General features: G+C 56.0%; 54 protein-coding genes and 3 tRNA genes (1 of these 57 cut by a window edge). 35 read left to right on the forward strand and 22 right to left on the reverse strand.

Going from position 1 to position 55926, the window contains the following annotated elements:
* Positions 1-2664 carry the 3' portion of a bifunctional [glutamate--ammonia ligase]-adenylyl-L-tyrosine phosphorylase/[glutamate--ammonia-ligase] adenylyltransferase gene (gene glnE, locus ACR6JA_RS08570; protein WP_494493887.1) on the forward strand. The gene continues 195 nt to the left of window position 1, outside the view, so 2664 of the gene's 2859 nt are visible here — the last part of the coding sequence; the start codon falls outside the window, past its left edge; its stop codon occupies positions 2662-2664.
* A 49-nt stretch (positions 2665-2713) separates the two neighbouring features.
* Positions 2714-4141: a bifunctional D-glycero-beta-D-manno-heptose-7-phosphate kinase/D-glycero-beta-D-manno-heptose 1-phosphate adenylyltransferase HldE gene (gene hldE, locus ACR6JA_RS08575; protein ID WP_494493888.1), complete on the forward strand. Its 1428-nt coding sequence runs from the start codon at positions 2714-2716 to the stop codon at positions 4139-4141.
* A 47-nt stretch (positions 4142-4188) separates the two neighbouring features.
* Here the strand turns inward: hldE and ACR6JA_RS08580 are convergent, their stop codons facing one another.
* Complete coding sequence (locus tag ACR6JA_RS08580; protein WP_213715068.1) at positions 4189-5532, reverse strand: NCS2 family permease; 1344 nt, start codon at positions 5530-5532, stop codon at positions 4189-4191.
* 16 nt (positions 5533-5548) lie between these two features.
* Positions 5549-7336, reverse strand: a complete 1788-nt coding sequence (locus ACR6JA_RS08585; protein ID WP_494493889.1) for an adenine deaminase — start codon at positions 7334-7336, stop codon at positions 5549-5551.
* A gap of 134 nt (positions 7337-7470) precedes the next feature.
* Here ACR6JA_RS08585 and ACR6JA_RS08590 point away from each other — a divergent pair, with 134 nt between their 5' ends.
* Complete coding sequence (locus ACR6JA_RS08590; protein ID WP_494493890.1) at positions 7471-8397, forward strand: LysR family transcriptional regulator; 927 nt, start codon at positions 7471-7473, stop codon at positions 8395-8397.
* Positions 8398-8416: 19 nt separating this feature from the next.
* Positions 8417-9157 (forward strand): CDP-diacylglycerol diphosphatase, encoded by a 741-nt coding sequence (locus ACR6JA_RS08595; RefSeq protein WP_494493891.1) that lies wholly within the window; start codon positions 8417-8419, stop codon positions 9155-9157.
* 41 nt (positions 9158-9198) lie between these two features.
* Here the strand turns inward: ACR6JA_RS08595 and ACR6JA_RS08600 are convergent, their stop codons facing one another.
* The 6 genes from ACR6JA_RS08600 to ACR6JA_RS08625 form a co-directional block, all read right to left on the reverse strand.
* A complete protein-coding gene (locus tag ACR6JA_RS08600) occupies positions 9199-9711 on the reverse strand; it encodes a YjjA family protein (RefSeq protein ID WP_034809722.1) in 513 nt (170 codons plus the stop codon).
* Between the two features lie 139 nt (positions 9712-9850).
* Positions 9851-10279, reverse strand: coding sequence for an organic hydroperoxide resistance protein (locus tag ACR6JA_RS08605; RefSeq protein WP_166876986.1), 429 nt, complete (start codon positions 10277-10279; stop codon positions 9851-9853).
* Positions 10280-10374: 95 nt separating this feature from the next.
* Positions 10375-10821, reverse strand: coding sequence for a MarR family winged helix-turn-helix transcriptional regulator (locus ACR6JA_RS08610; RefSeq protein WP_213715071.1), 447 nt, complete (start codon positions 10819-10821; stop codon positions 10375-10377).
* 67 nt (positions 10822-10888) lie between these two features.
* Positions 10889-11362, reverse strand: a complete 474-nt coding sequence (locus ACR6JA_RS08615; protein WP_213715072.1) for a threonine/serine exporter — start codon at positions 11360-11362, stop codon at positions 10889-10891.
* A complete protein-coding gene (locus ACR6JA_RS08620) occupies positions 11353-12129 on the reverse strand; it encodes a threonine/serine exporter family protein (RefSeq protein WP_039290021.1) in 777 nt (258 codons plus the stop codon). The genes ACR6JA_RS08615 and ACR6JA_RS08620 overlap by 10 nt, the downstream gene beginning before the upstream one ends.
* A gap of 98 nt (positions 12130-12227) precedes the next feature.
* Positions 12228-13142, reverse strand: a complete 915-nt coding sequence (locus tag ACR6JA_RS08625; protein ID WP_494493892.1) for a DMT family transporter — start codon at positions 13140-13142, stop codon at positions 12228-12230.
* Between the two features lie 119 nt (positions 13143-13261).
* Here ACR6JA_RS08625 and ACR6JA_RS08630 point away from each other — a divergent pair, with 119 nt between their 5' ends.
* Positions 13262-14062: an AraC family ligand binding domain-containing protein gene (locus ACR6JA_RS08630; RefSeq protein ID WP_494493893.1), complete on the forward strand. Its 801-nt coding sequence runs from the start codon at positions 13262-13264 to the stop codon at positions 14060-14062.
* A 37-nt stretch (positions 14063-14099) separates the two neighbouring features.
* Here the strand turns inward: ACR6JA_RS08630 and ACR6JA_RS08635 are convergent, their stop codons facing one another.
* Positions 14100-14558, reverse strand: coding sequence for a YbaK/EbsC family protein (locus ACR6JA_RS08635; RefSeq protein WP_008460069.1), 459 nt, complete (start codon positions 14556-14558; stop codon positions 14100-14102).
* Between the two features lie 211 nt (positions 14559-14769).
* Between ACR6JA_RS08635 and ACR6JA_RS08640 the strand changes: the two genes are divergently transcribed.
* Positions 14770-15075, forward strand: a complete 306-nt coding sequence (locus ACR6JA_RS08640) for a PTS sugar transporter subunit IIB (RefSeq protein ID WP_039290026.1) — start codon at positions 14770-14772, stop codon at positions 15073-15075.
* A 13-nt stretch (positions 15076-15088) separates the two neighbouring features.
* Positions 15089-16435, forward strand: coding sequence for a PTS cellobiose transporter subunit IIC (locus ACR6JA_RS08645; protein ID WP_008460071.1), 1347 nt, complete (start codon positions 15089-15091; stop codon positions 16433-16435).
* A gap of 42 nt (positions 16436-16477) precedes the next feature.
* On the opposite strand, the gene fhuF is transcribed toward ACR6JA_RS08645, so the two are convergent.
* The gene (gene fhuF / locus ACR6JA_RS08650) at positions 16478-17269 is read right to left on the reverse strand and encodes a siderophore-iron reductase FhuF (protein ID WP_494493894.1); all 792 of its coding nucleotides are present in this window, start codon (positions 17267-17269) and stop codon (positions 16478-16480) included.
* Positions 17270-17398: 129 nt separating this feature from the next.
* Entirely contained in the window at positions 17399-18463 is a 1065-nt protein-coding gene (locus ACR6JA_RS08655) for a GGDEF domain-containing protein (protein WP_494493895.1), read from the reverse strand.
* Between the two features lie 265 nt (positions 18464-18728).
* Here ACR6JA_RS08655 and ACR6JA_RS08660 point away from each other — a divergent pair, with 265 nt between their 5' ends.
* Entirely contained in the window at positions 18729-18968 is a 240-nt protein-coding gene (locus ACR6JA_RS08660; RefSeq protein WP_008460074.1) for a DUF1435 domain-containing protein, read from the forward strand.
* A 39-nt stretch (positions 18969-19007) separates the two neighbouring features.
* On the opposite strand, the gene ACR6JA_RS08665 is transcribed toward ACR6JA_RS08660, so the two are convergent.
* From ACR6JA_RS08665 to rsmC, 4 genes are all read right to left on the reverse strand, one after another.
* Positions 19008-19094: transfer RNA gene (locus ACR6JA_RS08665), tRNA-Leu, on the reverse strand.
* Positions 19095-19141: 47 nt separating this feature from the next.
* Positions 19142-19228: transfer RNA gene (locus tag ACR6JA_RS08670), tRNA-Leu, on the reverse strand.
* A gap of 31 nt (positions 19229-19259) precedes the next feature.
* A tRNA-Leu gene (locus ACR6JA_RS08675) sits at positions 19260-19346 on the reverse strand.
* Positions 19347-19467: 121 nt separating this feature from the next.
* A complete protein-coding gene (rsmC, locus tag ACR6JA_RS08680) occupies positions 19468-20499 on the reverse strand; it encodes a 16S rRNA (guanine(1207)-N(2))-methyltransferase RsmC (RefSeq protein WP_494493896.1) in 1032 nt (343 codons plus the stop codon).
* 107 nt (positions 20500-20606) lie between these two features.
* Here rsmC and ACR6JA_RS08685 point away from each other — a divergent pair, with 107 nt between their 5' ends.
* The 13 genes from ACR6JA_RS08685 (at position 20607) to deoD (ending at position 33317) form a co-directional block, all read left to right on the forward strand.
* Positions 20607-21026, forward strand: a complete 420-nt coding sequence (locus ACR6JA_RS08685) for a DNA polymerase III subunit psi (RefSeq protein WP_494493897.1) — start codon at positions 20607-20609, stop codon at positions 21024-21026.
* The gene (gene rimI / locus ACR6JA_RS08690; protein ID WP_494493898.1) at positions 20995-21438 is read left to right on the forward strand and encodes a ribosomal protein S18-alanine N-acetyltransferase; all 444 of its coding nucleotides are present in this window, start codon (positions 20995-20997) and stop codon (positions 21436-21438) included. Before ACR6JA_RS08685 ends, rimI begins: the two co-directional genes overlap by 32 nt.
* A gap of 18 nt (positions 21439-21456) precedes the next feature.
* The gene (gene yjjG, locus ACR6JA_RS08695; protein WP_494493899.1) at positions 21457-22134 is read left to right on the forward strand and encodes a pyrimidine 5'-nucleotidase; all 678 of its coding nucleotides are present in this window, start codon (positions 21457-21459) and stop codon (positions 22132-22134) included.
* A gap of 100 nt (positions 22135-22234) precedes the next feature.
* The gene (gene prfC, locus ACR6JA_RS08700; protein ID WP_008460083.1) at positions 22235-23824 is read left to right on the forward strand and encodes a peptide chain release factor 3; all 1590 of its coding nucleotides are present in this window, start codon (positions 22235-22237) and stop codon (positions 23822-23824) included.
* A gap of 315 nt (positions 23825-24139) precedes the next feature.
* On the forward strand, positions 24140-24751 hold the full coding sequence (gene osmY / locus ACR6JA_RS08705) for a molecular chaperone OsmY (RefSeq protein WP_008460085.1): 612 nt from the start codon (positions 24140-24142) through the stop codon (positions 24749-24751).
* Positions 24752-24884: 133 nt separating this feature from the next.
* Positions 24885-25046, forward strand: a complete 162-nt coding sequence (locus ACR6JA_RS08710; protein WP_007373037.1) for a DUF1328 domain-containing protein — start codon at positions 24885-24887, stop codon at positions 25044-25046.
* A gap of 291 nt (positions 25047-25337) precedes the next feature.
* Positions 25338-26411 (forward strand): patatin-like phospholipase family protein, encoded by a 1074-nt coding sequence (locus ACR6JA_RS08715; RefSeq protein ID WP_494493900.1) that lies wholly within the window; start codon positions 25338-25340, stop codon positions 26409-26411.
* Positions 26408-27184 (forward strand): TatD family hydrolase, encoded by a 777-nt coding sequence (locus ACR6JA_RS08720; RefSeq protein ID WP_494493901.1) that lies wholly within the window; start codon positions 26408-26410, stop codon positions 27182-27184. Before ACR6JA_RS08715 ends, ACR6JA_RS08720 begins: the two co-directional genes overlap by 4 nt.
* 171 nt (positions 27185-27355) lie before the next feature.
* Complete coding sequence (locus tag ACR6JA_RS08725) at positions 27356-28633, forward strand: NupC/NupG family nucleoside CNT transporter (protein ID WP_213715082.1); 1278 nt, start codon at positions 27356-27358, stop codon at positions 28631-28633.
* A 345-nt stretch (positions 28634-28978) separates the two neighbouring features.
* Positions 28979-29758: a deoxyribose-phosphate aldolase gene (gene deoC, locus ACR6JA_RS08730; protein ID WP_494493902.1), complete on the forward strand. Its 780-nt coding sequence runs from the start codon at positions 28979-28981 to the stop codon at positions 29756-29758.
* 181 nt (positions 29759-29939) lie between these two features.
* On the forward strand, positions 29940-31262 hold the full coding sequence (gene deoA / locus ACR6JA_RS08735; RefSeq protein WP_494493903.1) for a thymidine phosphorylase: 1323 nt from the start codon (positions 29940-29942) through the stop codon (positions 31260-31262).
* 52 nt (positions 31263-31314) lie between these two features.
* Positions 31315-32538 (forward strand): phosphopentomutase, encoded by a 1224-nt coding sequence (gene deoB, locus ACR6JA_RS08740; RefSeq protein ID WP_008460097.1) that lies wholly within the window; start codon positions 31315-31317, stop codon positions 32536-32538.
* Between the two features lie 59 nt (positions 32539-32597).
* Positions 32598-33317: a purine-nucleoside phosphorylase gene (gene deoD / locus ACR6JA_RS08745; RefSeq protein ID WP_154187114.1), complete on the forward strand. Its 720-nt coding sequence runs from the start codon at positions 32598-32600 to the stop codon at positions 33315-33317.
* A 156-nt stretch (positions 33318-33473) separates the two neighbouring features.
* Here the strand turns inward: deoD and lplA are convergent, their stop codons facing one another.
* Both lplA and ACR6JA_RS08755 read right to left on the reverse strand, forming a co-directional pair.
* The gene (gene lplA / locus ACR6JA_RS08750; protein WP_494493904.1) at positions 33474-34490 is read right to left on the reverse strand and encodes a lipoate--protein ligase; all 1017 of its coding nucleotides are present in this window, start codon (positions 34488-34490) and stop codon (positions 33474-33476) included.
* A 74-nt stretch (positions 34491-34564) separates the two neighbouring features.
* Positions 34565-35200 carry a YtjB family periplasmic protein gene (locus tag ACR6JA_RS08755; RefSeq protein ID WP_494493905.1) on the reverse strand — a complete coding sequence of 212 codons (636 nt, stop codon included), beginning with the start codon at positions 35198-35200 and terminating at the stop codon, positions 34565-34567.
* A gap of 204 nt (positions 35201-35404) precedes the next feature.
* Between ACR6JA_RS08755 and serB the strand changes: the two genes are divergently transcribed.
* Genes serB through nadR form a run of 3 tightly spaced genes read left to right on the forward strand, consistent with a single transcriptional unit; the run spans position 35405 to position 39058 of the window.
* Complete coding sequence (serB, locus tag ACR6JA_RS08760; RefSeq protein WP_494493906.1) at positions 35405-36382, forward strand: phosphoserine phosphatase; 978 nt, start codon at positions 35405-35407, stop codon at positions 36380-36382.
* Between the two features lie 14 nt (positions 36383-36396).
* Positions 36397-37779, forward strand: coding sequence for a DNA repair protein RadA (gene radA, locus ACR6JA_RS08765; protein WP_008460107.1), 1383 nt, complete (start codon positions 36397-36399; stop codon positions 37777-37779).
* 46 nt (positions 37780-37825) lie between these two features.
* Positions 37826-39058, forward strand: a complete 1233-nt coding sequence (gene nadR / locus ACR6JA_RS08770) for a multifunctional transcriptional regulator/nicotinamide-nucleotide adenylyltransferase/ribosylnicotinamide kinase NadR (protein ID WP_008460108.1) — start codon at positions 37826-37828, stop codon at positions 39056-39058.
* A 168-nt stretch (positions 39059-39226) separates the two neighbouring features.
* Here the strand turns inward: nadR and ettA are convergent, their stop codons facing one another.
* Complete coding sequence (gene ettA / locus ACR6JA_RS08775; RefSeq protein ID WP_008460109.1) at positions 39227-40894, reverse strand: energy-dependent translational throttle protein EttA; 1668 nt, start codon at positions 40892-40894, stop codon at positions 39227-39229.
* Between the two features lie 242 nt (positions 40895-41136).
* Between ettA and sltY the strand changes: the two genes are divergently transcribed.
* Together sltY and trpR are read left to right on the forward strand one after the other, a co-directional pair.
* A complete protein-coding gene (gene sltY / locus ACR6JA_RS08780; protein WP_494493907.1) occupies positions 41137-43071 on the forward strand; it encodes a murein transglycosylase in 1935 nt (644 codons plus the stop codon).
* A 55-nt stretch (positions 43072-43126) separates the two neighbouring features.
* Complete coding sequence (trpR, locus tag ACR6JA_RS08785; RefSeq protein ID WP_008460111.1) at positions 43127-43465, forward strand: trp operon repressor; 339 nt, start codon at positions 43127-43129, stop codon at positions 43463-43465.
* Here trpR and yjjX read toward each other — a convergent pair.
* Positions 43462-43989 carry an inosine/xanthosine triphosphatase gene (yjjX, locus tag ACR6JA_RS08790; RefSeq protein WP_494493908.1) on the reverse strand — a complete coding sequence of 176 codons (528 nt, stop codon included), beginning with the start codon at positions 43987-43989 and terminating at the stop codon, positions 43462-43464. The genes trpR and yjjX overlap by 4 nt on opposite strands.
* Positions 43990-44041: 52 nt before the next feature.
* On the opposite strand from yjjX, the gene gpmB reads away from it, so the two are divergent.
* Positions 44042-44689 carry a 2,3-diphosphoglycerate-dependent phosphoglycerate mutase GpmB gene (gene gpmB, locus ACR6JA_RS08795; protein WP_039290109.1) on the forward strand — a complete coding sequence of 216 codons (648 nt, stop codon included), beginning with the start codon at positions 44042-44044 and terminating at the stop codon, positions 44687-44689.
* Here the strand turns inward: gpmB and robA are convergent.
* Positions 44686-45555, reverse strand: a complete 870-nt coding sequence (gene robA, locus ACR6JA_RS08800; protein ID WP_008460114.1) for an MDR efflux pump AcrAB transcriptional activator RobA — start codon at positions 45553-45555, stop codon at positions 44686-44688. The genes gpmB and robA overlap by 4 nt on opposite strands.
* A 211-nt stretch (positions 45556-45766) precedes the next feature.
* Here robA and creA point away from each other — a divergent pair, with 211 nt between their 5' ends.
* Together creA and ACR6JA_RS08810 are read left to right on the forward strand one after the other, a co-directional pair.
* Entirely contained in the window at positions 45767-46240 is a 474-nt protein-coding gene (gene creA / locus ACR6JA_RS08805) for a protein CreA (RefSeq protein WP_039300271.1), read from the forward strand.
* A gap of 143 nt (positions 46241-46383) precedes the next feature.
* Positions 46384-47286, forward strand: coding sequence for a LysR substrate-binding domain-containing protein (locus ACR6JA_RS08810; RefSeq protein ID WP_494493909.1), 903 nt, complete (start codon positions 46384-46386; stop codon positions 47284-47286).
* A 129-nt stretch (positions 47287-47415) separates the two neighbouring features.
* Here the strand turns inward: ACR6JA_RS08810 and ACR6JA_RS08815 are convergent, their stop codons facing one another.
* Positions 47416-47715 (reverse strand): CBU_0592 family membrane protein, encoded by a 300-nt coding sequence (locus tag ACR6JA_RS08815; RefSeq protein WP_494493910.1) that lies wholly within the window; start codon positions 47713-47715, stop codon positions 47416-47418.
* A gap of 192 nt (positions 47716-47907) precedes the next feature.
* Here ACR6JA_RS08815 and ACR6JA_RS08820 point away from each other — a divergent pair, with 192 nt between their 5' ends.
* Genes ACR6JA_RS08820 through ACR6JA_RS08840 form a run of 5 tightly spaced genes read left to right on the forward strand, consistent with a single transcriptional unit; the run spans position 47908 to position 54915 of the window.
* Positions 47908-49497, forward strand: a complete 1590-nt coding sequence (locus ACR6JA_RS08820; protein WP_213715089.1) for an ABC transporter substrate-binding protein — start codon at positions 47908-47910, stop codon at positions 49495-49497.
* Positions 49497-50444 (forward strand): ABC transporter permease, encoded by a 948-nt coding sequence (locus tag ACR6JA_RS08825; protein WP_494493911.1) that lies wholly within the window; start codon positions 49497-49499, stop codon positions 50442-50444. Before ACR6JA_RS08820 ends, ACR6JA_RS08825 begins: the two co-directional genes overlap by 1 nt.
* Positions 50445-50447: 3 nt before the next feature.
* Positions 50448-51278, forward strand: coding sequence for an ABC transporter permease (locus tag ACR6JA_RS08830; protein WP_008460123.1), 831 nt, complete (start codon positions 50448-50450; stop codon positions 51276-51278).
* Positions 51275-52897 (forward strand): ABC transporter ATP-binding protein, encoded by a 1623-nt coding sequence (locus ACR6JA_RS08835; protein WP_494493912.1) that lies wholly within the window; start codon positions 51275-51277, stop codon positions 52895-52897. Before ACR6JA_RS08830 ends, ACR6JA_RS08835 begins: the two co-directional genes overlap by 4 nt.
* The gene (locus ACR6JA_RS08840) at positions 52894-54915 is read left to right on the forward strand and encodes a CocE/NonD family hydrolase (protein ID WP_494493913.1); all 2022 of its coding nucleotides are present in this window, start codon (positions 52894-52896) and stop codon (positions 54913-54915) included. The genes ACR6JA_RS08835 and ACR6JA_RS08840 overlap by 4 nt, the downstream gene beginning before the upstream one ends.
* Positions 54916-54972: 57 nt before the next feature.
* Here ACR6JA_RS08840 and arcA read toward each other — a convergent pair whose 3' ends face one another.
* Positions 54973-55689 (reverse strand): two-component system response regulator ArcA, encoded by a 717-nt coding sequence (arcA, locus tag ACR6JA_RS08845; protein WP_008461663.1) that lies wholly within the window; start codon positions 55687-55689, stop codon positions 54973-54975.
* Between the two features lie 96 nt (positions 55690-55785).
* On the opposite strand from arcA, the gene yjjY reads away from it, so the two are divergent.
* Positions 55786-55926: a YjjY family protein gene (yjjY, locus tag ACR6JA_RS08850; RefSeq protein ID WP_001541509.1), complete on the forward strand. Its 141-nt coding sequence runs from the start codon at positions 55786-55788 to the stop codon at positions 55924-55926.

A 55926-nucleotide genomic window follows, 5' to 3' on the forward strand; every position in this document is an offset into this window, starting at 1 on the left:
TGGCAACATTATGCCGCCTGGCTGCAGCAGGATCTGCTGGATGTGCACGACGAAGCGGCATTGATGAAAGCGCTGCGGTTTTTCCGTCGCCGTATCATGGTGCGTATCGCCTGGGCGCAGGCGCTGGAGCAGGTGGATACGCAAAGCACGCTGCAGCAGCTGAGCGTGCTGGCGGAAACGCTGATTGTTGCCGCCCGTGACTGGCTTTATGCCGCCTGCTGCCGCGAATGGGGCACGCCTTGCAACGCCGCCGGTGAGCCGCAGCCGCTGCTGATCCTTGGCATGGGTAAGCTGGGCGGAGGCGAACTGAATTTCTCTTCCGATATCGACCTGATTTTTGCCTGGCCGGAAAACGGCTCCACTCAGGGCGGGCGCCGTGAACTGGATAACGCCCAGTTCTTCACCCGCATGGGGCAGCGCCTGATTAAAGTCCTCGACCAGCCAACGCAGGACGGCTTTGTGTACCGCGTGGATATGCGCCTGCGTCCGTTTGGCGACAGCGGTCCGCTGGTACTGAGCTTTGCCGCGCTGGAAGATTATTACCAGGAGCAGGGGCGCGACTGGGAACGCTACGCGATGGTAAAAGCGCGGATTATGGGCGACAACGACGATGTCTGGAGCCAGGAACTACGCAACATGCTGCGGCCATTTGTGTTCCGCCGCTACATCGACTTCAGCGTGATTCAGTCCCTGCGAAACATGAAGGGCATGATTGCCCGAGAAGTCCGTCGCCGTGGGCTAACGGACAATATTAAGCTCGGCGCCGGCGGCATTCGCGAAACCGAGTTTATCGTGCAGGTCTTCCAGCTCATCCGCGGTGGCCGGGAGCCTTCGCTGCAGTCCCGTTCGCTGCTGCCTACCCTGGAAGCCATTCAACAGCTTCATCTGCTGCCGGAAGAAGACGCCCAGAAACTGCGTGCGGCTTACCTCTACCTGCGTCGGCTGGAAAACTTACTGCAAAGCATCAACGACGAGCAGACGCAGACCTTGCCCGTTGACGATCTAAACCGTGCCCGGCTGGCCTGGGCGATGCAGGCGACTGACTGGGAAGCCCTGCAGCAAACGCTGCAGCTGCATATGAACGACGTGCGTCAGGTCTTTAACGATCTGATTGGCGACGATGAGCCGGAAGCGGGTGAAGATAAAGTTGCTGAAGGCTGGCGCGAGCTGTGGATCGACGCCCTGGACGCCGATGAAAACACGGCGGTGCTGGGGCATTTGAGCGCTGAGGCGCGGGCAGAGTTACTGAAGCAAGTGAGCCATTTCCGGCAGGAGATCGACAAGCGCACCATTGGTCCGCGTGGCCGCCAGGTGCTGGATCAACTTCTGCCGCACTTGCTGAGTGAAGTCTGCTCCCGGGCCGACGCGCCGCTGACGTTTTCCCGTCTGACGCCGCTGCTGTTTGGGATCCTCACCCGCACAACCTACCTGGAACTGTTAAGTGAATTCCCCGGCGCGCTTAAACACTTGATTACGCTCTGTGCGGCCTCGCCGATGATTGCCGCGCAGCTTGCCAGCTATCCGCTACTGCTGGATGAACTGCTCGACCCCAATACGCTGTATCAGCCCACGGCAATGGACGCGTATCGCGACGAACTGCGTCAATATCTGCTGCGCGTGCCGGACGAAGACGAAGAGCAGCAGTTGGAGGCATTGCGTCAGTTCAAACAGGCGCAGATGCTGCGCGTGGCGGCCGCCGATATCGCTGGCACCTTGCCGGTAATGAAAGTCAGTGACCACCTGACGTGGCTTGCCGAAGCTATTCTGGATGCAGTGGTGCAGCGTGCCTGGGCGCAGATGGTGGCGCGCTACGGCCAGCCTCGTCATTTGCAGGACAGAGAAGGGCGCGGCTTTGCCGTGCTGGGCTATGGCAAACTCGGCGGCTGGGAGCTGGGCTACAGTTCCGATCTGGATCTGGTTTTCCTGCATGATTGCCCGATGGAAGTGATGACGGACGGCGAGCGTGAAATCGATGGCCGTCAGTTCTATCTGCGCCTGGCGCAGCGCATCATGCATCTGTTTAGCACGCGTACCTCGACCGGGATTTTGTACGAAGTTGACGCTCGCCTCAGGCCGTCAGGTGCGGCAGGTATGCTGGTCACCACCGTAGAATCGTTTGCTGATTATCAGAAGAATGAAGCCTGGACCTGGGAACATCAGGCGCTGGTTCGCGCCCGCGTGGTGTACGGCGATCCGGCGCTTAACCGCCAGTTTGACGCCATCCGCCGCGAGATCCTGTGCACGCCGCGTGAAGGGGAAGCCCTGCAGGTAGAAGTGCGCGAGATGCGTGAAAAAATGCGCGCGCATCTGGGTAATAAGCATCGCGATCGCTTTGATATTAAAGCCGATGAGGGTGGGATCACCGACATCGAATTTATTACGCAATATCTGGTGCTGCGCTATGCCAGCGAAGCGCCGAAGCTAACCCGCTGGTCCGATAATGTGCGCATCCTGGAACTGATGGCGCAGAACGACATCATGGATGAAGCCGAGGCCAAAGCGTTGACGCATGCCTATGTCACGCTGCGGGATGAATTGCACCATCTGGCGCTGCAGGAATTGCCGGGCCACGTTGCGCTGGACGCCTTTGTGAAAGAGCGTGAGCAGGTGCGTCGGAGCTGGCAAACCTGGCTTGGCGAGCCGCAAACGCACGCGGGAGAGTAATTATGTTATCATCCCGCGCAAAATTTTATCCCTCGCTGGAGAGTCAGGAATGAAAGTAACGCTGCCCGAATACAGCCGTGCAGGCGTCATGGTGGTTGGTGATGTGATGCTGGATCGCTACTGGTACGGCCCAACCAGCCGTATTTCGCCGGAAGCCCCGGTGCCGGTGGTGAAAGTCGATACCATCGAAGAACGCCCTGGTGGCGCGGCTAACGTGGCGATGAACATTGCTTCGCTGGGCGCGAATTCTCGCCTGGTTGGCCTGACCGGCATTGACGATGCGGCGCGCGCGCTCAGCCAGAGCCTGGCCGGGGTCAACGTGAAGTGTGACTTCGTTTCTGTTCCGACTCACCCGACGATTACCAAGCTGCGCGTGCTGTCCCGCAACCAGCAGCTGATTCGCCTCGACTTCGAAGAAGGGTTTGAGGGCATCGATCCTGAGCCGCTGCACGAACGTATCAGCCAGGCGCTGCCGCAGATTGGTGCGCTGGTGCTTTCCGACTACGCAAAAGGTGCTCTGGCGACCGTACAGCAGATGATTCGCCTGGCACGTGTTGCCAAAGTCCCGGTCCTCATCGACCCGAAAGGGACCGACTTTGAGCGCTACCGTGGCGCAACGCTGCTGACTCCGAACCTTTCAGAATTTGAAGCCGTGGTCGGCAAGTGCAAAACCGAAGCCGAGCTGGTGGAACGTGGCATGAAGCTTATCGCCGATTATGAACTGTCGGCGCTGCTGGTGACGCGTTCAGAACAAGGCATGACGCTTCTGCAGCCGGGCATTGAGCCTTTCCATCTGCCGACTCAGGCGCAGGAAGTCTATGACGTGACCGGGGCCGGTGACACGGTGATCGGCGTGCTGGCGGCAACGCTTGCGGCGGGGAACTCGCTGGAAGAAGCCTGTTACTTCGCGAATGCCGCAGCTGGCGTGGTGGTTGGCAAGCTGGGGACATCAACCGTTTCTCCGGTCGAGCTGGAAAACGCGGTGCGCGGTCGCGCGGAAACGGGTTTTGGCGTGATGACCGAAGCCGAGCTGAAAGTTGCGGTTGCCGCTGCCCGCAAACGCGGTGAGCGCGTGGTGATGACCAACGGCGTGTTCGATATTCTGCATGCGGGCCATGTTTCCTACCTGGCCAACGCGCGCAAGCTGGGCGACCGTCTGATTGTCGCGGTCAACAGCGACGCGTCAACCAAACGCCTGAAAGGGGAAACCCGGCCGGTTAACCCGCAGGATCAGCGCATGATCGTGCTGGCTGCGCTGGAAGCGGTGGACTGGGTGGTACTGTTTGAAGAAGACACGCCTCAGCGCCTGATTGGTGAAGTCCTGCCGGATCGTTTAGTGAAGGGCGGTGACTACAAACCAGAACAGATTGCCGGGAGCAAAGAGGTTTGGGCCAACGGCGGGGAAGTGATGGTACTGAACTTCGAAGATGGCTGTTCCACCACCAATATCATCAAGAAGATTCAAAATAACGGCTAAATTGGCCGCTAAGAAAAAAGCCTCTCGTTTGAGAGGCTTTTCTGTTTCTAGTGCTTCACCAACGTGGCGAAGTAGTACGCCAGCGGAATGGCCAGCAGGTAAAGCCCCACCGGGATTTCACGCCATTTACCGGCAATCACCTTAATGATGATATAGAACAGCAGACCGCCAGCGATCCCGGTCCCGAAGCTGTTGGCGATAAGCGTGATCATCACCATCATCAGCACCGGCAGACCTTCGGTGAAGTTGCCCAGATCCACTTTGCGCAGGCCGCTGAACATGTTCAGGCCGATAAGGATCAGCGCGGGCGCGGTTGCCTCTTTCGGGATCATCAATGCTACCGGGGTAAACAGCAGCATCAGCAGGAACATTACCGCTGCCGCCAGCGCGGTGAGGCCGGTTTTACCGCCCGCTTCTGCCGCCGCTGAAGACTCAATCAGCGCGGTAGCCGCCGGAATACCGACCCACGGGCCTAGCGCGGCGGCAATGGAATCCACCATAAACGGGCGGTTGATGTGCGGCATGTTGCCATGTTCGTCCAGCAGGCCAGCCTCACCACCCACCGCCAGCGTCGTGCCCATGGTGGAGAAAAACTCTGAGGCAAAGAAGACAAACAGGAACGGCAGGAAGGCGATGTTCAGCGCGCCGAGCATATCCACGTGCCCCAGCACCGGCGTCAGCGAGTGCGGCATGGCGATAAAGCTCTGCGGCAGGTGAGTGACGCCCAGCGGAATGCCGACCAGAGTGGCAAACAGAATCGCCCATAAAATGGCTCCCGGCACGCGGCGAGCCTGAAGCGCAATCGCCAGGAACAGGCCGCACAGCGCCACAATTGCCCCGGCGGAAGTAAAGTCGCCGAGCGCCAGCGCGTTGGTTTTGGCGTTGGCAAGCACCAGCCCGGCGTTGCGGAAGCCCAGCACCGCAACAAACAGGCCGATGGAGGCCGTCAGCCCAAGTTTGATCGACTGCGGTACCGAGCGGGTAACCACTTCACGCAGGCCAAGGCGGGTAAGCGCAAAGAACAGAATGCCTGACCAGCAGGCGATGCCGAGGCCAATCTGCCAGCCAATATGCTCACTCCCGGCAAGCGTCACGCCGACCAGCACCGAACCGCCGATGCCCGGCCCGACAATAAACGGCAGGTTGCCGTAAAACGCCATCAGCAGCGTGCCGAGGACAAAAACAACGATCGTCCCGGTGGTTGCCGCGCCTTTATCCATCCCGCCCACGGCCAGCAGGCCAGGGATAACAACCAGCAAATAGGCGGCGGCGAGAAAGCCAGTGATGCCCGCGAGGCACTCGGTTTTCACTTTGCTTTGGCGGCTGCGAAGCTGGAATCGCCGCTCCAGCCAGCTTTCGCTGGCGGCCTGAGACACTGAATTTTCGGCCATTACTTGGCTCTCCGGATTAATGTGTTGTGTGTGCGTCTGCCGGGTGTTCGTGGCATTCAATAAGCGGGTCGACGATCTGGCGAGTACTGCCGTCTGTCAGTCCCAGGTCGGTCAAATGTGGCCCGGCGTTACAGGCCAGGCAGGTGCCTTCGATGGCCTTGAACACCCGGTACGGTGGCTCCCAGTCGGCGACTTTATTGCTCAATTCACGGAGTTGAGCAAACTGCTGCGCCAGCTCGGCGGCGGCCAGGTCGGAGAGCATCCCGGCAATCGGCATTTCTACCTTCGCCAGTATCTGCCCGTTCTGGCTAAGCGCCATCCCACCTCCGCAGGCGATCAGCGCGTTAGCGGCGAGCGCCATGTCCTGAGGATCTCTGCCGAGGACAACGAGGTTGTGCGAGTCGTGCGAATAGGTGGTGGCAATCGCGCCGCGCAGTTCACCCCAGCCTTCGAGTAGTGCCAGCTGTGGCTTCGCCTCGTGGCGGCCGTGGCGGTGCTGAACCCAAATCAAGCTGAAGCCGTCCGGGATTTGAACTTCGCCGTGTTGGATTGCAACCTCGACTTCGCTCCACTGGGTGAAGCGAGCGCCCTTGATGTGGCGTAGGCGCGCGCGCCCATTATTCACTGGCACCTTGAGAACAAAGTCGTTCGGAATCAATGGATTCAGCCGAACGGTATCTCGCGGGGGAACGAGGGACGGTGCCGCGACGGGTTCCAGCATTTTTCCCTGTTCCGCGACGAGCTTACCTGCGACATAAACGGTTTGGGCGCTCAGTTTTTCCAGCGAATCGAAGACCACCAGATCGGCGGTGCGGCCCGCGGCAATCAGGCCGAGATCCGGGCGTTGCAGGCGCAGCGAGGCGTTCAGCGTGGCCAGGCGCAAAGCATCTTCGGCTTTCATGCCGTGCTCGATGAGCAAGTTCAGCAGGGCAACGATGCCGCCTTTTGCCAGCAGCATGTCCGGCGGCACGTCGTCGGTGCAGACGGTGACCTGCGATGACAGATGCGGCAGGCCATTCAAGGCGGCGACAATCTCCGGCAGCAGGTACGGATGTGAACCGCGTATCTCCAGAGTCAGCCCGGCACGCAGTTTTTCCAGTGCGTCGGCGGCAGAGGTCAGTTCATGATCTGACGTCACGCCAGCGGCAAGGTAGGCCTGCAATCCTGCGCCGTTCAGGCCGCGGGCGTGTCCTTCAATCAGTTTGCCGCTTTCCAGGCCAGCGTTAAGAATCTCCAGCATTCTTTCGCTGCCGTTCAGCACGCCGTGCATATCCATCACTTCGGCTACGCCCGCCACTTCCGGCCATGAAAGCAGCGTTTCCATCTCTTTCCCGGCAAAATCAGCGCCGGACATTTCCAGGCCCGGCGTTGAAGGCACGCTGGACGGGGCCGCGCAGATCACACGCAGCGGCAGGTTGCGGCTGGCGTCAACGGCGTAACGCACGCCCTCAATACCGAGCACGTTCGCCAGCTCGTGCGGATCCCAAAAAATCGTTGTGGTGCCCTGGGCGACGACAATTTCCGCATAGCGCGCGGGCGGCAGGTGGGAGCTTTCAACGTGGACGTGGGTATCCATCAGCCCTGGGCTGAGATAGTTTCCGGCGAGATCGTGAGTCTGTGCGGCATCTTCGCGGCTGCCGCGTGGATGTACGCTGGCGATGAGCGTACCGACGATACCGACATCCGCCTCACGTATTTCGCCGGTGGCCATATCCACGATCCGGCCATTGATGAGCAGCAGGTCGAAAGGCGTTTCGCCGAGAGCGGCTTTCACCGCGCGGCGACGTAAATCAGCAGGAGTCATGACAGGTTCCAAAACAGGGGCTCTGACGGCTACTCTAGGCAGGGGAATACGCTTTGCCCAGATGATTTAATTTATCAGCCGATAAGAAACGTTTATCCTGTGGCAAACGTTTACCTGGCAACCCTGATACTCCAATGGCTGAACCCTGGCAGCGCCTTCCCGCACTCTCGTTAAAACAGATCCAGTATTTTGTGACGCTGGCCAAACTTCGTCATTTCACCGATACCGCCAACCGACTGGCCATTAGCCAGCCCGCGCTAAGCAGCGCGTTACGGCAGATTGAGTCCGTGCTGGGTGGGAAGCTGGTTAACAGAACCGCTGCGGCAGTGACGCTGACGGACCTGGGCGCAGCGCTACTTCCCCATGCCGAACGCGTGCTCAACGTCGCGCATCGCGCTTTTGACGACATGCAGCGTATTGTCCAGGACGGCGGTGACGGCACGCTTCGCATAGGCCTGGTACCCTCGGTCGGCAGCCTTTTATTTCCCGATATTCCTCAACGCATTGCAGAGGCTTTTCCTCGCCTGCGGGTGGAGTTCCACGACCGCACCAATGATGCGCTGATTGCCCAGCTTGAAAGCGGCCAGCTGGACTTTGGCCTGGGGGCGCTGGACAGCTCTGTGCCCAAAACGTTGGAGATCCATCCGCTGCAGGAAGATCCCTTTGTGGCGGTGGTCAACTGTCACGATCCTCTGGCAGAATCCAGCCACGCGCCGTGGCGAAGCCTGGTGAAGCGGGACATCGCGGTGTTTTCAAAAGGGAATATCAGCCGGCTGGTAGCAGCGATGGCGGAAAGCCAGCGCCTGACGCTGAATGCGCGCTATCAGGTTGATTTTATTGAAACCCTTTATGGGCTGGTGCGCTCTCAGCTGGCGGTGGCGATTCTGCCGCAGCTTTACACTACCTTTTTGCAGGACCCTGAGCTGAAAGTGATTCATTTGCAGCAGCCTTCGCTGAGCCGCACCGTGGCATTGATGCGCAGCACCGAGCCGTTCGCTCCGCAAATAGAAGCCTGCTTCCAGCTTATTGTCCGCCTATTACAACAACGAAAAGTGCTCTGACTTTACAAGGAAACCTGACATGAAAAAGATCCTGCGCGTGGTGGTTGTGCTGCTGATTTTGCTGGTGGCCGCCGTCGCAATCCGCCTGTGGTTGCTGCATCGTCACAGTGATGCTCTGTGGAATATCATCAGCCAGCAGTGCATTCCCAATCAGCAGCAGAACAACTCACCTGCGCCTTGCCTGAAAGTCGATCTGGCCGGGCGCTATCTGGTGTTCAAAGATGCCAAAGGCCCGCTGCATAATTTGCTGATGCCGACGGACAAAATCACCGGCATCGAGAGCCCGAAGATCCTTGAAAACGGCGCGCCAAACTACTTCCTGGATGCGTGGCAGAATCGCCACTATCTGCTGGATGAAACCACAAAAGCAGTTCGGGACGATGATTTGGTGTTAGCGATCAACTCTCGCTACGGACGTTCTCAGAACCAACTGCACATTCACCTGTCCTGCCTGCGCCCTGAGGTGTATCAATCCATTAACCAGCTTGCCGACAAAGTTGGTGACCAGTGGCAGCCGTTTGGTGCGGAGATCCTTGGCCATAAATATCTGGCGAGAAAAGTCCCGGCAGAGGCGAATCCGTTTACCGTGCTGGCGGAGTACGTGAAGGCTCAGGGCGATGAGATGGAAAACTTTGGCCTGGCGCGAGTGGTGACAACGAAGGGGGATGTGGTGCTGTTAGCAAACCCTCGTCAGCTGCTGGGCGGGAACCAGGGTTCGGCGGAAGAGATGCTGGACTACAGCTGCTCGTTGGCAAACTAAAACAAAATGGCCTCTTAGCAAGAGGCCATTTTTTTGTGCCGTTACGACAGGTAATTCATGCCCTGTTTGAGCACCAGATCGCAGGCTTTGGTTTTCACCTTTTCAGCCAGCGGCGAGTTGCCGATGCTGTTCAGATCCAGCTTCTGGCCGTTGGCCGTGTTCAGTAAGCCCATCAGGCCCTGATTGTAGTCCTGCTTGTCGGCAGGCTTGGTGCTGCTTTCCAGCCCCAGCTTGGTCATCAGCTGGTTTTTAATGTTGTCGGTATTGGTGACGGAAGCCAGTTTATTCTTCGCACAGTACTCCATCACGCCAGCCGCATTGGTCATCGTACTTGAGCTGAGAGATTTGCTGTTGCCGTTCAGCAGGCTGGTCAGTGAAGAGAGAGACAGACCGCCGGTCTGAGCGCCATTGCTGGTGGTAGTCGCATTGCCGCTTTTAGTCAGTTCATTGGCGGCGCTGGAAAGTTGTTCCTGCCAGTTTGCAGCAGTTGCCTGGCCCGCGAAAAAGGCTGCTGCCAGCGCCATTGCGCAGAGCGTTTTATTCCTTGCTTTCATCTTGTGATACTCGCTTTGTTTGCCTGCGGTGCAGGGGATTTCAGGCGTGAGTATAGCGCTTTGGCCAGAAGCAGGGGGATTGAGAGTTGTCTTAAACCGTGGGGGCAGGTGAAAAAGCCGGGTTTCCCCGGCTGTAGCATCAGTTGATGATGTTCAGAGTCACATCAATGTTGCCGCGGGTTGCGTTGGAGTATGGGCAAACAATGTGTGCCGCATCGACCAGTTTTTTCGCTTCGGCAGCGTCCATGCCCGGCAGGTGAATGTTCAGCTTCGCTTCGATACCGAATCCGGTTGGCAGTGGCCCGATGCCGACTTCGCCTTCGATGAAAGCATCAGCCGGCATGGAGATTTTGTCGCGGCCGGAGACGAACTTCATCGCGCCCAGGAAGCATGCGGAGTAGCCCGCCGCGAACAGCTGCTCAGGGTTGGTGACTTCGCCACCCGCGCCGCCCATCTCTTTTGGCAGTCCCAGTTTCACGTCCAGTACGCCGTCGGAAGAGGTTGCACGACCTTCACGGCCACCGGTGGCTTTGGCTTTTGCGGTGTAAACGACTTTTTCTAAAGACATGGCAGGTTCCTCATCTTACATTTAGTATGTGCTATAAAATAGCGTGCGATTTATATGGTGTTTTAAAAATCGCCGACAGTATCGACGATTAATTATTACGTATTTAAATTACTGCGCAAGGTTTCCAGCTGCGCCTTCAGCGCCAGCATGCTGTCTATACTGCAGGCAGAAGCGCAGCGCACGGAGTCCGGAATACCCAGCGCTTTTTCCTGCAGCGCTTTCCCTTCCTGGGTCAGCGTTACTGCCACCTGACGTTCATCTTCGCGGGAGCGCTGACGTAGCAGCAGCCCTGCGCTTTCAAGCCGTTTTAGCAGCGGCGTTAAGGTGGCTGAGTCTAAAAACAGACGCTCACCGATTTGCGACACCGTGACATCGTCCTGCTCCCACAGCACCAGCATCACCAGGTATTGCGGATAGGTGAGCTGCAGCGGCGCAAGCAGCTGGCGATAGAGCTTGTTCACCGCCAGATTGGCGGAATAGAGCGCGAAGCAAAGCTGGTTGTCCAGCAGCAGGGCGTTCGTTTCGGTGGATGTCTTCTTCATGTTTCTCAATATAGATAGCGCACGATTAAATAGCAAATTTTATTTTACGGCGATTTGGTCTGTGCGATCAGACCCGGGGCTTTTTGCGATAAAGCCACAGCCCCGGCAGAGAGAGCCCGATGGACAGCGCCCCCACGATAAATGACGCTTTTAAGAAGTTGGTCACCAGTTGGATCATCAGCGGATCGCTGTAACCAAAGTGCGTCAATTTTACCGCTGAGATCATCGCGGTATAGGCGTAGATCCCCGGAAACATAGGAATGACGGCCGCAACGGTAAAGACTTTCGGATGAGCAAGGTACCAGCGTGACCACTGAATACCAATGATGCCGACCAGAATTGACGCCAGAAAAGTGCTCCACTCGATGTTTAAACCCGCCGTCATCATCGCCATACGCGAGCCGTGGCCGATGGCACCGAGGAGCCCACAGTAAGGCAGGGCGCGCTGAGGCACGTTAAAAACTAACGCGAAGCCTACCGCCGGCACGGCAGACAGCGCCATATCCTGAAGTAGGGCCAGAATAAATTCGATTATGCCCATCCTCTTAGCCCCCATACCGCCATTGCCATCACCACGCCGATGCAGGTGGCAAGCGTGAGCAGGCTGGCCATCGCCCAGCGAGCCAACCCGGTGTTCACGTGGCCTTTGAACATGTCGGCCACGGCGTTAATCAGCGGGAAACCGGGGACGAGTAATAACACGCTCGCGGCCATCGCAATATTGGAAGTCGCGGCAAACGGGCCTTTGGCGATTAGCAGGCCCGAAACGGTAGTGGCGACAAACGCGGTGATGCAGAAGTTGATCTGCGGATGAAGCTGGCGGTGGGTGAGCAGTTGGCGGACATACATCGCCAGTGAGCTGGCGATAAAGGCGACAAACGCCCCGTCCCAGCCACCGTTGTTCAGTTTACAGAAGCAGCCGCAGGAAAGACCCACCATCAGGACAACCAGCCAGCGTGGGTAACGCAGCGGTTTGATGTGTTCGAAGCGCTTGAGAACGTCCCTGGCATCCAGCAGCTTGTGCTCGGTGAGGATCACTATGTGCTGTACTTCGGTGACGACGTGCATGTTGATCCCGCGGTCGTTATTTTTGCGGGTGGTCGTCAAGCACTGATTGTCTTTAATGGTGCTCAGCACAATGGCGTTAGCGGAGATTGAGCTTTCCACGCTGTCCATCCCCAGCGCTTTGCCAAGACGAGTTGAAAGCTCCTCGACCAGCGCGCTTTCTGCCCCGTGCTGCAGTAAAAAGAGCGCACATTGAATACATAAACGAGTGACGTCCCGCTGGGAAGCAACATCTGGCTGCATGCGTGATCCTGAACAAAGAGAATGAAATGCGCTTAACGTTTATCCATTTAACATGAGCGCATCGCTTCATTAGCCGCGTCAGATCAAGCTTTGCGTCACTATCTCCGGCGATGAAACGTGATTATTTTTTCCAGCCATTGGCTGCAGCTCACGCAGACAATGCCGCCGATGACGAAAACCGATCCCAGCAGAAAACCAGCGTTTATCTTTTCATTCAGTAACCAGGCGCCAAACACGACCCCGAGCAGCGGCGTGACAAAAGAAAAGGCGCCAAGCACAGAAGCCTGGTAGCGGCGCAGTAAAGCAAACCAGATAAGCAAGCTCAGGAAGGAAACAATCACAGACTGAAAGACCATGTTGGCCAGCAACAGTGGGGTGGGGTTAAAGCGGGTTTGCCCCAGGAGGAACGACGCTGCAAGCAGCACAATAAAAGCCCCCGCAAGCTGAAAAAGCGTCGTTTGGGCGGCGGAAACCTGGGCCAGGCGGGAGGTGCGAACCAGCACGGTGGTCGCGCCCCATGATGCGCCGGAAAGCAGGCAAAAGAGATCCCCGAAAAGCGATGAGTGCCCACCATCTGGCGCTGAAAATGTGACGATGACGCCAATAAATGCCAATACGATCCCGATCCACTGTACCGGCGTCAGGCGTTCAGAGCGCAGGGTAAAGTGTAGGCCTACTGCGGCAAACAGCGGTGCGGTATACAGAAAAACTACGCCGTGCGCGGCGCTGGTATAGCGCAGGCCGATGCCAAGAAACAAATACTCGAGTGCAAACAGAACCCCAGCTCCCGCGCCAGCAAGCCAGGGCAGGGAGGCGTACTGCATTTTCTCTTTTCTCAACAGCATATAAAGTGCGACCAGCCCCGCGCCTATACCAGAACGTAAAGCGATCTGTAGGATGGGGCTGGCGTCTTCAGCCGTGGCTTTCAGGCCGGGCTGCTGCAGGCTCCATATCAGGCAGAGGGTGATCATCCCGGCGACGGCCAGGCGGTCTATGGTCTTGTATCTGGACATGCGTTTTCTCCCGAAAAACGCATTATCAACTGGGGCGATATGCTTGATATAGTGAGAAACCGCCATGCCATCGTGCGTTTCGGTCAATGTTTTCTCGACGACTTTGAAGGTGGATATCCGTGCCAAAGAAAACGCCCAGCATCCTTATCGCGCCTTTTACCGGCGAGCTTCCGGCGACGCTGTACTTTCGTAGCGCGCCGATGCCTGCGCACGGTTTGTACCTGGAACACAGTCACCCCTGGGGAGAATTTGTTTCGGCGGTAAGCGGCGTCGTGGAGGTGCAATATGCCGGAGGACACTTTGTGGTGCCGTCCCAGTACGGTATCTGGCTGCCGCCGGACACCCAGCATCTTGCGCAAAATCGGATGGAGGCGTGGCACAGCTCCGTATATGTCAGCCTCGCGGAGTGCGTAGCGTTTCCGCAGCAGGTGACCGTTATGGCTATCGCGCCTCTCGTCCGGGCGATGCTCGAGCATTTACACCTGAACCCGCCGGGTATCCCTCCTTCTGAAGAGGAGTCGCGATTCCTGCGCGTGTTGGTTGATAGGCTGATTAAGGCCGAAAGGGTGGGGAACTATCTACCTGGATCGGACGATCCTGTGGTTCGGCGGGTGCTTAATATCCTGGAACAAAACCCTGGGGATAGCCGCTCCGTGGCGGCGTTGGCGGCTTTGGCCAATACCAGTGAGCGAACGTTGATGAGACGCTGCCAGCGGGAGTTGGGTATGACGCTGGCGGAGTGGCGGCAGAGGCTAAGAATTGTGAAAGCGATGCCTTTGTTGGCCGAGGGATGGACCGTCGAGAATATCGCTTTTGAGCTGGGTTACGGCAGTTCATCGGCGTTTATTACGATGTTCCGCCGCTTAACCCAGGAAACGCCGGATGAGTATCGCAAGCGTGTCACCGGGCTGGAGCGTTAACTGAGCCGAAAGTCTTTTGCCTCCGGCTGCAGCAAACTTACTGGCAGACGTCCACCCATTTGGCGTGGGTGAGTTCGGCCATGCGTTCAGGTGAAATGCGGACGGCGCTATGAATGGCCCCTGCGGCGGGCAGCACTTCATCGTACTGGCGGAGTGAGATGTCGCAGAACACCGCCAGCGGGTTTTCCAGCCCGAACGGGCAGACGCCGCCGACCGGATGCCCGGTCCAGTTCACCACTTCATCGCTGCTGAGCATGCGCGCTTTGGACCCAAATGCTTCTTTAAGTTTCTTATTATCAAGACGAGCATCGCCCTTCGCGACGATCAGAATAATGTCGTTTTTGACCTTTAATGAGAGCGTTTTGGCTATTTGTCCGGGTGCCACATTGTGGGCGGCGGCGGCAAGCGCGACGGTAGCGGTGCTTTGGTTTAGCTCGATGATATCTATATCGGGGGCATGGTCGGCGAAGAATTGCCGCACGGACTGCAAACTCATGATTTTCTCCTGATCCAGGTGGCAAATAATTTCGCATAAGCTTGTGCTTTCTGTAAACCGCTTATACTTATCTCATACCCGCCTTGTCAGAAATTTCTGGATCTCCTTCACAATCACTGAAACCGGTTGCAGTAACCGGTTGCAGTAATAAATTCCGCGAGGAATACTGAATCTTGTAACCACCCCCTGTACCTAATAATAAGAGTCGTCTATGAAACGTATCCTTTTATGCTGTGCCGCTGGTATGTCTACCAGTATGGTCGTGAACAGGATGAAACAGGCCGCCCAGGATCAACAGATTGAGGTTGAGATCAAGGCGGTGGGTATCGAAGAGTTCACGGATGTTATGCCTGAATTTGATTGCTGTTTACTCGGTCCGCAGATCAAATACCGTCTGGAAGATTTTAAGGCTCAGGCCGCGCCCAAACGGATCCCGGTCACGGTCATTAACTCTATGGATTACGGAATGATGCGCGGCGACAGAATTCTCGCCGACGCACTCGCGTTGATAGCCTGACAGGAGAGCCACTATGTCTTCCAACCATGCTGCTTTTAATTTAATTTTTCGGTTTGTTGAGAACTACGTTAGCCCGATAGCTGGCCGCATTTCTTCCCAGCGTCACGTGATGGCCATTCGCGACGGCTTTATTTCTGCGATGCCATTTATGATTGTCGGCTCGTTCCTGCTGGTGTTTGCTTATCCCCCGTTTTCGCCCACCACGACATGGGGCTTTGCTCGCGCCTGGCTCGACCTGGCGAAGCAGTTTGAAGGGCAGATTTTAACGCCGTTTGATATGACGATGGGCATCATGTCTATCTACATTTGTGCGGCGATTGCCTACAACCTGGGTAAACACTACGTTAAATCGCACGGGCTCGATCCTTTCATGTGCGCCATGCTGTCGCTGATGGCTTTCCTGGTGGTTGCGGCCCCGAAAACCAAAGGGACGTTGCCGGTGGACAGCCTTGGCGGCACCGGGATCTTCACCGCAATCTTGGTGGCGATTTACTGCGTAGAGATGATGCGTTTCCTGAAGGCGCATAACATCGGCATCAAGCTGCCGGACCAGGTGCCGCCGATGATCAAAAACTCCTTTGATCTGCTGATCCCGGTGCTGGTTGTGGTGCTGACGCTGTATCCGCTGAGCCTGTTTATTCAGTCTCAGTTCGATATGCTGATCCCTCAGGCCATTATGGCGCTGTTCAAACCGCTGGTGTCCGCGGCGGATTCTCTGCCGGCGATTCTCCTTGCCGTACTGATTGCTCACCTGTTGTGGTTTGCGGGTATCCACGGGGCGGCGATTGTCTCCGGGATGCTGCAGATGTTCTGGCTGACCAACCTGGGTCTTAACCAGGGCGCGCTGGCTGCCGGTGCACCTCTGCCGCATATCTTTATGGAAGCGTTCTGGACCTTCTTCATCGTGGTCGGCGGTTCCGGGGCAACGATGGGATTGGTTATCTGCTACCTGCGCAGTAAATCTGCCCACCTGCGTTCCATTGGCCGTCTGAGCATCGTGCCAACCTGCTTTAACATTAACGAGCCGGTGATCTTCGGTACGCCGATTGTGATGAACCCAGTATTCTTCATTCCGTTCCTGCTGGCACCCATGGTTAACGCCGTGCTGGCCTGGGGCGCGATGAAGCTGGATCTGATTGGTCGCGTGATTTCCGTTGTACCGTGGACCGCACCTGCGCCAATCGGTGCCGCCTGGGCGCTGGGCTGGGACTTCCGTGCCGCAATTCTGGTGATTCTGCTTGCCTGCGTGTCGTCCATCATCTACTTCCCGTTCTTCAAAGTGTACGAGAAGCAGCTGCTGGAGCAGGAGAAAGAAGAAGCTCAGAGAGCGAGCGAGGAAGGGAGCCAACAGCTGGCTTAATGGTTTAGCGGAATGAAGAACGGCGGGGAAACCTGCCGTTTGCTATTTCAGAGTGCAGTCGCCGCAGCGCTGGACGTCAGGCAGCTTATAGCGCTGGCAGCAGGTGCGTCTGACCAGAATGCCTTCACGCGATATAACCGTGCGATAAAGCGGATTCTCCCGGCCACATGAAAGCTGTTTTTCAAAGAAACAGGTCTGCACCAACGCCGCCAGGCTCTGTTCATCCAGCAGCGGTTTCAACTCGCCGAAGAACCAGTTTACCAGGTAGCCGGTGTTGCTCCAGATAAGCCGGGCGTTGATCTCTTCGCTGGCTTCCAGCGCCGCTACGACCGGCATCAAACCTCCAACGATAAACTGCTCTAGCCGCAGATGGAGCGGTAGCTCGCTTGCCCGGCAATCTTCAGTCACGTCAATCCAGAAGCATTTTGCCCGGCCCGTTTCGTGGAACTCAGCCCGCACATGCTGAGGGGCAATATTCAGCGCTTTAGGCTGAGTCAGCAGCGCCATCATCATCGGAGGCACCAGCAGGCCGATGTACCATTGTGCCCACAAAGACTTCAGCGGTTTGTGCTCGCGGGTAAGTTCAGGCTGGTGACGATAGATATGGTCGCCGTAGGCCGCCATTAGAGAGGTTAGCGTAGTGGGACGCTGCCACTCGCTTAGCGTCATTGCTGCAGCGGGAGCCTGTTCGTTTAATTTGATGATGTCGTTGAAGTACGGGCGGTGCGCGGCAAAATACTCCCGTAGCGAATCTGCCTGCGGGCCTGTCGCTGGGGACCAGGGAAGAACAAAGCAACCGCTGTCATCGCTGAACTGGAGGGAGTGAAGTGCCATACTTTCGTCAGGGAGTAATCTAAATGATAATGATTAGCAATACTAGCGGTGGGCGAAATCTCTGGCAAGGTGAATTCACCGCCACCGCTGGGTGATGGCTGTTTTTGCGATCTCGCGCGTCTCGCCGGGTTAATTCACGGCGAGCATTTCGTTGGTCAGGATGCTGTTTCTTCCTCGGTTTTTGGCCTGATAAAGCGCTTTATCCGCGAGGCTCAGTGCATCGTCTATGCTGCCTTCAGTGAATGGCGCAAGCCCGATACTGACGGTAACGTTGGTCGCGACCTGGGTATTAAACATATGCGGGATGTCCAAATCGAAAACGCGCTGGCGGATCCTTTCCGCCGACTGCATCGCACGTTCCGCGTCGATGTTGGTGAGCATAATCATGAACTCTTCCCCGCCGTAGCGCGTGACAAGATCCCTTGAACGCACGGCATCGCGAATCGCCGCTGAGACCCGGATCAACGCCTGGTCGCCCATCGCATGGCCGTAGTGGTCGTTGTACGACTTGAAGTGGTCGATATCCAGCAGCAAAACGTAGTGGCTGCCGCTGCCGGAGGCCTGAATGTGCTCGAGGCGGTTTTGAAAGCCGCGGCGGTTGTACAGGCCGGTTAAAGGATCGAGCATGCTGAGATCGGTCAGCGTCTCTTTTTCTTCGAGCAGTTTATTCATCAGCCGCTGGGTGAAACGGTCATTACGTTTCTGAATAATATGCTGAATAGCGATCCCGATAGCGGGCAGCGCAATGGAATAAATTACCCTCAGCCATTGGTCAACATTACCCAGCCAAAGTACTACCAGCGCCACGGGCAGGCTGTGCAGCAGGAAAGCCACAATATTATTAATAAATGCAATAGTGCCAATAAAAAGCACCGACATCAGGCTAATCACCAGAAATGAGGTGTCCAGATCCCCGATGGCCGCGTTTTTAATGAAAATATGCACCGCCCATAATAACCCGAGAAATAGCGAGATAATATTCAGGTTAATCAGCAGCTTATTATTCCACATCTGCCAGGCAAGCAAGGCCAGGCTAATCAGCAGAATGGCGACAACGGGCGGTGTTATACGCACTGTCGAATGGAGCGGAAAGAGAATAGAAAAAGCGGCTGCCAGGGCATTGAGCAGCAAAAATAAACGTAAAGAAAGCAGCTGCTTTGCTTTGAGTAAGGCTCGCCAGGTTTGGGCTGTCATAGAACGATTGTGTCTTGGGTAAGCGCGTCAGGTGTTGTGTGTGTCGTATTAACGAAAAGCGAGTTATCGGCTTTTCTGGCAACTATTGGAATTTTTATAAGGCAAACTAAAGCCGGCGCTCAATCTATCACCTTACTGAAAATCTGTCATTAAATGACACGTCAACCCTGGCTATTTCAGCTATAGGTCGCGCACGTTTTTACGCTGACAGTTGAGAAGATTTATCATATGATATTGGTTATCATTATCATGATGGGGCGTAAAAATGCTGCAACGACGACTCGAAAGTGGCTGGAGTGTAATGGTGGCGGGGCTTGCGGTGGCGCTGCTTGCCTGCCTGGATCTCAGTTTCAGTCAGTGGCGTGTACTGGTGGTTATTGGGCTGCTTGCAACGGCATTGATGCTCTACCATAAAACGTTAAGACACTTTGTTTTACTGCCATCGTGCGTAGCATTTGCCAGCGGATTGCTGTTGATTGTGATGAATTTGGGATCGATGAGATAAACAAGTTGGGGGAGATAAAGGGGGTCACTTCATAAGAAGTGGTGCGAAGAGAGGGACTTGAACCCTCACGTCCGTAAGGACACTAACACCTGAAGCTAGCGCGTCTACCAATTCCGCCACCTTCGCACAGTTTTCAGATTTGCATCTGAAGAGTTTTGATATCGCCTTCGCATTGGTGCGAAGAGAGGGACTTGAACCCTCACGTCCGTAAGAACACTAACACCTGAAGCTAGCGCGTCTACCAATTCCGCCACCTTCGCGCAGTGCGAACGATATCTTTCGTGGTTGTGTTGGTGCGAAGAGAGGGACTTGAACCCTCACGTCCGTAAGAACACTAACACCTGAAGCTAGCGCGTCTACCAATTCCGCCACCTTCGCATACCTGTAATACCGAAGTATCACAACCACGGAGGCGCATTCTAGATGTTTTCTGAGCTTCGTCAACACTTAATTTGATGCCGCTTTCCCGACTGATGCAAAAAGCGGCACCTTAACGCGTTTAACGCTTTTTACCCGCCCGGGTCAGCACGGCGCGGTAAACTTTGAAGCGGCCAGTTTGAGCAATAACTTCATGACTACCAAACACTTCGTCCAGCACGTTCGGGTAGGCAAGGAAGGCGTTCGCCACGATGCGCAATTCACCACCCATATTCAGATGGCGAGCTGCACCGCGAATAAGCTGGTGCGCTGCATCGAGGCTGGTTTGCATCCCGTCGTGGAATGGCGGGTTGGAGATGATCATGTCGAAGCGGCCGTTGATTTCCGAGTAGACGTTACTGGCGATTACTTCCCCTTCAATGCCGTTAGCGGCAAGCGTTGCGCGGCTGGCGGCGACCGCCGGTGCGCTAACGTCGCTAAGCGTGAGGCGGACTTTTGGCGAGTGGCTGGCGAGAGTAATCGCCAGTACGCCCGCGCCGCAGCCAACATCCAGCACTTTGCCTTTGGTGTGCGGCGTCAGTGTGGAAAGCAGCAGTTTGCTGCCGGTATCCAGACCGTCGCGGCTAAAGACGCCCGGCAGGGTTTTCACCGTCATCCCTTCATGAGGGTATTCACCCCACCAGCTGTTTTCATCAAACGCAGGCTGTTGCTCCAGACGACCGTGGTACAGACCACAGCGGCGCGCGCTGTCGATTTTCGTCAGCGGGCAAACGTCAGCCAACATTTGCTCTGCGCTACGCACGCCAGAGCGGTTTTCGCCGACGACAAAAACATCGGTGCCAACCGGCATCAGCGACAGAATATTCATCAGTTGGAACTGAGCTTCTGGCTTGTTTTTCGGCCAGTAGTAGATAAGCGTATTGCTGTCGGCAACGTCATCCGCACTGACCACCAGGCCATACTGTGCGTTCTCGCCCATCTGCGCGCTTAATACCTGCCAGTGGTGGAATTGCTGGGTGTGGGCGCGGCTGGCGGCGGTGTCGAAACGCGGCGGCAGGTCGTCTTGCATGTCACCGGCAAACAACACACGGCTCTCGGTAAAATCATCGCTGTGGCGCAGCAGTACTTCACTCGCCGGGGTAAACGCACTCATCAAATAGCTCCTGGAAAATCAGAGCGTGGATTATAGAGCTTTAATGGCGTGGATTCGATGAATTTGCTATATTTGCCGCCCGAATTACGCTCTCAACAGGTTTCGCTATGACTTCCCCTTCCCGACGCGACTGGCAGTTACAGCAACTGGGCATTACCCAGTGGGTGCTGCGCCGTCCGACGGCCTTACAGGGAGAAATTGCGGTTTCTTTGCCCCCGGGCGTGCGTTTAGTGATGGTGGCTGAAACGCTACCAGCCTTGAGCGATCCGCTGGTGAAGGACATTTTACGCAGCATAGCGTTAAGCCCCGACCAAGTAATGCAACTGACGCCGGAGCGCGCGGCAATGATGCCGCCTGACAGCCGCTGCAATAGCTGGCGCCTGGGCGTTGAGCAGCCCCTGACGCTCAGCGGCGCGCAGCTTGCGTCCCCTGCGCTTGACGAGCTTTATCACAATGGCAACGCGCGACAGGCGCTGTGGCAACAGATTTGCGAACATGAACACGATTTCTTCCCTGACGCCGAATGATTTGGCGGACGCGTATGCCATTGAGCTGCGCAGTCATGCTTTTCCCTGGAGTGAAAAAAACTTTGCCAGCAATCAGGGCGAACGCTATTTCAATTTGCGGCTGGACGTTGACGGCAAACTTGCCGCTTTTGCGGTAACGCAGGTCATTCTCGATGAAGCCACGCTGTTCAACATTGCGGTTGATCCAGCGTATCAGCGGCGAGGGCTTGGGAAAGCGCTGCTTGAGCATCTTATTGCCGAGCTTGAAAAACGGGATGTCTTTACGCTGTGGCTGGAGGTGCGTGCCTCTAACGTTGCGGCGAGAACCTTGTACGAAAGCCTGGGCTTTAACGAAGCGACGGTGCGTCGCAATTATTATCCTGCAAAAGAAGGTCGGGAAGACGCGATCGTGATGGCGCTCCCCCTTGGTTAATTTTTAAAAGGTGTGTGGATGAACTGGGACTGGATTTTATTTGATGCGGACGAAACGCTGTTTACCTTTGACGCGTTCGGCGGTTTGCAGCGCATGTTTCTCGATTATAGCGTGACCTTTACCGCAGATGATTTCCAGGAGTATCAGGCGGTAAACAAGCCGCTGTGGGTTGACTACCAGAACGGCGCGATTACCGCGCTGCAGCTGCAGCTCAGGCGTTTTGAGGACTGGGCAGGGCGACTGAATGTGCCGTCAGCAGAGCTAAACGATGCCTTTTTATCCGCGATGGCCGAAATTTGCGCCCCTCTGCCTGGCGCTGTTTCCCTGCTGAATGCGCTCAAGGGCAAAGCGAAACTTGGCATCATTACCAACGGCTTTACTGCGCTGCAGCAGACTCGCCTCGAGCGCACCGGCCTGCGTGACTATTTCGACCTGCTGGTGATTTCCGAGCAGGTAGGGGGAGCCAAACCCGATCGCCGTATTTTCGACTATACGTTCGAGCAGATGAACCAGCCGCCTCGCGACCGCGTTTTGATGGTCGGCGACACGGCAGAATCTGACATTCTGGGCGGTATCAACGCCGGGATAGCAACCTGCTGGCTTAACGCCCACGGACGCACCGCGCCGGAAGGGATTGAACCGACCTGGCAGGTCACCTCGCTAAGTGAACTGGAGCAACTGTTGTGTAAGCCATGATTGTTGATTGTTAAACCCGCAATGATGGGTAAAATAGCCGCCAAATAACGTTCACTCGCCGCGTGGCTCAAGGCCGCGCGCACTTACAGAAGATGTAATTATGACTTTGTCTCCTTATCTGCAAGAGGTGGCTAAACGCCGCACTTTTGCCATTATTTCTCACCCGGATGCCGGTAAAACGACCATCACCGAAAAGGTGCTGCTGTTCGGACAGGCTATCCAGACCGCCGGGACGGTAAAAGGCCGTGGCTCAAGCCAGCACGCCAAATCCGACTGGATGGAGATGGAAAAACAGCGTGGCATCTCGATCACCACCTCGGTGATGCAGTTCCCGTATCGCGACAGCCTGGTCAACCTGCTGGACACCCCGGGGCACGAAGATTTCTCCGAAGATACTTACCGTACTCTGACCGCCGTTGACTGCTGCCTGATGGTTATCGATGCCGCAAAAGGCGTAGAAGATCGTACCCGTAAGCTGATGGAAGTTACCCGTCTGCGTGATACGCCGATCATCACCTTCATGAACAAACTGGACCGCGACATTCGCGATCCAATGGAAGTGCTGGATGAAGTTGAGCGCGAGCTGAAGATTGGCTGTGCGCCAATCACCTGGCCAATCGGCTGCGGCAAGCTGTTCAAAGGGGTTTACCATCTTTATAAAGATGAAACCTACCTCTACCAGACCGGTAAAGGCCACACTATCCAGGAAGTGCGCATCGTTAAAGGGTTGAGCAACCCGGAACTCGACGCAGCCGTCGGGGAAGATCTTGCTCTGCAGCTGCGTGAGGAGCTGGAACTGGTGCAGGGGGCTTCCAACGAATTCGACCATGAACTATTCCTGGCCGGTGAAATTACCCCGGTATTCTTCGGCACCGCGCTGGGCAACTTCGGCGTCGACCACATGCTGGATGGTCTGGTTGAGTGGGCACCGGCTCCGATGCCGCGTAAAACCGACACGCGTCTGGTGGATGCGGCGGACGAGAAGTTCACCGGTTTTGTCTTTAAGATCCAGGCCAACATGGACCCGAAACACCGTGACCGCGTCGCCTTTATGCGCGTGGTGTCCGGTAAGTATGAAAAAGGCATGAAGCTGCGCCAGGTGCGTATCGGGAAAGACGTCATTATTTCTGACGCGCTGACCTTTATGGCCGGGGATCGTTCTCACGTGGAAGAAGCTTATCCGGGCGATATTATCGGCCTGCACAACCACGGCACGATTCAGATCGGCGACACCTTTACCCAGGGCGAAATGATGAAGTTCACCGGTATTCCGAACTTCGCCCCGGAACTGTTCCGCCGTATTCGCCTGCGCGATCCGCTTAAGCAGAAGCAGTTGCTTAAAGGCCTGGTTCAGCTGTCTGAAGAAGGTGCGGTGCAGGTGTTCCGTCCTATTGCCAACAACGACCTTATTGTTGGTGCGGTCGGGGTGCTGCAGTTTGATGTGGTCGTGGCTCGCCTGAAAAGCGAGTACAACGTGGAAGCGATTTACGAATCGGTGAACGTGGCGACGGCGCGTTGGGTTGAAGGGAATGACGTTAAGAAGTTTGAAGAATTCAAACGTAAAAACGAAGTTCAGCTGGCGCTGGATGGCGGCGACAACCTGACCTATATTGCCCCGACAATGGTAAACCTGAATATTACTCAGGAACGTTACCCTGACGTGACTTTCCGTAAAACGCGCGAGCACTAATTGCCAGTCATAGCGCGGCGTTCGCCGCGCTCTTCTCACTTTCCCTGTCTTTTTAATCCCTTGCAGAATCCTCTTAATTTCCCGCGAATCCTGCGTCATTGCTGATTTTTCCATCAACACGTCATGCACTTTTATGATTGTGATCTATATTTAACAAAGTGATGACAATTTTATTGGATGAAAGCTCCGGAAATTAATCATTTCCTGGTGTCTTGTTGGCGTTTCTCATGTCATCTCAATATTAATAGCTGATTTTTTGCAGCTTACGAGAAGCGAGAAAGCTCAAATGATGAGCAAACCTACAGGAATTAATCGATGACTACGACTAAGATTTCAAAAACTCTGCTGGCGGTTGTGTTGGGTTCTGTACTGGCAAGCACCAGCGCCTTTGCGGAAGACACTCTGCTTAATAAAACGGAATCTACCGCCGATAGTGCAGGGAAAAAAATCGATAGCTCCATGACGAAAGTCGGTAATTTCATGGACGACAGCGGCATCACAGCGAAAGTCAAAGCAGCCCTGGTTGACGATAAAAACATCAAAAGTACCGATATTTCGGTCAAAACCGACAATAAAGTGGTCACCCTGAGCGGTTTTGTTGAGAGCCAAGCTCAGGCCGAGCAGGCCGTCGCCACGGCGAAAAAAGTGGAAGGCGTAACCTCGGTGAGCGACAAACTTCACGTTCGCGATGTGAAAACACAGTCGGTGAAAGGCTATGCCGGTGATGCGGCCACGACCAGCGAGATCAAAGCGAAATTGTTGGCCGACAGCATTGTGCCGTCGCGCCATATCAAAGTAGAAACCACTGACGGCGTGGTTCAGCTGTCCGGCGAGGTGAAATCCGCCGCTCAGTCTGAGAAGGCTGAAAGCATTGCTAAAGCTGTTGAAGGCGTGAAAAGCGTTAAAAACGATCTGAAAGTGAAGTAAAGCAGCACCCGAAATGGCTTTCTGGACGCGTGCCGGGAAGACATAAGCACCACCCTTACACATTATCGCCTGCGGGTTAGCCATTCGGCGCCCGTGAAGAAGCGATAAGATTAACTATGGTTAAGGAGAGTCTATGTTTCGTTGGGGCATTATTTTTCTGGTAATAGCGTTGATCGCTGCGGCCCTGGGCTTCGGTGGTCTGGCGGGTACCGCAGCAGGTGCTGCAAAAATTGTCTTTATCGTCGGGATCATTCTGTTCCTGGTCAGCCTGTTCATGGGGCGCAGACGTCCTTAGCAACGCTCATTGAGTAACATGCCGATACAAAAGAAAAGCCAGTCCTCGTGACTGGCTTTATAGTGTCTACAAACCGCTGTCGACAGAAAAGAACGACCAGACGGCTCGTTAAAAAAAACAGGAAAATCAATTCATTGATTTTCGGCTGCTCACCATAAAGAGGGAAAACCACGCCTTTTCCCGCTTTGTCAGCAACCTTAAGCCAGTCCTCGTGACTGGCTTTCGCCGTTTTACTTAGCGCGCTATGGGTATAGGGTAGAAATTCACAACAACAGCAATTCAGGAAAGCAGGTGGGAAATCGTATACCCGTAACGCTCGGCAATATTGCGCCGCTGGCGACTAAACCTTTTCGTCCTGGAAAACTCGCTCTGATTTGTGAAGGGGGCGGGCAGCGCGGGATCTTTACGGCTGGGGTTCTGGACGAGTTTATGCGCGCGGAATTCAACCCTTTTGAACTGTTCCTTGGTACCTCTGCCGGGGCGCAGAATCTTTCCGCTTACGTTTGTAACCAGCCGGGATACGCGCGTCGCGTCATCACGCGCTTTACGACGACGAGGGATTTCTTCAATCCGCTCCGCTTTGCGCGCGGAGGGCATCTGATCGATCTCGACTGGCTGATTGAGTCGACCGCCGCCAGACTGCCGCTGTCGATGTCCAGCGCCGACCCGCTGTTTGAACAGGGAAAAGAGTTCTTTATGTGCGCCTGCCGCAGTGATGACTATGCGGCGAATTACTTTTCGCCGACCACGGATACCTGGCTAAATTTGCTGAAAGCCTCCAGCGCCATTCCCGGTTTTTACCGCTCAGGCGTGGATATTGACGGCGTCAGCTATCAGGACGGCGGCATCAGCGATGCGGTGCCGGTGCGGGAAGCGGTTAATCGCGGGGCAGATACGCTGGTGGTCATTCGCACCGTACCTTCACAGATGTACTACACGCCGCAGTGGTTCAAACATATGGAACGCTGGCTGGGCGACAGCAGCCTGCAGCCGCTGTTGAATCTGGTGCAGCACCACGAGGAAAGCTACCGTGAAATCCAAAGCTTCATTGAGAAGCCGCCCGGTAAACTGCGAATCTTTGAGATTTACCCCCCGAAAGCGCTATTAAGCAGCGCGCTCGGCAGCCGCCTGCCTTCATTGACGGCGGATTATCAAACGGGGCGCTTGTGCGGGCGCTATTTCCTGGCCACCATTGGCAAACTGCTGGTGGCTAAACCGCCGTTAAGGCGTCATTTGCCGCGCATTAATACGCCCGGCCCGTTGGTCATTCCTCCTGCTGCGGCGGCAAACGAATCGCTGGTCAAGCCGATTAGCCCTGGCCTGCAGGCGAATGATGCGGCGTTTGATAATGAGGATCTCGCGTGAGTTTTACGTTCTACGACACCCATTGCCACTTTGATTTTCCCCCCTTCACCGGGGATGAAGAGCACAGCCTCGCGCTGGCCGCTGAGGCCGGGGTTCGTAAAATTATTGTGCCAGCAATAGAAGCGGGGCGTTTCAATCGCGTACTTGAGCTGGCGCAGAATTATCCGGCGCTTTATGCCGCCCTGGGTATGCATCCGATTGTGATTGAAAAGCATGATGATACGGGGCTGGCCGCGCTGGAGGATCTTTTGCGGCAAAAGCCGGAGAAGCTGATCGCCATCGGCGAGATTGGGCTGGATCTTTATCGCGAAGATCCGCAGCTCGACAGGCAGGAGTTTATCCTCAGCGAGCAGCTGAAGCTGGCGAAGCGTTACGATCTGCCGGTGCTGCTTCACTCCCGCCGTACCCACGACAAGCTGGCGCTGCACCTGAAGCGCCACAACTTGCCCAGAACCGGCGTGGTGCACGGTTTTGCCGGCAGCTTACAGCAGGCGGAACGGTTTATTGCGATGGGCTATCGCATTGGTGTCGGTGGCACCATCACCTATCCGCGAGCCAGCAAAACCCGGGATGTGATGGCCCGTTTGCCGCTTTCATCGCTGTTGCTGGAAACCGATGCGCCGGATATGCCGCTGAACGGCTGGCAGGGGCAGCCCAACCGGCCGGAACGTGCCGCCAGGGTCTTCGATGCGCTGTGTGAATTACGCCCGGAGCCCGCAGAAATCATTGCTAATGCCTTGAAAAACAATGCAGACGAATTATTCGCCTTCTAATGAGTCGCCCTCAAAGTGTGATATTCATCACCTTGCTATGTAAATGTTTCTATACATTTCGCCCTACACGTGATTGCTCCGGCACTTTTCTCGCCCCTGTGGTTATAATCCGCGCGCTAAAAAGGGGCTGCTAAAGCCCGAATCTTTCCAGTTGATACACAGGGATACTGTATGCAAATACTCATGGGATTGATCGGCATGGTGGCATTGCTGCTGATCGCCGTTTTACTTTCCAGCAACCGCAAAGCGATCAACCTACGCACCGTCATTGGCGCGTGGCTTATCCAGATCGGTATCGGGGCGCTGATCCTTTACGTTCCGGTCGGGCGTAAAGTCCTGCTCGCGATGTCTGAAGGGGTGGCTAATGTCATCGCCTACGGCAATTCAGGGATTTCTTTCCTGTTTGGCGGGCTGGTGTCTGACAAAATGTTTGAAGTCTTTGGCGGCGGCGGCTTTATCTTTGCGCTGCGCGTCCTGCCGATCATCGTCTTCTTCTCCTCGCTTATCGCCGTGCTTTACTACCTCGGCGTGATGCAGTTAGTGATCCGTATTCTCGGCGGCGGCCTGCGTAAGGTATTGAAAACCTCGCGCACTGAATCCTTGTCGGCGACGGCGAATATTTTCGTTGGCCAAACCGAAGCGCCGCTGGTTGTACGCCCTTATATCGCCACGATGACCCGATCTGAGCTGTTTGCCGTGATGTGCGGTGGCCTTGCCTCCGTGGCGGGCTCCGTGCTGGCGGGCTACGCGCAGATGGGCGTGCCGCTGGAATACCTGATTGCCGCATCCTTTATGGCCGCGCCGGGCGGGCTGCTGTTTGCCAAGATAATGCTGCCTGAAACGGAAACCCCGAACGACACGCCGGAGCTGGAGTCGATGAAAAACGATCCAGATCGCCCGGCTAACGTGCTGGACGCAGCGGCCTCGGGCGCAGCTTCCGGGATGCAGCTGGCGCTGAACGTCGGGGCGATGCTGCTGGCGTTTGTGGCGCTGATTGCCCTGCTGAACGGGATGCTTTCCGGTATCGGCGGCTGGTTCAACTATCCGCAGCTTTCGCTGGAGCTGATGCTGGGCTGGGTGTTCTCCCCGGTAGCCTGGATGATTGGCGTGCCGTGGAGCGAGGCGATGGTGGCCGGATCGTTTATCGGCCAGAAGCTGATCATCAACGAGTTTGTTGCTTACCTGAACTTCGGCGCTTACCTGAAGGATGATGCCGAAGTGGCTGCGGCGGGCCTGCAGGTGCTGTCCGGCCATACCAAAGCGATTATCTCCTTCGCGCTGTGTGGATTTGCTAACCTTTCTTCTATCGCCATTCTGATCGGTGGCCTAGGTAGCATGGCGCCAAACCGTCGGCACGATGTGGCTCAACTGGGCATGAAGGCCGTGGCGGCAGGGACGCTGTCTAACCTGATGAGCGCCACCATCGCCGGGCTTTTCCTGGCGCTGTAGCCTGCAATATAAATGTTATAATAATAACATTAAGCGGTAACCGATGGCTGGTGCCCTGCCAGCCATTTTCTTGTGCCCTGGCGCAATTTAGCGCGTTATTTTGTTCCTTTAATCACATATACTCTATGAAAGCTTGCAATTCATGCTTTGGCTTTTGTGAGGCGAGACACAAAATTGCATCGGTAGTGAGTGTTAGAATTCTAACATTGCAACCGGCAATGTGCGGTGAGAAGGATCTCAACGTGAGGGTGACCCAGGTGACCACTCTTCTTCAAGGAACCAAGTCCGCTCCAACGTGTTGAGTTTCCAGGCCGGAGACTTATTTCCCTTTTGTTGGAGAGCGTTATGACCGATTTAACCCAAAGCAGCCTGCGTGCGCTGAAACTGATGGATCTGACTACCCTGAACGACGATGACACTAACGAGAAAGTCATCGCTCTGTGCCATCAGGCAAAAACCCCGGTCGGCAACACCGCTGCGATTTGTATCTATCCGCGTTTCATCCCAATCGCCCGTAAAACCCTGAAAGAGCAGGGCACCCCGGACATCCGCATTGCGACCGTGACCAACTTCCCACACGGTAACGACGATATCGACATCGCGCTGGCAGAAACCCGCGCCGCTATCGCTTACGGTGCAGACGAAGTAGACGTGGTGTTCCCATATCGGGCGCTGATTGCCGGTAACGAGCAGGTAGGCTTCGACCTGGTAAAAGCGTGTAAAGACGCCTGCGCCAGCGCTAACGTACTGCTGAAAGTGATCATCGAAACCGGCGAGCTGAAGACCGAAGAGCTGATCCGCAAAGCGTCTACTATCGCGATTAAAGCCGGTGCCGACTTTATCAAAACCTCGACCGGTAAAGTGCCGGTTAACGCCACGCCGGAAAGCGCTCGCATCATGATGGAAGTGATCCGCGATATGGGCGTGGAAAAAACGGTAGGCTTCAAGCCAGCCGGTGGCGTTCGCTCCGCTGAAGATGCTGCGCAGTTCCTGACTATCGCGGACGATCTGTTCGGTGCCGATTGGGCCGACTCCCGTCATTACCGCTTCGGGGCGTCCAGCCTGTTAGCCAGCCTGCTGAAAGCGCTGGGCCATGGGGACGGTAAAAGCGCCAGCAGCTACTAATTACTCGTCATACTTCAAGCCGCAGGTGCGTTAGCTGCACTTCCTCACCCAGTCACTTACTTCAGTAAGCTCCTGGGGATGAGCTCTTTTGCCTTCTGCCTGCGACTCGAATTATCTGGAGTAATCTTTAATTGCGGCGGGTTTTCCGCCGCTCTTTACCCGCATTTCCCAGGGGGTTGCCGTGTTTCTCGCACAAGAAATTATTCGTAAAAAACGTGATGGCCTGGTACTGAGCGACGAAGAGATTCGCTTCTTTATCAACGGCATTCGCGACAACACCGTCTCTGAAGGGCAAATTGCTGCTCTGGCGATGACCATTTTCTTCCACGACATGACAATGCCGGAAAGGGTGTCGCTGACGATGGCGATGCGGGATTCCGGCACCGTGTTGGGCTGGAAAAGCCTTAACCTCAACGGCCCGATTGTGGATAAACATTCCACCGGCGGCGTAGGGGATGTCACTTCGCTGATGCTTGGCCCAATGGTGGCGGCCTGTGGTGGCTATGTGCCGATGATTTCAGGCCGTGGCCTGGGGCACACCGGTGGGACGCTGGACAAGCTTGAGGCGATTCCAGGCTTCGATATCTTCCCGGACGATAACCGCTTCCGCGACATTATTAAGGATGTCGGCGTGGCCATCATCGGCCAGACTAGCTCGCTGGCACCGGCGGACAAACGATTTTATGCCACCCGCGACATTACCGCGACGGTGGATTCTATCCCGCTTATCACCGCTTCCATTCTGGCGAAAAAACTGGCCGAAGGGCTGGACGCGCTGGTGATGGACGTGAAAGTAGGCAGCGGCGCATTTATGCCGACTTACGAGCTGTCAGCACAGCTGGCAGAGGCTATCGTTGGCGTTTCCAACGGCGCAGGCGTGAAGACCACCGCGCTGCTGACGGACATGAACCAGGTGCTGGCTTCCAGCGCGGGTAACGCCGTGGAAGTCCGTGAAGCGGTACAGTTCCTCACGGGTGAATACCGCAACCCGCGTCTGTTTGATGTGACAATGGCGCTGTGCGTGGAAATGCTGATTTCCGGCAAGCTTGCCAAAGACGAAATGGAAGCACGCGCGAAGCTTCAGGCGGTGCTGGACAACGGCAAAGCAGCCGAAGTGTTTGGCCGCATGGTTGCCGCGCAGAAAGGCCCGAGTGACTTCGTTGAAAATTATGCGAAGTACCTGCCGACGGCAATGCTGAGCAAGGCAGTGTATGCCGACGCGTCCGGGTTTGTTTCGGCGATGGACACTCGCGCGCTGGGCATGGCGGTGGTGTCGATGGGCGGCGGTCGTCGTCAGGCTTCCGACACCATTGATTACAGCGTCGGCTTTACCGACATGGCGCGTCTGGGAGAGTCTATCGACGGCGAACGTCCGCTGGCGGTGATCCACGCGAAAGACGAAGCCAGCTGGCAGGAAGCCGCGAAGGCGGTGAAAGCGGCAATCAGGATTGACGAAAAAGCACCGCAGGAAACACCAACGGTCTATCGCCGAATCACCGAATAACGGTATACTGATCTGATCCCTATTTTATAGAGCACAAGGTACGGAGAATAATATGAAACGTGCGTTTATTATGGTGCTGGACTCGTTCGGCATCGGTGCTACCGAAGACGCAGAGCGCTTCGGAGATGTCGGCTCTGATACCCTCGGTCACATCGCGGAGGCTTGCGCTAAAGGCGAAGCTGACAAAGGCCGTAAAGGCCCTCTGAACCTGCCTAACCTGACTCGTCTTGGGCTGGTAAAAGCTCATGAAGGCTCCACCGGCAAAGTGGCAGCAGGCATGGACGGTAACGCAGAAGTTATCGGCGCTTACGGCTGGGCACACGAGCTTTCTTCCGGCAAAGACACCCCGTCTGGCCACTGGGAAATCGCCGGCGTGCCGGTTCTGTTTGACTGGGGCTATTTCAGCGACCACGACAACAGCTTCCCGCAGGAGCTGCTGGACAAACTGGTCAAGCGTGCCAACCTGCCGGGCTACCTCGGCAACTGCCACTCTTCCGGGACCGTGATCCTGGACGAGCTGGGTGAAGAGCACATGAAAACCGGGAAACCGATTTTCTATACCTCCGCTGACTCCGTGTTCCAGATTGCCTGCCACGAAGAAACCTACGGCCTGGATAAGCTTTATGAGCTGTGTGAAATCGCGCGCGAAGAGCTGACCGAAGGCGGCTACAACATTGGCCGCGTTATTGCGCGTCCGTTTGTTGGCGATAAAGCGGGTAACTTCCAGCGTACCGGCAACCGTCACGACTTAGCGGTCGAGCCACCTGCCGCCACCGTGCTGCAGAAGCTGGTTGATGAGAAGCAGGGCCAGGTTGTTTCCGTGGGTAAAATTGCGGACATCTACGCCAACTGCGGCATCACTAAAAAAGTGAAGGCAACCGGTCTGGATGCGCTGTTCGACGCCACCATCAAAGAGATGAAAGAAGCCGGCGACGACACCATCGTGTTCACCAACTTCGTAGACTTTGACTCCTCCTGGGGCCACCGTCGCGACGTAGCCGGCTATGCGGGCGGCCTTGAGCTGTTCGACCGTCGCCTGCCAGAGCTGATGGCGCTGCTGAAAGAGGACGATATTCTAATCCTTACCGCGGACCACGGCTGTGACCCAACCTGGCAGGGTACCGACCATACTCGCGAGCACATTCCGGTGCTGATCTACGGCCCGAAAGTGAAAGCCGGTTCTCTTGGCCACCGCGAAACCTTCGCGGATATCGGCCAGACGGTAGCGAAGTACTTCGGTCTTTCCGACATGGACTACGGCAAAAACATGCTGTGATCCCTTTGGGCGGGCGGTTGCCCGCCTGATTGCTAACTTTTAAAATCAAGGAATACACAATGGCTACGCCACACATTAACGCAGAAATGGGCGATTTCGCTGACGTAGTACTGATGCCGGGTGACCCGCTGCGCGCCAAGCACATCGCGGAAACCTTCCTGGAAGACGTGCGTGAAGTGAACAACGTGCGCGGCATGCTCGGATTCACCGGGACTTACAAAGGCCGTAAGATCTCCGTTATGGGCCATGGTATGGGCATCCCATCCTGCTCCATCTACGCGAAAGAGCTAATCACCGACTTCGGCGTGAAGAAAATCATTCGCGTGGGTTCCTGCGGCGCGGTTCGTGCAGACGTTAAGCTACGCGACGTGGTGATCGGTATGGGCGCGTGCACTGACTCTAAAGTTAACCGCCTGCGCTTCAAGGATCACGACTTCGCGGCTATCGCGGACTTCGATATGGTTCGTAACGCGGTTGATGCGGCAAAAGCGCTGGGCGTTGACGCTCGCGTGGGCAACATCTTCTCTGCAGACCTGTTCTACACGCCGGATCCGTCCATGTTCGACGTGATGGAAAAATACGGCATTCTGGGTGTGGAAATGGAAGCGGCCGGGATCTACGGCGTAGCGGCTGAGTTCGGTGCAAAAGCGCTGACCATCTGCACCGTGTCTGACCACATCCGTACTCACGAGCAGACCACCGCCGCTGAGCGTCAGACCACCTTCAACGATATGATCAAAATTGCTCTGGAATCCGTCCTGCTGGGCGACAAAGCGTAAGTTTTTGTTCTCGTTTTAAGGGCGCCTTAGGGCGCCTTTTTTATGCCAGATAGTTTTTCATATGAGCGAGCTAAGCCTTATCTCGACAGTAAGCGAGCCATTCCGGCAAATTGCGGCGGGAATGGCTGAGCAAGGCGAGCGGCTTCGGCGGCTGGCTTAACGAACCGCCTGAGCAATCCAGGCTGAAAGTTCTCTCAGTTCGGCTTCCTGTTCCGGGAAGCTGTAAATCAGCGTTTCGCACTCCTGCTGCAGCAAAATACTGCGGTACAGGCAGCCTTTTACCCGGGTGGCCAGCGCTTCAAGCGGGGCAGGGTTCAGGCTATCGGTGAACACCTGGGCGCGGGTGATATGCCCTTTTTCGACGTCAAAATGTAGCTCAACGCCCCCCCAGGTAAAGCGGTTGTCCAGCAGGTGCGTAAAGGCTGGCGCCTGGCCAAAATTCCACTCCCAGCTCCTCTGGCGGGCAAAAGTCTCGGCAAACCCTGGCAGATCGGGGAGCGCTTCCGGGGAGATATGCTCGGCTTCCACACGCTCGCCGTAGTGGGCGAAAAACGCTGCCGTAATCGCGTCGGCTATCTGCTCGTGGGTCAGGCCTGGCTTGATGTCGCTGAGGTTGGCGACCCGGCTTCTTACGGATGTAATGCCTTTGGCCTGGAGCTTTTTCGGATCGGGATTGAGGTAGTTTGCCAGGCGGCTCAGATCGGCATTCAGCAGCAAAGTGCCGTGATGAAACCCACGATCCAAGGTTTCCCGGTAGGCGGAACCTGAAATCTTGCGCGTACCTTCGGCGGTTTCAACCTCAAGGTCGTTGCGCCCGGATGCAGTGGCTTCCAGCCCAAGGCTCGCCAGGGCGTTCAGTACGATAGCCGTGGAAATACTCTTGTCGTATTCGGGTTTGCCGGCCATAAAAGTGAAGCAGGTGTTGCCCAGGTCGTGGAACACCGCGCCACCGCCACTGCTGCGCCTTGCCAGCCGAACGTTATCTTGCTCCATGCGCCCGGTATTGCACTCTTTCCACGGGTTCTGGGCGCGGCCAATCACCACCGTATCTGCATTACGCCATAGAAACAGAACCCGCTGAGTGGCGGGCATCTGCCGAAAAATAGTCTCTTCAACGGCCAGGTTAAACCACGGGTCGTAAGAGTCAGAGATAAGCAAACGCAAAGTCGACATAACAAAGATCCTTTTCCCAGAAGAATGGCGTCATCTTAGCATGATGCCATCTCGACGAATTTACTGAGGGAGCTTTACTTAGGCTCGTCTTCCTCTTTAACTTTCGTATTGGCGGTAAGCAGGAACGGTGATTGCTGCCAGCGGGTGCGCTTGCCGTGCAGCAGCGTGCGGGTCAGCACAATACCGATCGCGACGGCGAGGAGCAGCATCAGGCGCAGAATATTGGTGGTGTTGTCTACCTGCTTGGCTTCGGTGGCGAGCGTGTGGGTGTCCAGGGTAATGCGCAGGTAGCCGATAGGCCCGCTTTTATCGGTGATAGGTTCGACAATTTGCCGGTTGAAGTAGCTCCCGGCTTTTTGGCCATCCAGCGCCAGGCGGTCGCGAACCTCAATGTTTTCCCCTGCACGTGCAATTTGGTCACCCTCGCTGTCGTACACGGCGGCATCCAGAATACGGCTATCCTTAGTCAAAAGGTTAAGCACGGTGGAGATACGTTTTTCATCCGGATTCTCAGTTTTCATGACCGGAACCAGATTAAACGCGACCTGGCGGGAGAGGGTGCGGGCCAGCTCCTCTAACTGAACGTTTCGCGCCTGCTGGCTGCCCCGGCTGAACCAGGACGCGCCCTGCATTAGTGCCACCAAAAGTGCGAGGCAGAACAGCACAATCACTGCGCGGTGGAGCCGAAATTTAAATTTTACCCGAACCATGATGCACCTTTGGAAAATTGCTTACTTTAATGTTGCCAGAAGCAAGGCGGACAAGGTAGCCTCATGCGTTGTTTTTACCCGGATACCCTTCATCCTTCAAAGGGAAGAAGCTCAGGCTTTACGCCAGCGCGAGGAGAAAAATCCCTTGCCATCAGCCCGTAATCCGACTGCAAAAGGGTATGTTTACTTGATTCTGGAGCCGCAATGCCAAACAGTTTGACCTGGTGCGATTTGCCTAACGATGTTTCACTTTGGCCTGGGTTGCCGCTTTCCCTGAGCGGCGACGAAGTGATGCCGCTGGACTACCGCGCTGGCCGCAGTGGCTGGCTCCTGTACGGGCGTAATCTGGACAAGCAGTGCCTGACCAAATACCAGCGCAAGCTGGGGGCGGCGATGGTGATTGTGACCGCCTGGTGCGTGGAAGATTATCAGGTTATTCGCCTGGCCGGCTCTTTAACGCCGCGCGCGACCAAGCTTGCGCATGAAGCCGGGCTGGACGTGGCGCCGCTGGGCAAAATCCCACATTTGAAAACGCCTGGCCTGCTGGTCATGGACATGGACTCCACCGCCATTCAGATCGAGTGTATCGACGAGATCGCCAAACTGGCGGGAACGGGTGAAATGGTTGCTGAAGTCACCGAACGCGCAATGCGCGGCGAGCTGGACTTTACCGCCAGCCTTCGCCAGCGTGTGGCGACCCTGAAGGGCGCGGATGCTAATATTTTACGCCAGGTTCGCGACGAGCTACCGCTGATGCCGGGGCTAAAATCTCTGGTACAAAATCTCGACACGCTGGGTTGGAAAGTGGCGATTGCCTCTGGCGGGTTTACCTTCTTCGCCGAATACCTGCGCGACACATTAAACCTGACGGCGGTAGTCGCCAACGAACTTGAAATTTGCAACGGCAAGCTGACCGGCGAAGTGCTGGGGCAGATTGTGGACGCGAAGTTCAAAGCGGTCACTTTGAAGCGCCTGGCCGAAAAATATGAAATCCCCGCCGCGCAAACCGTTGCGATTGGTGACGGGGCCAATGATTTACCGATGATCCACGCCGCAGGCTTGGGGATTGCCTATCACGCTAAGCCGAAGGTGAACGAGAAGAGCGAAGTCAGTATCCGTCATGCGGATCTGATGGGCGTGTTCTGCATCCTTTCCGGTAGCCTGATTCAGGAAGAACGTTAACAAGAGGTATAAAGGTGGCGAAAGCTCCAAAACGCGCATTTGTTTGTAACGAGTGTGGTGCGGATTACCCGCGCTGGCAGGGGCAGTGCAGCGCCTGTCACGCGTGGAATACCATTACCGAAGTGCGCATCGCCGCTTCTCCGCAGGTTGCCCGCAACGAACGCCTCTCCGGCTATGCCGGGAGCGCGGGCGTCAGCCGCGTACAAAAGCTTTCGGACATCAGCCTGGAAGAACTGCCGCGCTTCTCCACCGGTTTTAAAGAATTTGACCGGGTGCTGGGCGGCGGCGTAGTGCCGGGCAGCGCCATTCTAATCGGCGGTAACCCCGGCGCAGGGAAGTCAACGCTACTGCTGCAAACGCTCTGCAAGCTGAGCGAGCAAATGAAAACCCTGTACGTCACTGGCGAAGAGTCGCTTCAGCAAGTGGCGATGCGCGCGCATCGGTTAGGCCTGCCGACGCAAAACCTCAATATGCTTTCGGAAACCAGCATCGAACAGATCTGTATGATCGCTGAGGAAGAGCAGCCGAAGCTGATGGTGATCGACTCGATCCAGGTTATGCACATGGCGGACGTGCAGTCTTCGCCGGGCAGCGTGGCCCAGGTGCGTGAAACTGCAGCCTACCTGACGCGCTTTGCGAAGACGAAAGGCGTGGCGATCGTGATGGTCGGGCATGTCACGAAAGACGGTTCTCTTGCGGGGCCAAAAGTCCTCGAACACTGTATCGACTGTTCAGTCATGCTAGATGGCGATGCCGATTCCCGCTTCCGTACTCTGCGCAGCCATAAAAACCGCTTTGGGGCGGTGAATGAACTGGGCGTGTTCGCGATGACCGAGCAGGGGCTGCGTGAAGTCAGCAACCCGTCGGCCATTTTCCTTAGCCGGGGCGATGAAGTGACGCCGGGTAGTTCGGTGATGGTTGTCTGGGAAGGAACTCGTCCGCTGCTGGTTGAGATTCAGGCGCTGGTGGATCAGTCGATGATGTCCAACCCTCGCCGCGTGGCCGTTGGCCTGGAGCAAAACCGCCTGGCGATTCTGCTGGCCGTACTCCACCGTCATGGCGGCCTGCAAATGGCCGATCAGGACGTGTTTGTGAACGTGGTGGGCGGCGTAAAGGTTACCGAAACCAGCGCCGACCTGGCGCTGCTGCTGGCGATGGTTTCCAGCCTGCGCGACAGAGCCTTGCCGCAGGATTTAGTCGTATTTGGGGAAGTCGGGCTGGCGGGTGAAATCCGCCCGGTACCCAGCGGCCAGGAGCGTATTTCCGAAGCGGCGAAACACGGATTTAAGCGCGCAATTGTGCCCCAGGCCAACGTACCGAAAAAAATTCCTGAAGGGATGCAGGTCTTCGGCGTGAAAAAACTTGCTGATGCGCTTTCTGTATTCGACGACTTATAATTGAGTAACTTGCGGGAACCGTTCCCGCTCCGGCAGGAGGCAGCGCGTGTCGTCATTCGACTATATTAAAACGGCTATTCGTCAGCAGGGCTGTACTTTACAGCAGGTGGCGGATGCCAGCGGCATGACTAAAGGCTACCTGAGCCAGTTACTGAACGCGAAAATCAAAAGCCCCAGTGCGCAAAAACTGGAGGCGCTGCACCGCTTCCTTGGGCTGGAATTCCCGCGCCGCGAAAAGAAAGTCGGCGTGGTGTTCGGTAAGTTTTATCCGCTGCATACCGGGCATATCTACTTGATCCAGCGCGCCTGTAGCCAGGTGGACGAGCTGCATATCATCATGGGCTATGATGAGCCCCGTGACCGCGCGCTGTTTGACGATAGCGCAATGTCCCAGCAGCCAACCACCGGTGACCGCCTGCGCTGGTTGCTGCAAACTTTTAAATATCAGAAGAATATCCGCATTCACTCCTTTAACGAGGAGGGGATGGAGCCTTATCCCCACGGCTGGGACGTCTGGAGCCGGGGGATTAAAGCGTTTATGGACAGCAAAGGTATTTCGCCAGACCGGATCTATACCTCGGAAGAAGGGGACGCCGCGAAGTTTACCGAACACCTCGGGATCGAAACGGTGGTGGTCGATCCAAAGCGAACCTTTATGAACATCAGCGGCACGCAAATCCGTGAAAACCCGTTCCGCTACTGGGAATACATTCCTACCGAGGTAAAACCGTTCTTCGTGCGCACGGTGGCGATCCTTGGCGGCGAGTCGAGCGGGAAGTCGTGGATGGTGAACAAACTCGCCAACATCTTCAATACCACCAGCGCCTGGGAATACGGGCGGGATTACGTTTTCTCGCATCTGGGCGGTGACGAAATGGCGCTGCAATATTCCGACTACGACAAAATTGCCATTGGCCATGCGCAGTACGTCGATTTTGCGGTGAAGTACGCCAATAAAGTGGCGTTTATCGACACCGACTTTGTAACCACTCAGGCCTTCTGCAAGAAGTATGAAGGCCGCGAGCACCCGTTTGTACAGGCGCTGATCGACGAGTACCGCTTTGATCTGGTTATCCTGCTGGAAAATAATACGCCGTGGGTGGCCGACGGTTTACGCAGCCTCGGCAGCGATGTGGACAGAAAATCGTTCCAGAACCTGCTGGTGGAGATGCTCAAAGAGAACAATATTGAGTTTATTCACGTCGAAGAGTCCGACTATGACTCGCGCTTCCTGCGCTGTGTGGATCTGGTGAAAGAAATGATGGGTGAGCAGCGGTAAAGCGTACGCTGGCCCGCACCCTACCCCTCTCCCAGAGGGAGGGGAAATAAACAATATTATGTGTCGTTTTTTCTCCCTCGCCCCTTTGGGGAGAGGGCTGGGGTGAGGGGAAAAAGTACTACGGGTGAACTCACCATAAAAAAGGCACCGTGAAGGTGCCTTTTGCATTTACTTGGTTACGCGCTTGTACTTGATGCGTTTTGGCTCCAGGGCATCTGAGCCGAGGGTACGCTTCTTGTACTCTTCGTATTCGGTGAAGTTCCCTTCGAAGAATTCGACTTTACCTTCATCCTGGTAATCCAGAATGTGGGTAGCGATGCGGTCCAGGAACCAGCGGTCGTGCGAGATAACCATCGCGCAGCCCGGGAACTCCAGCAGGGCGTTTTCCAGCGCGCGCAGGGTTTCGATATCCAGGTCGTTGGTTGGTTCATCGAGCAGCAGAACGTTACCGCCAACCTGCAGCAGCTTCGCCAGGTGCAGACGACCGCGCTCACCGCCGGACAGCTCGCCCACGCGTTTGCCCTGGTCGACGCCTTTGAAGTTAAAACGGCCAACGTAGGCGCGGCTTGGCATCTCGGTGTTGCCGATACGCATAATATCCTGGCCGCCGGAGACTTCTTCCCACACGGTTTTGCTGTTATCCATGGCGTCACGGAACTGATCAACGGAAGCCAGTTTCACGGTCTCGCCGAGGGTGATAGAGCCGCTGTCAGGCTGTTCCTGACCGGACATCATGCGGAACAGGGTGGATTTACCCGCGCCGTTCGGACCGATGATGCCGACGATGGCGCCTTTCGGTACGGAGAAGCTCAGATCGTCAATCAGCAGGCGGTCGCCGTAAGATTTACGCAGGTTGTTAACTTCCACCACTTTATCCCCCAGGCGTGCGCCAGGTGGAATAAACAGTTCGTTGGTTTCGTTACGTTTCTGGTATTCGGTGTTGTTCAGCTCTTCGAAGCGTGCCAGACGGGCTTTGCCCTTAGACTGACGGCCTTTAGCGCCCTGACGAACCCACTCCAGCTCTTTCTCAATGGATTTACGGCGAGCCGCTTCCGTTGAGGCTTCCTGCGCCAGGCGCTGATCTTTCTGCTCCAGCCAGGAGGAGTAGTTACCTTCCCATGGAATACCTTCCCCACGGTCAAGCTCGAGGATCCAGCCGGCGACGTTGTCGAGGAAGTAACGGTCGTGGGTGATCGCCACCACGGTGCCCTCGAAGTCGTGCAGGAAGCGTTCCAGCCATGCCACGGATTCTGCATCCAGGTGGTTGGTTGGTTCGTCGAGCAACAGCATGTCTGGTTTTTCCAGCAGCAGGCGGCAAAGCGCAACGCGGCGGCGTTCACCCCCGGACAGCTTCTCGATTTTTGCATCCCAGTCCGGCAGGCGCAGGGCATCGGCGGCGCGCTCCAGCTGCACGTTCAGGTTATGACCGTCGTGCGCCTGGATGATTTCTTCATACTTGCCTTGCTGCGCGGCCAGCTTATCGAAGTCCGCGTCCGGTTCGGCGTATTTGGCGTAGACTTCATCCAGGCCTTTCAGCGCGTTAACCACTTCGGAAACCGCTTCTTCTACGGACTCACGTACGGTGTGTTCCGGGTTCAGCTTAGGTTCCTGCGGCAGATAGCCGATCTTGATGCCTGGCTGTGGACGGGCTTCGCCTTCGATATCGGTATCGATGCCGGCCATGATGCGCAGCAGGGTGGATTTACCGGCACCGTTCAGACCCAGTACGCCGATTTTGGCGCCAGGGAAGAAGCTGAGCGAAATATTTTTCAGAATATGTCGTTTCGGCGGGACAACTTTGCCGACACGATGCATGGTATAAACGAATTGAGCCACAGTGCGACTTTGCCTCTTTTATCGTGATGTAAGATGGTACTTAACAAAGGCGAAGTGTAGCGGTTTTCACGGTCTAATCCCAGCGGGGTATCGTGCTTCTGCCGCGCAGGGCGTCTTTATACGTTTCATGACCAAAATATCCCTTCCGGACGTGGCGTATTGCGTCTCCCCTGGTTAGCATGAATGCATTCGCTTATTGCAGCGCAGGCATGATGCCGTCAGGAAAATAATGAGGAGAAGGTGTGGTAAAAGCCAAACAAGTCGTATGGCAGTTGCTTGCCGCGGGCGTTAGCCTGGTGATGTTAAACGGTGCGGTACGTGCAGATTCTCTCGATGAGCAGCGAAACCGCTACGCGCAAATTAAACAGGCCTGGGATAACAAGCAAATGGACGTGGTGCAGCAGCTCATGCCCACGCTGCAGGCCTATCCTCTTTATCCTTATCTTGAATACCGCCAGCTCACCGATGACCTGATGAACGAGCCGACCGTCGCGGTGGCTCAGTTTATCCAGGCGAACCCAACTTTGCCTCCGGCGCGTACCTTAAGCTCCCGGTTTGTTAACGAGCTGGCAAGGCGTCAGGACTGGCGAGGTTTGCTGGCCTTTAGCCCCGAGCCGCCTGCCACTAACGAAGCAAAATGTAATTACTACTTTGCCAAATGGAATACCGGGCAAGCGGATGCCGCCTGGGCCGGTGCGAAAGAACTTTGGCTGACGGGAAAGAACCAGCCATCAAGCTGTGATGCGCTGTTTTCGGCGTGGCGAGCTTCCGGCACGCAGGATCCTCTGGCTTACCTCGAGCGAATTCGTCTGGCGATGAAAGAGGGGAATACCTCACTGGTGAACGCGCTGGCGAACCAGATGCCGACGGAATATCAGACCATCTCTAGCGCCCTGGTCAGCTTGCAAAATAATCCCAGCACGGTGCTGACTTTCGCCAATACGGTGGGGGCGACGGACTTCACTCGCCAGGCGGCCGCTATCGCCTTTGCAAGCGTTGCCCGTCAGGATGTAGAGAATGCTCGCCTGATGATCCCGTCCCTGGCTCAGGCACAGAAATTGACCGAGGAGCAGGTGCAGGAATTGCGTGACGTTGTGGCCTGGCGATTGATGGGCACCGACGTAACGGATGAACAGGCTCGCTGGCGGGATGACGCCATTATGCGCTCCCAGTCCACCTCGTTGATTGAGCGGCGCGTGCGCATGGCGCTGGGTGCGGGCGATCGCACAGGACTCAATACCTGGCTGGCGCGTTTGCCAATGGAAGCCAAAGAGAAAGACGAATGGCGCTACTGGCAGGCTGATTTACTGCTGGAGCGGGGGCGTGAAGACGAAGCGAAAGGGATCCTGCGTGCCCTGATGCAGCAGCGCGGCTTCTACCCGATGGTTGCCGCACAGCGGCTTGGAGAAGAATACCCACTGCGCGTGGATAAAGCTGAACCCGTGAATCCGGTGCTGGTGCAGGGGCCTGAAATGGCCCGTGTCCGCGAGCTGATGTACTGGAATATGGACAACACCGCGCGGAGCGAATGGGCAAACCTGGTCACCAGCCGCAGCAAGCAGGAGCAGGCCGGGCTGGCGCGCTATGCTTTTGAGCAAGACTGGTGGGATCTTAGCGTGCAGGCAACTATTGCCGGCAAGCTGTGGGATAACCTCGAAGAGCGCTTCCCGCTGGCTTATAAAGGCACCTTTGCCCGCTACGTTAGCGGCAAAACTGTGCCACAAAGTTATGCCATGGCGATTGCCCGCCAGGAAAGTGCCTGGAACCCGAAAGTGCGTTCCCCTGTGGGGGCAAGTGGCCTGATGCAGATCATGCCGGGCACCGCCACCCATACGGTGAAGATGTTCAGCATTCCAGGCTACAGCAGCCCGGTGCAGCTTCTGGATCCTGACACCAACATCAATATCGGTACCAGCTACCTGCAGTATGTGTTCCAGCAGTTTGAGAACAACCGTATATTTGCTTCCGCCGCCTATAACGCAGGGCCGGGGCGCGTGCGGACCTGGCTGGGTAACAGCGCAGGGCGGATTGACGCCATCGCATTTGTGGAAAGCATTCCGTTCTCTGAGACGCGTGGATATGTGAAAAACGTGCTGGCCTACGATGCCTATTACCGCTATTTCATGGGGCAGCCGGACAAGATTCTGTCTGACAGCGAGTGGCAGCGGCGTTACTGATTGCGCGGAGAGTATGTTATGCTGCCGTACTAGTTAAAGAGTATGGTGGCCTGACATGACTCAGCTCTCTCAGTATTCGGCGGAACAGGCCGAGCAAAGTAATAAAGAGTGGCTCCGCTTTGTGGGGCTGTTACAGCAAGCTTTTGGGCAGGAGCTTCACATGCCTCTGCTGACGCTGCTGTTGACGCCGGATGAGCGTACGGCGTTAGGCACGCGAGTACGCATCATCGAAGAGTTGTTGCGCGGTGAGCTTAGCCAGCGTGAGCTGAAGAATGAACTGGGCGCGGGGATTGCAACCATCACCCGCGGCTCTAACAGCCTGAAAGCTGCGCCGACGGAGCTACGGGCGTGGCTGGAAAAAGAGCTGCTGCAGGGTGGCAGCTCAAACCGCTAAATATTTTCCCGGCAGTAAATTTCGTTATGAAATGGACTTAGCGCCAGAATCACCGCCTGATAGTAAACGCTACTCCGCGTGAGCTTTCCGGCGGTGAACACCCCAATCGCTCCCTCTTTACGCCCAATCTCATTGATACCCGTATACTCGGACATCACCGGCCCCAGAGCGTTGCCTGCGCTGACTTTCTGCAGAATGATGTCTGGCAGCGGCAGGGTCGCCGAACGAGCTTCGCCGCGCTGCTGGCGGTTCTCGATCACCACCCAACTGAAGGTGCTACCTTCGTCGATACCGGCCTCAATAGCGACCCAAAAGTCGGCATCTGGTCTGATCTCCCGAGCATTCGCTACTCTGCATCGTGCGCCAGTTCGCGTTTCCTGACAGCCGTTGGGCTGTTCCGGCACGCCACTATCGACGACCACGGGCTCAATATGGCAGGATCCTTCGCCATAAATCTCGCTAAACGCCTGCAGAATCGCCTGAATTTTGGCGGGATTGGTTGTTGCAGCTACGACATGGTTCATAATAAGTCAGAACTCTCGATATTTCGTGACCGGAGTATAACGGAAAAAACGCATGTTACAGGTATACCTTGTTCGTCATGGCGAAACGCAGTGGAATGCTGAGCGCCGCATTCAGGGGCAGTCAGACAGCGCGCTGACTGAAAATGGAGAACGTCAGGCCTGGCAAGTGGCCGAACGAGCCAGAGCCCTTGGCATCACCCACATCATCAGCAGCGATTTAGGCCGTACTCGCCGCACCGCAGAGATCATCGCCGAAGCCTGTGGCTGCGAGATTATCCTGGATGCCCGCCTGCGCGAGCTCAATATGGGCGTTCTTGAACGCCGCAAAATGGACTCGCTGACCGAAGAGGAAGAGGGCTGGCGGCGTCGTCTGGTGGACGGTACGCCGGACGGGCGTATTCCCGAAGGCGAAAGCATGCTGGAACTGAGTAACCGCATGCACGAAGCCCTGAACGCCTGCCGGGAGCTGCCGGCCGGAAGCCGACCGCTGCTGGTGAGTCACGGTATGGCGCTGGGCGGACTGGTGAGTACGATTCTTGGCTTACCGGCGTGGGCGGAACGTCGGCTGCGTCTGCGCAACTGTTCGATTTCCCGCGTGGATTATCAGCACAGCCCGTGGCTGGCGTCTGGGTGGGTGGTTGAAACAGCAGGAGACATCTCGCATCTTGATGCCCCTGCCCTGGATGAAATTCAGCGTTAACGGCGAACCGGGATCAGGTATTCACAGCGGATATGCATCGGCACATCCTGATCCCGCGTTTCATCCTGAGGATAGAAACGTTCGATGTCCTGACCTTTACGGCGCGTCAGGTTGAGTGATGGCATGCAGGTGCCATAAACCGTCAGGATAAAGTCCTGCAGCCCGGTGCCCAATCCTTCATAGTTAAACTGCACATAATCCCCCCCTTCCAGCACCACCGGATGCGAGTCCGGTAGGAAACCATTCGCCAGCTCAGGCGTGAGCGCCGTGGTGTAGAAGACTTCCTGTTCGTCGTCTTTTTCCGAGCTTGGGCGAGGCTCATGTAGGCCGTATAACACCCGCGGGATGGTCGGTGAGTTCCCGAGGAACTGCGTCCAGAACTGGATGCGCATCTCATTACGGAAGTCGGAGATTTGCTCCAGCGTGCAGCTGTAGCTTTGCGTGACCCCAACCAGATGCGTTTCCGGCATCGTGATGAAGTGGGCCTGCGGCGGCGTAAACTCGCCGAGACGCAGCGGCGGGCGCATACCGAAAGCGCTCCAGTCAGGAGAACGACGGTAGAGCGCCGGCGTCTGAGCAAACTGCTTTTTAAACGCACGGGTAAACGTCTGCTGCGAGTCAAAGCGGTACTGAAGCGCGATGTCGAGAATAGGGCGCGCAGTCAGGCGCAGCGCAACGGCGGATTTGGAGAGTCGGCGGGCGCGAATATAGGCACCAATAGCGTGCCCGGTAACCTCTTTAAACATCCGTTGTAAATGCCACTTGGAATAACCTGCCTTTGCCGCCACATTATCAAGGGCGAGAGGCTGGTCGAGGTGGCCCTCCAGCCAGCTAAGAAGATCGCGAATGATCCCAGCCTGATCCATAAAATATCCTCATCCATACAAGCGAATGCCTGTTTACTAAGGTAGCGGATAATAGCATTTTTGTAGTTTATGCATTCAGCGTTTTTATTTAACAAGTTGTGCCAAATTTGCCGATTATGGAGGCAGGTTTTGCTAATAATGTGATATTCAACGGTTTTTTGTCCAATTGTTGAATAGTCCCGTAGGGTAATTTTTATACAATGGTAACAATATGAAATATAAAGCTTTAGCACTTTGCAGTGCGCTTCTGGCCGTAAGCTACGGCGCGAGCGCGGAGCAGATCGGGTCGGTGGATACCGTGTTTAAAGTCTTTGGCCCTGACCACAAGATTGTCGTCGAAGCGTTTGACGATCCCGATGTGAAGAATGTGACCTGTTATATCAGCCGCGCAAAAACCGGCGGTATTAAGGGTGGCCTCGGATTAGCTGAAGACACGTCTGATGCGGCCATTTCCTGCCAGCAGGTAGGCCCGGTTGAGCTCAGCGATAAGATAAAAGCGGGCAAAGCGCAGGGCGATGTGGTGTTCCAGAAGCGAACTTCGCTGGTGTTTAAAAAGCTGCAGGTGGTGCGTTTCTATGATGCGAAGCGCAATGCGCTGGCCTACCTTGCCTACTCTGACCGCGTTGTTGAAGGATCGCCGAAGAACGCCATCAGCGCGGTGCCGATTATTCCGTGGAATAAATAATCTACGCTACTGGCGCTGAACGGATGCCTCCACGCGTGATCGGCATGAGAAGCCTGATGTATTTCTAATGCATCAGGCTTGTCAGTTCTTGCCTTCCTTATTAGTGTGTTATGACCGTGCCGTTGCCTTCTAAGGCTTCTTTGATGCAGATCGAGCCTCTACCGCCCCTGAATACCCTTATCGCCTTCGAATGCGTGGCCCGCTATGGCAACATTTCGCGTGCGGCGGAGGAACTTAACCTGACGCAAAGCGCAACCAGCCGGCAAATTCTGCAGTTGGAGGAGATGCTCGGCTGCAAGCTCTTTACTCGTACCCAGCGGCGAGTGCTGCTCACGCCACGCGGTGAAGCTTATGCCGAGCGGGTCAGGCAGCAGCTGGCGGCCCTGTCGCATGCTACGGCAGAAGTGATGGGCTGGACCGGGTTGCCGCAGGTCACTATCGCCTGTACCAGCGCCATGAGTTCGCTGTGGCTGTCATCCCGGCTTTCTGCCCTGCATCGTGAGCTGCCAGATTTGCAGATTCGCATGAAAATTACCGACAACTTCTCAGAGCTGCGCTCATCGGAATTTGATCTGGCTATTTTTTACTTGCGAAGTGTGCCTGTCGGCTTTCACGCCACGCCGCTCTTCGATGAAGTCTGTTATCCCATGTGCTCCCCGGCTTTTCTGTCTCGCATTGGTTCAGACGCTCCGGCGGAAGCGCTGCTGCAGCACACGCTGCTGATTCAGGACGATCCGCAGCGGGAGTGGACCGGGTGGAACGACTGGTTTGCTTCGCAAAATATTTTGAGCTTTGTGCCAAGGCAAACCTGGCGAGCCAATAACTATCCGTTTTTGGTGGAGACGGCGGTGCGCGGCGACGGGATATTACTCGGCTGGGAAGGGCTGGTGCAGGATTATCTTAACCGGGGCGAACTTGTCGCGGCGCACTCTGGCAAGCTGGCCGCCGCCAGTAAATGTTTCCTGCTTATCCCCCAGGATCGCTACATGAAGCCGGTTGTTCGCCATGTGATGAGCTGGCTGCAGCGCCAACCTTTGGCGGAATAAGCAGAAAATAGATGTAAATCACAAAAGACGATTATTTTAGTATTTGGGTCATCAATAAATTATCTGCTTATTTTATTAGCCATAACGTTTTCTTATATAATGCGACGGGAAATAAGTGATGAATCACATTTAATCCTTTGGTTTATTTATCGTCTCTAAATCCAAAGGCACTATTTTATTTTTCATCTCTGCGCGTCGACGATAAGAAGTATGCATACCTACAAGTGTGAAAACCAGCCACATCGACTGCGATATTACCGACGCTAAATTAAAATCATGGCTGAGAGAATACAGCCCGCCCACGCAGCCTGCGATGTTAAGACAGGCATAACAATTTGAATCTATTGATAACCTTCGCATTTGGACCAGGGCGTATGCCAGCAGGTAACAAAACACGCCAATTAAACCTACAAGGGTATGCAGTTCCACTTTTTCTTTCCTGATGCGACTCCGTGAACGGGAAATTATCTTTTTTGCCGTGGGTCTGCCGTGCATTTTTTTCATAGTCTGATACGAAAAACTCATGCCTCAGTGTTTAGCTGTTTTGATATAAATCATAAATAGATGTGCTATGGCATCTGGCCGGTGGTCAGACAAACAAATAATAACGGAGAAAAATAAATGAAAGACGATCGTACAGACGAAAAAAAATACCTGCAAGGCGTGAGCATGAGCCGCCGTTCATTTATCAATACGGCGGCGCTGATTGGTATGGGCAGTGCGTTATCGCTGTCGCCGCTGGCGGGTTTTGCTGCCGAAGCGACGCCTAAAAAAGGGGGCGTGCTGAAGCTGGGCATGTCGGGCGGCAATACTAGCGATTCTCTGGATCCTACGCTCTTTAGCGACTGGGTGCCGCTTAACCAGGCGTATATGCTGATGAACGGCCTGGTGGAAATTGATGAGAATAACCAGGCCACGCCGGAGCTACTGGAAAGCTGGGAAGCGAAGCCGGGCGCGCAGGAGTGGACCTTTAAAGTGCGCCAGGGCGTGACCTTCCACAACGGCAAGGCGCTTACCGTGGAAGACATCCTTTACTCGATTAACCTCCACCGTGGCGACCAGTCTCGTAGCGCGATTAAAACGCAGCTGGCGGCCATCAAAGATCTGAAGAAAAGTGGTGAGAACGAAATTACCCTGACGCTGGATAGCGGCAACGCCGACTTGCCGTTCCTGCTGGCGGACTACCATCTCGTTGTGGTGCCGGACGGTTTTACCGACTGGAAACACCCGATTGGCACCGGCGGCTTCGTCTTTGATCAGTACCAGCCGGGCGTGCGCTCCTACTTCAAACGTAATCCGAATTACTGGAAGCCAAACCGCGCGTTTGTGGACGCTGTTGAAGTGCTGGTGATTAACGATGCGACCGCGCGTACCAACGCCCTTATTTCGGGCCAGGTACACGCCATCAACCGCGTGGACTTTAAAACCGTCGATTTCCTGAAGCGCAGCCCGGCGCTGAACATCGTGCGGGCGGCCGGCGGGCAGCATTTCACCTTCCTGATGGACTGCCGCGTAGCACCGTTCAACAACAATGACGTTCGGACGGCGATTAAATACGGTATCGATCGCGAGAAATTACTGGCCACCGTGCTGCGGGGTTACGGCACACTGGGCAACGATCATCCGATCCCGAAAACCGATCGCTTCTTCAATAAAAGCCTGGAACAGCGCGCCTACGATCCTGACAAGGCTAAGTTCTTCCTGAAAAAAGCCGGGCTAAGCGCGCTGCCGCTTGAGCTGTCGTCCTCTGATGCTGCCTTTGCCGGGGCGTTGGATGCCGCCGCATTGTTCCAGGGGGAAGCCGCAGCAGCGGGAATTCAGGTCAGCATCAAACGCCAGCCGGCAGACAGCTACTGGGATGACGTCTGGATGAAAGCGCCGTTTAGCATGGGCTACTGGGGCGGGCGTCCAACGGCGGATCAGATGTTCTCCACCGCCTGGCAGTCCACCGCCAAATGGAACGATACCCACTGGAAGAATGACCAATTCGACAGCCTGCTGATTCAGGCGCGATCGCTGCTTGATGACCAAAAGCGGGCAGAGATCTACGGTGAGCTGCAAAGCATTGCCCGGGATGACGGCGGCGCGATGATCCCGCTGTTTGGCGACTATCTGGACGCCACCAGCAAAAAAGTCGGCGGTGTGAAACCTCATCCGCTCTTCAACTTTATGGGTGGCCGCCTGGCTGAGCGCGTCTGGCTGGAGTCCTAATGAAAAAACAGATCCTTCATCGTTTATTGCTGGGCGTGCTGACGCTGTGGCTGGTTTCGGTTCTGATCTTCGTCGGCACCGAGCTGTTGCCCGGCGATGTGGCGAGCGCCATCCTCGGCCAAAACGGCACGCCGGAAACCATCGCCGCGCTGCGTCTACAGCTTGGGCTGGATCAGCCGGCGGTTTATCGCTATCTGCATTGGCTGTCCGGCGTCTTGCACGGTGATTTAGGCACTTCGCTTGCCAACAACCAGCCTATTGGCGCCGAGCTGCTGCCTCGCCTGGCGAACACGCTGTTTCTTGCGCTGTATGCCGCGCTGATCGCGATTCCGTTGGCGATCGTATTGGGGATTGCCTCTGCGGTGTGGCGCGGTTCCTGGTTTGACCGCCTGGCGAACACGCTGACGCTGATGAGCATTTCGGTGCCGGAGTTTTTTGTCGGCTACGTGCTGGTGATCTTCTTCGCGATTCGTCTGGCCTGGTTCCCCAGCCTTGCGCTGGTCGACCCGGATGCCGGCCTTCTCGACAGGCTTTATGCCTGTACGTTGCCGATGCTGACGCTGGTGCTGGTGGTGCTGGCGCACATGCTGCGCATGACGCGCGCTTCAGTCGGCGCGGTGATGTCCAGCAGCTACATCGAAACGGCGCTGCTAAAAGGGCTTTCCCGCTGGCGCATTGTGCTCAGCCACGCGCTGCCCAACGCGCTGGCGCCAATCATCAACGTGATTGCTTTTAACCTGGCCTATCTGGTGGTGGGCGTCATCCTGGTTGAGGTGGTCTTTGTTTATCCGGGCATCGGGCAACTGATGGTGGATGCGGTGACAAAACGAGATTTGCCGGTGGTGCAGGCCTGCGGGCTGCTTTTTGGCGGGACTTATATCCTGCTGAACACGGCGGCAGATCTGCTGGCCATTTGGTGCAACCCACGACTGCGGCATGCGAGGTAGGCCATGAAAAATATCAAAATTCGCACGGTGCCGCTGTCGGCAATATTGGGTTTGACCATCATCGCCGTCAATTTGATTGCCGCGCTTTTTGCGCCCTGGCTGGCGCCGCACAGCGAAACGGCTCAGGTGGGTGACATCTGGATGCTGCCGTCGAGTTCAATGCCGTTCGGCACCGACAGTCTGGGGCGTGACATGCTGTCGCGTATTCTGTTTGGCGCCCGAACCACCATTGCGATTGCGCTGGCGATCACCGCTATTTCATTTGTGGTGGGCATTATTACCGGTTTCACCGCCGCGATTTACGGGCGCTGGGTGGACGTCGTGCTCACCCGCATCGTCGATACGCTGATGTCGATCCCGGTGCTGATCCTGGCCCTGATCGTCCTGTCCGTGCTGGGGACCTCTATTCCGGTGCTGGTCGGAACCATTGCGCTGTTAGACGCGACTCGCGTTTTCCGTCTTGCTCGTCTGGTCGCGCAGGGGATCGTTTGCCTTGAATATGTTGAGGCGGCGCGCCTGCGTGGGGAAGGGCTGTGGTGGATCGTCCGTAAAGAGTTTCTGCCTAACGCAATGCCGCCTCTGCTGGCGGAATTCGGCATGCGCTTCTGCTTTACCTTCCTGTTTATTGCCGGGTTGAGTTTCCTTGGGCTGGGCATTCAGCCACCGTGGGCGGACTGGGGCAGCATGGTGCGTGACAACGCGCAGGCCATCAATTTTGGCCAGTTTGCTCCGCTGTACCCCGCTGCGGCGATTGCCCTGCTGACGATCGGCGTCAACCTGGTGGTCGACTGGCTGCTGGTGCGTAACAACCTTTCGCTGGGAGAAGAGGGATGACACAACCGATTTTACAGATGCGTGATTTACGCATTGAAACCGAGCAGGGGCTGCCGCTGGTGAAAGGCGTCTCTCTCAGCCTGATGCCTGGTGAAGTTCTGGGGCTGATTGGCGAGTCCGGCGCGGGGAAATCAACTATCGGTCTTGCGGCCCTGGGCTATGCCCGACCTGGCTGCCGGATTGCGGGAGGTGAAGTGCTGGTGGCCGGGCAAAATATTGTGGCGCTATCCAGCAAAGAGAAACGTGAGTTTCGCGGTAAGCGTGTGGCCTATGTGGCGCAGAGCGCCGCCGCCGCGTTCAACCCGGCGCTGACCATCGGCAAGCAGGTTTGTGAAGGGCCGCTTCGCCATGGCCTGATGAGCCCGGAAGAAGCCCAGGACTGGGCCGTGACGCTGTTTAAAGCGCTTGATCTCCCGGAGCCTGAAACTATCGGCCAGCGCTATCCACATCAGCTCTCGGGCGGGCAGCTGCAGAGAGCGATGGCGGCGATGGCGATGTCCTGCAAGCCGGATGTCCTGGTCCTGGATGAACCGACCACCGCGCTGGATGTAACGACGCAAATCGAAGTGCTGGTGATGCTGCGCAAACTGGTCAGAGAGTTTAATACCGCCGCGCTATATATCACCCACGATCTGGCCGTTGTCGCACAGATTGCCGACCGCATTATGGTGCTGCGTCAGGGGAGCGAAGTGGAATGCGGCAGCACCGCCGATATTCTGCAGAATCCAACTGAAAGCTACACGCAGCGGCTGGTGTCCGAACGCGCCCACGCTTTAACGCCGGTGCATGCCGAAAGTAAACCTGAAGGGCAGCTTCTGGCGCTGAATAATCTCTCGACGGGCTACAACGGTAAAACGGTCGTCCACAACGTTTCCCTCAGCATTGCCAAAGGAGAAACGATGGCCATTATCGGCGAGTCCGGGAGCGGGAAGAGTACGCTGGCCCGGGCGCTCTGCGGCCTGCTGACTGACACGAAAGGCAGCGTTACCTTTGCTGACAAGTTGCTGGCTAACCGTTACCAGCAGCGTGATAAAGAGACGCTGCGCCGTATCCAGATGATCTATCAGTTGCCCGATGTGGCGCTTAACCCAAGGCAAACCGTGCTGGAGGCGATTGGCCGCCCGGTAGCGTTCTATTTTGGCCTTGATAAACAGCAGGTTCGCGCGCGGGTTCTGGAACTCCTGAAACTGACTGAACTCCCTGATTATCTGATTGATCGCTATCCTGGCTCGCTTTCCGGGGGGCAGAAGCAGCGCGTGTGTATTGCGCGAGCGCTGGCCGCGAAGCCCGATCTTATCATCTGCGATGAAGCAACCTCCGCCCTTGACCCGCTGGTGGCGGAAGAAGTGTTGAAATTGCTGAGAAACCTGCAGGAACAGCTGGGGCTGTCTTATCTGTTTATCACCCACGACCTGAGCACGGTAAAACGCATTGCTCAGCAGGTTGCCGTGATGTATCAGGGCAACGTCGTCGCACAGGGCCCAACCGCGCAGGTATTCAACGCACCAATGCACAGTTACACCGAAAAACTGCTGACTTCCGTGCCGGAAATGCGCCCTTCCTGGTTGGATGAGGTGCTGGGTCAGCGTCAGTTAAATGCGATGGCAGGAGCTTCATGAAAACTCTTATTACGCAATTCCCTCACAGCGTGAGCGTGACGGAACATTTGTGGATTGTTTTGAAAGACGGAACTCGGCTGGCCGCGCGTATGTGGCTACCTTTGTCGGCTTCGCAGCAGCCGGTGCCCGCTATTCTGGAGTACATTCCCTACCGCAAGCGCGACGGAACCCGTACCCGGGATGAGCCGATGCACGGCTATTTTGCCGGGAATGGCTATGCGGTGCTGCGGGTAGACATGCGCGGTAGCGGTGATTCTGATGGGCTGATGGCCGATGAATATCTTTTGCAGGAGCAAGAGGATGCGCTGGAGGTGATCGACTGGATCAGCCGTCAGGGCTGGTGCAACGGCGCCGTGGGCATGATGGGTAAATCCTGGGGTGGCTTTAATTGCCTGCAGCTGGCGGCTCGCCGTCCTCCGGCACTGAAAGCCATTATCACCGTTTGCTCGACGGACGATCGTTACAACGACGATATCCACTACAAAGGCGGCTGCCTGCTGAATGACAATTTGTGGTGGGGCGGCATTATGCTGGCCTACCAAAGCCGCCCGCAGGATCCGGAGCTGGTCGGGGAGGGCTGGTATCAGGCCTGGCTGAATCGCCTTGAAAATATGCCTTTCTTCCCGGCGCTGTGGATGGAACATCCGCTGAAAGATGATTACTGGAAGCACGGCTCTGTGGGGGAAGACTGGCAGGCCATTACCTGCCCGGTGATGGCGGTGGGCGGCTGGGCGGATTCCTACAGCAACGCGGTTTTCCGCCTGATGGATAATCTTAACGTCCCGCGTAAGGCGATCCTCGGCCCGTGGGCGCATATTTATCCTCAGGATGGCTCGCCTACGCCGGCCATCGGTTTTCTGCAGGAGGCTGTGAGCTGGTGGGACCGCTGGCTGAAGCAAATTGATAAAGACGTGCTGGATGGCCCGCGCGTCCAGGCCTGGCTCAACGACAGCCAGCGACCTGATTCGCAGCGGCCACAGGCCTTTGGGGAGTGGATTGCCATTGAGAACGATACCGACGCTGAAACCTTCCCTCAGCGCTGGCATCTGCAGCCTGGCCGACTGGAGACATCACCTTTAGTCGATGAATACCGGCAGGACATCCGTAGCGTGCAGAATCACGGGTTGTTCGCCGGAGAGTGGATGGGCGCGGGTGTGCTGGGGGAAAGCCCGAGCGATCAGCGAATGGATGACGGACTGGCTGAAAGTTTCGACAGCGCCCCGCTGAGCGAAAGCCTGGCGATTTACGGTTTCCCGCAGTTTGATATCACGCTTTCCAGCGATAAACCTGCGGCCATGCTGTATGTCCGCCTGTCAGACATTACACCTGACGGAGCATCAACCCGCGTCAGCCACGGCTGGGTGAATCTGAGTCATTTGCAGGGTCAGGAGCAGAAAGTGGCGCTGGTGCCGGGCGAAAAGGTCAATGTTACCGTGCAGCTGGACGGCATCGCCTGGCGCTTTGCTGCCGGGCACCGGCTACGGGTTTCTCTCGCGACTACCTTCTGGCCGATGATCTGGCCGATGGCTGAAAATGCGACGCTTAGTGTTGATCTGGCCAGCGCTCAGCTGCAATTGCCGGTTTGCCGGGAAGTGAAGCCGATTGCTGGCCCGAATCCGCATCCTGAAACGGCAGCCAATACGCCGCTGACAATCCTCTCTCCAGGACGGGTCGATCGCGAACTGCGCTATGACGTGGTGAAAGACAGCTGGCAGAGCATCACTCAGGGCGTGGGCGGTGTTTTTGGCGAGGGCGTGTATCGGTTTGATGATATCAATACCACCGTCGACCATAGCCTTAGGCGTCAGCTGACGGTGCAAAACAGCGATCCTCTCTCGGCGCATTACCTGCTGACTCAGAACATGAAAATCGGCCGGGAAGGCTGGTGGACGGACACAGATATTGTGCTGGAGATGCGCAGTGACCTGACGCATTTTATCGTCAGTGGAAAGATGACGGTTCAACACAATGGGGACGTGGTCTTTACCCGGGACTGGAATGAACGCATTTCCCGCTGAAAGACAGGCATAAAAAAGGGCTGACAGATGTCAGCCCTTATCGTTATTTCTAACCGCTTATTCCTGCAGATCGCCGCAGAAACGGTAGCCTTCGCCGTGGATGGTGGCGATAATTTCAGGCGTATCCGGCGTGGATTCGAAATGTTTACGAATGCGGCGAATGGTCACATCGACGGTACGGTCATGCGGCTTCAGCTCGCGACCGGTCATTTTTTTCAGCAGCTCGGCACGAGACTGAATTTTGCCCGGGTTTTCACAGAAGTGCAGCATCGCACGGAATTCACTGCGCGGCAGCTTATACTGTTCACCGTTCGGGCTAACCAGAGAGCGGCTGTTGATGTCCAGCTCCCAGCCGTTGAATTTGTAACTTTCAACGGAACGACGTTCTTCGCTGATGGCCCCTAAATTCATGGTGCGGGACAGCAGGTTACGTGCACGAATAGTCAGTTCACGCGGGTTGAAAGGTTTGGTGATGTAGTCATCCGCACCGATTTCAAGACCGAGAATCTTGTCTACTTCGTTGTCACGGCCCGTCAGGAACATCAGCGCCACGTTAGCCTGCTCGCGCAATTCACGCGCCAGCAGCAGGCCGTTTTTACCCGGCAGGTTGATGTCCATAATGACGAGGTTGATGTCATTATCGGCAAGGATTTGATGCATCTCTGCGCCATCGGTCGCTTCAAAAACATCATAGCCTTCCGCTTCAAAAATGCTTTTAAGCGTGTTGCGTGTTACTAATTCGTCTTCGACGATAAGAATGTGCGGGGTCTGCATGTTTGCTACCTAAAATTGCCAACTAAATCGAAACAGGAAGTACAAAAGTCCCTGACCTGCCTGTTACATGCCATAAATTAACATGCCGGGCTTAACATGACTAAAGTACGTAATTGCGTTCTTGATGCACTTTCCATCAACGTCAACAACATCATTAGCTTGGTCGTGGGTACGTTCCCTTTGGACCCGACGGTGTCAAAAACGGCTGTTATCCTAACCATTTTAACAGCAACATAA

It is taken from the genome of Cedecea sp. B1(4) (genome assembly GCF_059414925.1).

What these genes read in the sequence shown, in the direction of transcription:
- hldE (WP_494493888.1), top strand. Translation starts at nt 2,714, where the DNA reads ATGAAAGTAACGCTGCCCGAATACAGCCGTGCAGGCGTCATGGTGGTT.
- ACR6JA_RS08580 (WP_213715068.1), bottom strand. Translation starts at nt 5,532, where the DNA reads ATGGCCGAAAATTCAGTGTCTCAGGCCGCCAGCGAAAGCTGGCTGGAG.
- ACR6JA_RS08585 (WP_494493889.1), bottom strand. Translation starts at nt 7,336, where the DNA reads ATGACTCCTGCTGATTTACGTCGCCGCGCGGTGAAAGCCGCTCTCGGC.
- ACR6JA_RS08590 (WP_494493890.1), top strand. Translation starts at nt 7,471, where the DNA reads ATGGCTGAACCCTGGCAGCGCCTTCCCGCACTCTCGTTAAAACAGATC.
- ACR6JA_RS08595 (WP_494493891.1), top strand. Translation starts at nt 8,417, where the DNA reads ATGAAAAAGATCCTGCGCGTGGTGGTTGTGCTGCTGATTTTGCTGGTG.
- ACR6JA_RS08600 (WP_034809722.1), bottom strand. Translation starts at nt 9,711, where the DNA reads ATGAAAGCAAGGAATAAAACGCTCTGCGCAATGGCGCTGGCAGCAGCC.
- ACR6JA_RS08605 (WP_166876986.1), bottom strand. Translation starts at nt 10,279, where the DNA reads ATGTCTTTAGAAAAAGTCGTTTACACCGCAAAAGCCAAAGCCACCGGT.
- ACR6JA_RS08610 (WP_213715071.1), bottom strand. Translation starts at nt 10,821, where the DNA reads ATGAAGAAGACATCCACCGAAACGAACGCCCTGCTGCTGGACAACCAG.
- ACR6JA_RS08615 (WP_213715072.1), bottom strand. Translation starts at nt 11,362, where the DNA reads ATGGGCATAATCGAATTTATTCTGGCCCTACTTCAGGATATGGCGCTG.
- ACR6JA_RS08620 (WP_039290021.1), bottom strand. Translation starts at nt 12,129, where the DNA reads ATGCAGCCAGATGTTGCTTCCCAGCGGGACGTCACTCGTTTATGTATT.
- ACR6JA_RS08625 (WP_494493892.1), bottom strand. Translation starts at nt 13,142, where the DNA reads ATGTCCAGATACAAGACCATAGACCGCCTGGCCGTCGCCGGGATGATC.
- ACR6JA_RS08635 (WP_008460069.1), bottom strand. Translation starts at nt 14,558, where the DNA reads ATGAGTTTGCAGTCCGTGCGGCAATTCTTCGCCGACCATGCCCCCGAT.
- ACR6JA_RS08640 (WP_039290026.1), top strand. Translation starts at nt 14,770, where the DNA reads ATGAAACGTATCCTTTTATGCTGTGCCGCTGGTATGTCTACCAGTATG.
- ACR6JA_RS08645 (WP_008460071.1), top strand. Translation starts at nt 15,089, where the DNA reads ATGTCTTCCAACCATGCTGCTTTTAATTTAATTTTTCGGTTTGTTGAG.
- fhuF (WP_494493894.1), bottom strand. Translation starts at nt 17,269, where the DNA reads ATGGCACTTCACTCCCTCCAGTTCAGCGATGACAGCGGTTGCTTTGTT.
- ACR6JA_RS08655 (WP_494493895.1), bottom strand. Translation starts at nt 18,463, where the DNA reads ATGACAGCCCAAACCTGGCGAGCCTTACTCAAAGCAAAGCAGCTGCTT.
- ACR6JA_RS08660 (WP_008460074.1), top strand. Translation starts at nt 18,729, where the DNA reads ATGCTGCAACGACGACTCGAAAGTGGCTGGAGTGTAATGGTGGCGGGG.
- rsmC (WP_494493896.1), bottom strand. Translation starts at nt 20,499, where the DNA reads ATGAGTGCGTTTACCCCGGCGAGTGAAGTACTGCTGCGCCACAGCGAT.
- ACR6JA_RS08685 (WP_494493897.1), top strand. Translation starts at nt 20,607, where the DNA reads ATGACTTCCCCTTCCCGACGCGACTGGCAGTTACAGCAACTGGGCATT.
- rimI (WP_494493898.1), top strand. Translation starts at nt 20,995, where the DNA reads ATGAACACGATTTCTTCCCTGACGCCGAATGATTTGGCGGACGCGTAT.
- yjjG (WP_494493899.1), top strand. Translation starts at nt 21,457, where the DNA reads ATGAACTGGGACTGGATTTTATTTGATGCGGACGAAACGCTGTTTACC.
- prfC (WP_008460083.1), top strand. Translation starts at nt 22,235, where the DNA reads ATGACTTTGTCTCCTTATCTGCAAGAGGTGGCTAAACGCCGCACTTTT.
- osmY (WP_008460085.1), top strand. Translation starts at nt 24,140, where the DNA reads ATGACTACGACTAAGATTTCAAAAACTCTGCTGGCGGTTGTGTTGGGT.
- ACR6JA_RS08710 (WP_007373037.1), top strand. Translation starts at nt 24,885, where the DNA reads ATGTTTCGTTGGGGCATTATTTTTCTGGTAATAGCGTTGATCGCTGCG.
- ACR6JA_RS08725 (WP_213715082.1), top strand. Translation starts at nt 27,356, where the DNA reads ATGCAAATACTCATGGGATTGATCGGCATGGTGGCATTGCTGCTGATC.
- deoC (WP_494493902.1), top strand. Translation starts at nt 28,979, where the DNA reads ATGACCGATTTAACCCAAAGCAGCCTGCGTGCGCTGAAACTGATGGAT.
- deoB (WP_008460097.1), top strand. Translation starts at nt 31,315, where the DNA reads ATGAAACGTGCGTTTATTATGGTGCTGGACTCGTTCGGCATCGGTGCT.
- deoD (WP_154187114.1), top strand. Translation starts at nt 32,598, where the DNA reads ATGGCTACGCCACACATTAACGCAGAAATGGGCGATTTCGCTGACGTA.
- lplA (WP_494493904.1), bottom strand. Translation starts at nt 34,490, where the DNA reads ATGTCGACTTTGCGTTTGCTTATCTCTGACTCTTACGACCCGTGGTTT.
- ACR6JA_RS08755 (WP_494493905.1), bottom strand. Translation starts at nt 35,200, where the DNA reads ATGGTTCGGGTAAAATTTAAATTTCGGCTCCACCGCGCAGTGATTGTG.
- serB (WP_494493906.1), top strand. Translation starts at nt 35,405, where the DNA reads ATGCCAAACAGTTTGACCTGGTGCGATTTGCCTAACGATGTTTCACTT.
- trpR (WP_008460111.1), top strand. Translation starts at nt 43,127, where the DNA reads ATGACTCAGCTCTCTCAGTATTCGGCGGAACAGGCCGAGCAAAGTAAT.
- yjjX (WP_494493908.1), bottom strand. Translation starts at nt 43,989, where the DNA reads ATGAACCATGTCGTAGCTGCAACAACCAATCCCGCCAAAATTCAGGCG.
- gpmB (WP_039290109.1), top strand. Translation starts at nt 44,042, where the DNA reads ATGTTACAGGTATACCTTGTTCGTCATGGCGAAACGCAGTGGAATGCT.
- robA (WP_008460114.1), bottom strand. Translation starts at nt 45,555, where the DNA reads ATGGATCAGGCTGGGATCATTCGCGATCTTCTTAGCTGGCTGGAGGGC.
- creA (WP_039300271.1), top strand. Translation starts at nt 45,767, where the DNA reads ATGAAATATAAAGCTTTAGCACTTTGCAGTGCGCTTCTGGCCGTAAGC.
- ACR6JA_RS08810 (WP_494493909.1), top strand. Translation starts at nt 46,384, where the DNA reads ATGCAGATCGAGCCTCTACCGCCCCTGAATACCCTTATCGCCTTCGAA.
- ACR6JA_RS08820 (WP_213715089.1), top strand. Translation starts at nt 47,908, where the DNA reads ATGAAAGACGATCGTACAGACGAAAAAAAATACCTGCAAGGCGTGAGC.
- ACR6JA_RS08825 (WP_494493911.1), top strand. Translation starts at nt 49,497, where the DNA reads ATGAAAAAACAGATCCTTCATCGTTTATTGCTGGGCGTGCTGACGCTG.
- ACR6JA_RS08830 (WP_008460123.1), top strand. Translation starts at nt 50,448, where the DNA reads ATGAAAAATATCAAAATTCGCACGGTGCCGCTGTCGGCAATATTGGGT.
- ACR6JA_RS08835 (WP_494493912.1), top strand. Translation starts at nt 51,275, where the DNA reads ATGACACAACCGATTTTACAGATGCGTGATTTACGCATTGAAACCGAG.
- ACR6JA_RS08840 (WP_494493913.1), top strand. Translation starts at nt 52,894, where the DNA reads ATGAAAACTCTTATTACGCAATTCCCTCACAGCGTGAGCGTGACGGAA.
- arcA (WP_008461663.1), bottom strand. Translation starts at nt 55,689, where the DNA reads ATGCAGACCCCGCACATTCTTATCGTCGAAGACGAATTAGTAACACGC.
- yjjY (WP_001541509.1), top strand. Translation starts at nt 55,786, where the DNA reads ATGACTAAAGTACGTAATTGCGTTCTTGATGCACTTTCCATCAACGTC.